General features: G+C 70.7%; 65 protein-coding genes and 1 pseudogene (1 of these 66 cut by a window edge). 14 read left to right on the top strand and 52 right to left on the bottom strand.

The genetic code is table 11. The features are described from left to right. The 35 genes from ADL08_RS08595 to ADL08_RS08425 all read right to left on the bottom strand — a co-directional run. Positions 1-227 carry the 5' portion of a hypothetical protein gene (locus tag ADL08_RS08595; protein WP_234352056.1) on the bottom strand. 676 nt of this gene lie to the left of the window's left edge, so the window shows 227 of its 903 coding nt (coding positions 1-227); it begins with the start codon at positions 225-227; the stop codon falls past the left edge of the window. Further along, a complete protein-coding gene (locus tag ADL08_RS38690) occupies positions 224-1,306 on the bottom strand; it encodes an N-6 DNA methylase (RefSeq protein WP_053641474.1) in 1,083 nt (360 codons plus the stop codon). The genes ADL08_RS08595 and ADL08_RS38690 overlap by 4 nt, the downstream gene beginning before the upstream one ends. Positions 1,307-1,380: 74 nt before the next feature. Further along, complete coding sequence (locus tag ADL08_RS37120; RefSeq protein ID WP_159043033.1) at positions 1,381-1,557, bottom strand: hypothetical protein; 177 nt, start codon at positions 1,555-1,557, stop codon at positions 1,381-1,383. Positions 1,558-1,619: 62 nt separating this feature from the next. Further along, positions 1,620-2,135, bottom strand: coding sequence for a hypothetical protein (locus ADL08_RS08585; protein ID WP_053641473.1), 516 nt, complete (start codon positions 2,133-2,135; stop codon positions 1,620-1,622). Positions 2,136-2,233: 98 nt separating this feature from the next. After that, positions 2,234-2,854 carry a hypothetical protein gene (locus ADL08_RS08580; RefSeq protein ID WP_234352055.1) on the bottom strand — a complete coding sequence of 207 codons (621 nt, stop codon included), beginning with the start codon at positions 2,852-2,854 and terminating at the stop codon, positions 2,234-2,236. 140 nt (positions 2,855-2,994) lie between these two features. Next, on the bottom strand, positions 2,995-3,420 hold the full coding sequence (locus ADL08_RS08575) for a hypothetical protein (protein ID WP_053641471.1): 426 nt from the start codon (positions 3,418-3,420) through the stop codon (positions 2,995-2,997). Between the two features lie 80 nt (positions 3,421-3,500). Continuing rightward, positions 3,501-3,959 (bottom strand): hypothetical protein, encoded by a 459-nt coding sequence (locus tag ADL08_RS08570; RefSeq protein ID WP_053641470.1) that lies wholly within the window; start codon positions 3,957-3,959, stop codon positions 3,501-3,503. A 120-nt stretch (positions 3,960-4,079) separates the two neighbouring features. Continuing rightward, positions 4,080-4,388, bottom strand: coding sequence for a hypothetical protein (locus ADL08_RS08565; RefSeq protein WP_159043032.1), 309 nt, complete (start codon positions 4,386-4,388; stop codon positions 4,080-4,082). Between the two features lie 11 nt (positions 4,389-4,399). Next, complete coding sequence (locus ADL08_RS08560; protein WP_053641468.1) at positions 4,400-4,894, bottom strand: hypothetical protein; 495 nt, start codon at positions 4,892-4,894, stop codon at positions 4,400-4,402. 59 nt (positions 4,895-4,953) lie between these two features. After that, positions 4,954-6,483: a DNA cytosine methyltransferase gene (locus ADL08_RS08555; protein ID WP_053641467.1), complete on the bottom strand. Its 1,530-nt coding sequence runs from the start codon at positions 6,481-6,483 to the stop codon at positions 4,954-4,956. Positions 6,484-6,535: 52 nt separating this feature from the next. Continuing rightward, complete coding sequence (locus ADL08_RS08550) at positions 6,536-7,288, bottom strand: hypothetical protein (protein ID WP_159043031.1); 753 nt, start codon at positions 7,286-7,288, stop codon at positions 6,536-6,538. A 179-nt stretch (positions 7,289-7,467) separates the two neighbouring features. Continuing rightward, a complete protein-coding gene (locus tag ADL08_RS08545) occupies positions 7,468-8,382 on the bottom strand; it encodes a hypothetical protein (RefSeq protein ID WP_053641465.1) in 915 nt (304 codons plus the stop codon). A 67-nt stretch (positions 8,383-8,449) separates the two neighbouring features. Beyond that, entirely contained in the window at positions 8,450-9,583 is a 1,134-nt protein-coding gene (locus tag ADL08_RS08540; RefSeq protein ID WP_053641464.1) for a hypothetical protein, read from the bottom strand. Positions 9,584-9,657: 74 nt separating this feature from the next. Then, on the bottom strand, positions 9,658-10,815 hold the full coding sequence (locus ADL08_RS08535; protein WP_053641463.1) for an AAA family ATPase: 1,158 nt from the start codon (positions 10,813-10,815) through the stop codon (positions 9,658-9,660). A gap of 25 nt (positions 10,816-10,840) precedes the next feature. Continuing rightward, positions 10,841-11,212 (bottom strand): hypothetical protein, encoded by a 372-nt coding sequence (locus ADL08_RS37115; protein WP_159043030.1) that lies wholly within the window; start codon positions 11,210-11,212, stop codon positions 10,841-10,843. Positions 11,213-11,398: 186 nt separating this feature from the next. Further along, on the bottom strand, positions 11,399-11,971 hold the full coding sequence (locus ADL08_RS08520) for a hypothetical protein (protein WP_053641460.1): 573 nt from the start codon (positions 11,969-11,971) through the stop codon (positions 11,399-11,401). Between the two features lie 144 nt (positions 11,972-12,115). Further along, a complete protein-coding gene (locus tag ADL08_RS08515; RefSeq protein ID WP_053641459.1) occupies positions 12,116-12,355 on the bottom strand; it encodes a hypothetical protein in 240 nt (79 codons plus the stop codon). Further along, complete coding sequence (locus ADL08_RS08510) at positions 12,355-12,585, bottom strand: DUF7681 family protein (protein ID WP_107091994.1); 231 nt, start codon at positions 12,583-12,585, stop codon at positions 12,355-12,357. The genes ADL08_RS08515 and ADL08_RS08510 overlap by 1 nt, the downstream gene beginning before the upstream one ends. A gap of 4 nt (positions 12,586-12,589) precedes the next feature. Then, positions 12,590-13,504 (bottom strand): N-acetylmuramoyl-L-alanine amidase, encoded by a 915-nt coding sequence (locus ADL08_RS08505; RefSeq protein WP_053641458.1) that lies wholly within the window; start codon positions 13,502-13,504, stop codon positions 12,590-12,592. Between the two features lie 51 nt (positions 13,505-13,555). Beyond that, the gene (locus tag ADL08_RS08500; RefSeq protein ID WP_053641457.1) at positions 13,556-13,876 is read right to left on the bottom strand and encodes a hypothetical protein; all 321 of its coding nucleotides are present in this window, start codon (positions 13,874-13,876) and stop codon (positions 13,556-13,558) included. A gap of 36 nt (positions 13,877-13,912) precedes the next feature. Beyond that, positions 13,913-14,290: a hypothetical protein gene (locus ADL08_RS08495; protein WP_053641456.1), complete on the bottom strand. Its 378-nt coding sequence runs from the start codon at positions 14,288-14,290 to the stop codon at positions 13,913-13,915. A gap of 17 nt (positions 14,291-14,307) precedes the next feature. Then, on the bottom strand, positions 14,308-16,581 hold the full coding sequence (locus ADL08_RS08490; RefSeq protein WP_053669168.1) for a hypothetical protein: 2,274 nt from the start codon (positions 16,579-16,581) through the stop codon (positions 14,308-14,310). Then, positions 16,578-17,678, bottom strand: a complete 1,101-nt coding sequence (locus tag ADL08_RS08485) for a hypothetical protein (RefSeq protein ID WP_053641454.1) — start codon at positions 17,676-17,678, stop codon at positions 16,578-16,580. The genes ADL08_RS08490 and ADL08_RS08485 overlap by 4 nt, the downstream gene beginning before the upstream one ends. Then, positions 17,678-18,610 (bottom strand): hypothetical protein, encoded by a 933-nt coding sequence (locus ADL08_RS08480; protein WP_053641453.1) that lies wholly within the window; start codon positions 18,608-18,610, stop codon positions 17,678-17,680. The genes ADL08_RS08485 and ADL08_RS08480 overlap by 1 nt, the downstream gene beginning before the upstream one ends. Positions 18,611-18,620: 10 nt before the next feature. Continuing rightward, entirely contained in the window at positions 18,621-19,520 is a 900-nt protein-coding gene (locus ADL08_RS37110; RefSeq protein WP_053641452.1) for a phage distal tail protein, read from the bottom strand. Beyond that, complete coding sequence (locus ADL08_RS08470; protein WP_053641451.1) at positions 19,520-24,322, bottom strand: phage tail tape measure protein; 4,803 nt, start codon at positions 24,320-24,322, stop codon at positions 19,520-19,522. Before ADL08_RS08470 ends, ADL08_RS37110 begins: the two co-directional genes overlap by 1 nt. A 1-nt stretch (position 24,323) precedes the next feature. Beyond that, positions 24,324-24,632, bottom strand: a complete 309-nt coding sequence (locus ADL08_RS08465; RefSeq protein ID WP_053641450.1) for a hypothetical protein — start codon at positions 24,630-24,632, stop codon at positions 24,324-24,326. A 26-nt stretch (positions 24,633-24,658) separates the two neighbouring features. After that, positions 24,659-25,261, bottom strand: coding sequence for a hypothetical protein (locus ADL08_RS08460; protein WP_053641449.1), 603 nt, complete (start codon positions 25,259-25,261; stop codon positions 24,659-24,661). Further along, positions 25,258-25,737 carry a hypothetical protein gene (locus tag ADL08_RS08455; RefSeq protein WP_159043029.1) on the bottom strand — a complete coding sequence of 160 codons (480 nt, stop codon included), beginning with the start codon at positions 25,735-25,737 and terminating at the stop codon, positions 25,258-25,260. The genes ADL08_RS08460 and ADL08_RS08455 overlap by 4 nt, the downstream gene beginning before the upstream one ends. Positions 25,738-25,895: 158 nt before the next feature. Beyond that, the gene (locus tag ADL08_RS08450) at positions 25,896-26,252 is read right to left on the bottom strand and encodes a hypothetical protein (protein WP_159043028.1); all 357 of its coding nucleotides are present in this window, start codon (positions 26,250-26,252) and stop codon (positions 25,896-25,898) included. Between the two features lie 80 nt (positions 26,253-26,332). Further along, positions 26,333-26,608 carry a hypothetical protein gene (locus tag ADL08_RS08445; RefSeq protein WP_053641446.1) on the bottom strand — a complete coding sequence of 92 codons (276 nt, stop codon included), beginning with the start codon at positions 26,606-26,608 and terminating at the stop codon, positions 26,333-26,335. Beyond that, entirely contained in the window at positions 26,605-27,048 is a 444-nt protein-coding gene (locus tag ADL08_RS08440) for an HK97 gp10 family phage protein (RefSeq protein ID WP_053641445.1), read from the bottom strand. Before ADL08_RS08440 ends, ADL08_RS08445 begins: the two co-directional genes overlap by 4 nt. 1 nt (position 27,049) lies before the next feature. After that, positions 27,050-27,442 (bottom strand): hypothetical protein, encoded by a 393-nt coding sequence (locus tag ADL08_RS08435; RefSeq protein WP_053641444.1) that lies wholly within the window; start codon positions 27,440-27,442, stop codon positions 27,050-27,052. Then, positions 27,439-27,840 (bottom strand): DUF6093 family protein, encoded by a 402-nt coding sequence (locus ADL08_RS08430; RefSeq protein WP_053641443.1) that lies wholly within the window; start codon positions 27,838-27,840, stop codon positions 27,439-27,441. The genes ADL08_RS08435 and ADL08_RS08430 overlap by 4 nt, the downstream gene beginning before the upstream one ends. Next, complete coding sequence (locus ADL08_RS08425) at positions 27,840-28,256, bottom strand: DUF6093 family protein (RefSeq protein WP_053641442.1); 417 nt, start codon at positions 28,254-28,256, stop codon at positions 27,840-27,842. Before ADL08_RS08425 ends, ADL08_RS08430 begins: the two co-directional genes overlap by 1 nt. A 377-nt stretch (positions 28,257-28,633) precedes the next feature. On the opposite strand from ADL08_RS08425, the gene ADL08_RS08420 reads away from it, so the two are divergent. Next, positions 28,634-29,266: a hypothetical protein gene (locus tag ADL08_RS08420; RefSeq protein WP_159043027.1), complete on the top strand. Its 633-nt coding sequence runs from the start codon at positions 28,634-28,636 to the stop codon at positions 29,264-29,266. A 97-nt stretch (positions 29,267-29,363) separates the two neighbouring features. Here ADL08_RS08420 and ADL08_RS39160 read toward each other — a convergent pair whose 3' ends face one another. Together ADL08_RS39160 and ADL08_RS08415 are read right to left on the bottom strand one after the other, a co-directional pair. Continuing rightward, positions 29,364-29,636, bottom strand: a complete 273-nt coding sequence (locus ADL08_RS39160; RefSeq protein ID WP_420709580.1) for a DUF397 domain-containing protein — start codon at positions 29,634-29,636, stop codon at positions 29,364-29,366. Beyond that, a complete protein-coding gene (locus tag ADL08_RS08415) occupies positions 29,557-30,435 on the bottom strand; it encodes a helix-turn-helix domain-containing protein (protein ID WP_053641440.1) in 879 nt (292 codons plus the stop codon). Before ADL08_RS08415 ends, ADL08_RS39160 begins: the two co-directional genes overlap by 80 nt. Before the next feature lie 378 nt (positions 30,436-30,813). Here ADL08_RS08415 and ADL08_RS08410 point away from each other — a divergent pair, with 378 nt between their 5' ends. The 12 genes from ADL08_RS08410 (at position 30,814) to ADL08_RS08355 (ending at position 40,902) form a co-directional block, all read left to right on the top strand. Further along, entirely contained in the window at positions 30,814-31,221 is a 408-nt protein-coding gene (locus ADL08_RS08410; RefSeq protein ID WP_159043026.1) for a hypothetical protein, read from the top strand. Positions 31,222-31,357: 136 nt separating this feature from the next. Further along, a complete protein-coding gene (locus ADL08_RS08405; RefSeq protein ID WP_053641438.1) occupies positions 31,358-31,552 on the top strand; it encodes a hypothetical protein in 195 nt (64 codons plus the stop codon). Beyond that, positions 31,549-32,145 carry a class I SAM-dependent methyltransferase gene (locus ADL08_RS08400; RefSeq protein WP_053641437.1) on the top strand — a complete coding sequence of 199 codons (597 nt, stop codon included), beginning with the start codon at positions 31,549-31,551 and terminating at the stop codon, positions 32,143-32,145. Before ADL08_RS08405 ends, ADL08_RS08400 begins: the two co-directional genes overlap by 4 nt. A 218-nt stretch (positions 32,146-32,363) precedes the next feature. Next, positions 32,364-32,879, top strand: coding sequence for a DUF6082 family protein (locus tag ADL08_RS08395; RefSeq protein WP_053641436.1), 516 nt, complete (start codon positions 32,364-32,366; stop codon positions 32,877-32,879). A gap of 213 nt (positions 32,880-33,092) precedes the next feature. Then, positions 33,093-33,947: an isocitrate lyase/phosphoenolpyruvate mutase family protein gene (locus ADL08_RS08390; RefSeq protein WP_053641435.1), complete on the top strand. Its 855-nt coding sequence runs from the start codon at positions 33,093-33,095 to the stop codon at positions 33,945-33,947. Between the two features lie 85 nt (positions 33,948-34,032). Further along, on the top strand, positions 34,033-34,995 hold the full coding sequence (locus ADL08_RS08385) for an NAD(P)-dependent oxidoreductase (RefSeq protein WP_234352053.1): 963 nt from the start codon (positions 34,033-34,035) through the stop codon (positions 34,993-34,995). 23 nt (positions 34,996-35,018) lie between these two features. After that, positions 35,019-36,122 (top strand): N-acetyl-gamma-glutamyl-phosphate reductase, encoded by a 1,104-nt coding sequence (gene argC / locus ADL08_RS08380; RefSeq protein WP_053641434.1) that lies wholly within the window; start codon positions 35,019-35,021, stop codon positions 36,120-36,122. Positions 36,123-36,135: 13 nt separating this feature from the next. Continuing rightward, complete coding sequence (pgk, locus tag ADL08_RS08375; RefSeq protein ID WP_053641433.1) at positions 36,136-37,317, top strand: phosphoglycerate kinase; 1,182 nt, start codon at positions 36,136-36,138, stop codon at positions 37,315-37,317. After that, positions 37,314-38,432, top strand: a complete 1,119-nt coding sequence (locus ADL08_RS08370) for an iron-containing alcohol dehydrogenase (RefSeq protein WP_053641432.1) — start codon at positions 37,314-37,316, stop codon at positions 38,430-38,432. Before pgk ends, ADL08_RS08370 begins: the two co-directional genes overlap by 4 nt. Before the next feature lie 47 nt (positions 38,433-38,479). After that, the gene (locus tag ADL08_RS08365; RefSeq protein WP_053641476.1) at positions 38,480-38,866 is read left to right on the top strand and encodes a signal peptidase I; all 387 of its coding nucleotides are present in this window, start codon (positions 38,480-38,482) and stop codon (positions 38,864-38,866) included. Continuing rightward, positions 38,863-39,723, top strand: coding sequence for a radical SAM protein (locus ADL08_RS08360; RefSeq protein ID WP_053641431.1), 861 nt, complete (start codon positions 38,863-38,865; stop codon positions 39,721-39,723). Before ADL08_RS08365 ends, ADL08_RS08360 begins: the two co-directional genes overlap by 4 nt. Positions 39,724-39,759: 36 nt before the next feature. Beyond that, positions 39,760-40,902, top strand: coding sequence for a hypothetical protein (locus ADL08_RS08355; RefSeq protein WP_053641430.1), 1,143 nt, complete (start codon positions 39,760-39,762; stop codon positions 40,900-40,902). 16 nt (positions 40,903-40,918) lie between these two features. On the opposite strand, the gene ADL08_RS08350 is transcribed toward ADL08_RS08355, so the two are convergent. The 15 genes from ADL08_RS08350 to ADL08_RS08285 all read right to left on the bottom strand — a co-directional run bounded on the left by ADL08_RS08350 (position 40,919) and on the right by ADL08_RS08285 (position 54,594). Beyond that, entirely contained in the window at positions 40,919-41,725 is an 807-nt protein-coding gene (locus ADL08_RS08350) for a phage minor capsid protein (RefSeq protein WP_053641429.1), read from the bottom strand. 9 nt (positions 41,726-41,734) lie between these two features. Then, positions 41,735-42,064, bottom strand: coding sequence for a hypothetical protein (locus ADL08_RS08345; protein WP_053641428.1), 330 nt, complete (start codon positions 42,062-42,064; stop codon positions 41,735-41,737). A 63-nt stretch (positions 42,065-42,127) separates the two neighbouring features. Then, positions 42,128-42,430, bottom strand: a complete 303-nt coding sequence (locus ADL08_RS37105) for a hypothetical protein (RefSeq protein WP_053641427.1) — start codon at positions 42,428-42,430, stop codon at positions 42,128-42,130. A gap of 1 nt (position 42,431) precedes the next feature. Further along, positions 42,432-43,481, bottom strand: coding sequence for a major capsid protein (locus ADL08_RS08335; RefSeq protein WP_053641426.1), 1,050 nt, complete (start codon positions 43,479-43,481; stop codon positions 42,432-42,434). A 12-nt stretch (positions 43,482-43,493) separates the two neighbouring features. Further along, the gene (locus tag ADL08_RS08330) at positions 43,494-43,916 is read right to left on the bottom strand and encodes a head decoration protein (RefSeq protein WP_053641425.1); all 423 of its coding nucleotides are present in this window, start codon (positions 43,914-43,916) and stop codon (positions 43,494-43,496) included. 119 nt (positions 43,917-44,035) lie between these two features. Further along, positions 44,036-44,722, bottom strand: coding sequence for a hypothetical protein (locus ADL08_RS08325; protein ID WP_053641424.1), 687 nt, complete (start codon positions 44,720-44,722; stop codon positions 44,036-44,038). Positions 44,723-44,804: 82 nt separating this feature from the next. Beyond that, on the bottom strand, positions 44,805-46,655 hold the full coding sequence (locus ADL08_RS08320; RefSeq protein WP_053641423.1) for a hypothetical protein: 1,851 nt from the start codon (positions 46,653-46,655) through the stop codon (positions 44,805-44,807). An 85-nt stretch (positions 46,656-46,740) separates the two neighbouring features. After that, entirely contained in the window at positions 46,741-47,415 is a 675-nt protein-coding gene (locus ADL08_RS37560) for an XF1762 family protein (protein WP_199836972.1), read from the bottom strand. Continuing rightward, positions 47,412-48,905 (bottom strand): terminase large subunit domain-containing protein, encoded by a 1,494-nt coding sequence (locus ADL08_RS35235; protein WP_053641422.1) that lies wholly within the window; start codon positions 48,903-48,905, stop codon positions 47,412-47,414. The genes ADL08_RS37560 and ADL08_RS35235 overlap by 4 nt, the downstream gene beginning before the upstream one ends. Continuing rightward, positions 48,902-49,444 carry a hypothetical protein gene (locus tag ADL08_RS37100; protein ID WP_053641421.1) on the bottom strand — a complete coding sequence of 181 codons (543 nt, stop codon included), beginning with the start codon at positions 49,442-49,444 and terminating at the stop codon, positions 48,902-48,904. Before ADL08_RS37100 ends, ADL08_RS35235 begins: the two co-directional genes overlap by 4 nt. 36 nt (positions 49,445-49,480) lie before the next feature. Then, positions 49,481-50,392 carry a ParB N-terminal domain-containing protein gene (locus ADL08_RS37095; RefSeq protein WP_053641420.1) on the bottom strand — a complete coding sequence of 304 codons (912 nt, stop codon included), beginning with the start codon at positions 50,390-50,392 and terminating at the stop codon, positions 49,481-49,483. Further along, a complete protein-coding gene (locus ADL08_RS37090) occupies positions 50,389-51,741 on the bottom strand; it encodes a hypothetical protein (RefSeq protein ID WP_063885260.1) in 1,353 nt (450 codons plus the stop codon). Before ADL08_RS37090 ends, ADL08_RS37095 begins: the two co-directional genes overlap by 4 nt. Before the next feature lie 149 nt (positions 51,742-51,890). Further along, complete coding sequence (locus ADL08_RS08295; protein ID WP_053641418.1) at positions 51,891-52,298, bottom strand: hypothetical protein; 408 nt, start codon at positions 52,296-52,298, stop codon at positions 51,891-51,893. 440 nt (positions 52,299-52,738) lie between these two features. Next, complete coding sequence (locus tag ADL08_RS08290; protein WP_053641417.1) at positions 52,739-52,993, bottom strand: hypothetical protein; 255 nt, start codon at positions 52,991-52,993, stop codon at positions 52,739-52,741. 410 nt (positions 52,994-53,403) lie between these two features. Then, positions 53,404-54,594, bottom strand: a complete 1,191-nt coding sequence (locus ADL08_RS08285) for a ParB/RepB/Spo0J family partition protein (protein ID WP_053641416.1) — start codon at positions 54,592-54,594, stop codon at positions 53,404-53,406. A gap of 335 nt (positions 54,595-54,929) precedes the next feature. Here ADL08_RS08285 and ADL08_RS37985 point away from each other — a divergent pair. Next, positions 54,930-55,153 (top strand): annotated as a pseudogene (locus ADL08_RS37985) (hypothetical protein); the annotation flags it as partial.

Below are 55,153 nucleotides of genomic sequence, written 5' to 3'. Positions count from 1 at the left end.
TTGCGGATGTGGCCGGCGGAGACGCGGTAGAGCGGGGTGCCGCTGGGCTTGAACACCTCGTTCTCAAGGCGGTCGAGGTGGGCGTACACCTCTTCTGTCTCCCAGCCGGTGTCGGCGAAGATCGCCGCGTCGAGGGGCGGCAGGACGTGGGCGGCGGCGAGGAGCGCGATCGTCGTGGACTGCACGCCGGCGCCGAGGGAGAGGATCCGGAGCGCGGGCCTGGTCACGCTGCCTCCCCGCTGACCCGGGCCATGAGGCGTTCGGCGCGGCCGACGGCGGCCATCATCCGGGCGGTGGCGACGACGTTGTCACGGTGCGCCCTGGCCCCGGCGGCGTGCTCCATGGCCTTGCGGGGCAGCTCGGGGTCGGCCAGGGAGTTGCCGCACGAGACGTAGGCGTTGGGGCCGAGGTCCCAGAGCAGGACGTTGACCGCGGCGCCGGCGGCGGCGAGCGGGTCGACATCGGTTAGATGCCACGTGAAGTCGTGCGGGTTGAAGCCGCCGTCACGCAGGTGGTTGACCAGGGAGCGGAACATGCCGCCGGTGCCGCCCGCCGGGTCGTAGAACGAATGGCCGGGCTCTACGTCCTGGAGGTCGTAGAGCATCCGGGCCATCACGTCGCACACATCGGGGGGCGTGTGGTACTCGCCGAGCCCGTCCCTGGCGCCCTCGGACCGCAGGTGGGTGATGACCCACGACATCAGGTCGATGTCGGTGCTCATGCCCGGGATTCCGCTGTGGGTGTATTCCAACATGCCGTTGGTCAGGACGGCCTTGGTGACGGCCCGGACGCCCCGAAGGATGTTGGTGTCGGGCTCCTCGTCCTGGAGCCAGGTCGCGAGGACGCTGGCCCGGTCGACGAGGTCGGGGCGGTCGATCCACCGGTGTGCCCAGGTCTCCTCGTAGAGCTTCCACAGCTCGGTGTCACTGAGGCCCATCAGCCAGTCGGCCATCCTCGGGACCTCCGGTCCCTCGAAGGGGAGGAGGGCGAGAGCGGCGACAACACCGACGGGGATCTCGATCCGGGAGCCGCCATGGGCGTTGTTCCAGGCGGCGCAGACGCGCTCACCGATGGTGATGCCGTCGCGGCGGGCGTACCGGCGGCGCTGTTTGGGCGTCGGCGGTGCCGGCGTGGGGGCGAAGTAGGGGCGCTCCCGGGAAACGGTTCGCTGGGTGCCCGGGAGGAGGGGAGCACCGTCCTCGTCCGGGCTCGGAGCCGGAGCCGGGGCGGGAGCGGGAGCGCGGCGGAAGGTGTCGGGGACGGCGGGCTTGTCGTCCCCGTCGCCGAGGAGGTCGAGCAGGCGCATCGTTTCTCCTTGCGGAAATGGGGCACCCCGGCCGCCAACGAGGGCGGCCGGGGCGCGGCGGGTGGAAGGCGGGACTACCGGTTGTCGGCGGCGGCGAACTCCGCTTCGGCGCAGTCGACGCAGAGGGGGTCGTCGCGGTGCCATCCGGAGTGGCACTCGTTGCAGGTCCCGCAGCCGGCGCAGAGTTCGACGTGGTCGACGGCGGGGCTGGAGTCGCAGTCGGGACAGGACCGGGCCGGTGGAGGGGGCATCTGGGACTCCCGTGAGAAGGGCTGGCCGCCCCGTACACGGACGGGGCGGCCGGTCCGGGGGGTCATGAGGGGAGTTCGCCGATGGCCCGGGAGAGGGGCGTCAGGGCCTGGTCGGGCCGACCGGTGAGGACCAGCCAGTGGTACTGGTACAAGCCGACCAGGGCCAGGGTGTCGAAGCTCTCCACGAGGGCAATGAGGGTCGACGTCCGGCGGTCGTACGGAAGGTGGCGGTAGGCGTGGACGGCGAAGTCGTAGACGGCCTCGAGGACGCGGTAGTGCACGTCGACGTCCGCGCAGAAGATCCGGGCGGCGGCCTGGGCGAACGGGAGGTGGGCCAGGAAGTGCTCCTGCGGGGCCGGGGTGTCGGCCGACTGCTGCCGCTGGGCGACGGCCTCCGCGCCGAGGGCGAGGGCTTCGATCGCGGTGATGCAGTGGACGGTGACGAACTCGAAGCACTCGTCGTACAGGCGGAGCATGAGGGCGGTGTGCTCGTCGGGGTCGGTGGGCGCGAGCACCGGGGTGTGGACGGTGTGGGGGGTGACGCTGTCGTTGTAGGGGACGTACCAGGTGGGTGCCATGCCTTCTCCAAGAGGTCGTGGCGGGAACAGAACTTCTACTTAGATTTTATAGGCAGAAACTTCGCGAGTACAGAGCGAGCCCGCGAGGTCTCCGCAGGTCAAGATGGGTTTGTTGTGGTCTGCACGCCCTGCGGCCACTGGACGTTGTCAAGGGCACGCCGGTGGGTGTCCGGCACGACCGCGAGCGGCCACCCGGCCCAGTGCAGGCCCATGGCGGCGAGCACGAAGGCGTCGCTCTTGTCGTACCGGCCCGGCCCGTCGCACTCGACGCCGTACCTGCTGGCCACCGCGTCGCGCACCATGCCCTTGGCGACCCGGGCCCGCTCCTTCGCCGGGTACTCCTTCGCCGGGTACGCCGCGCCCGTGGCGTAGATCGTGCGCGCGTGCGGCGTCACCACCGCGTACGGGACCTTCCTGTCCCACAGGTCCTGGGTGACGATCCACCACAGGCCGGCGAGCTCGTGGTGGCCGGCCTGCCTCCCCTGGCTGTACGCGGCGCCCTCCACCACCACCAGGGCCGCGTCGGCGGTCCGCTCGCCTATCTCCCGCCGGAGCCAGCGCAGCCGCTGGTGCCCGCGGCTCTTCGTCCTCAGCGCCTCCGTCCATCCTTCGCCGGCGACGCCGGTCGAGGTCAGCGACAGGTCGAGGCCGATCACGACGGGCGGTGCGGGCGCGGGGGCGGGCAGGCCGGGAAGGCTCATCTGGCCGGGGACGCTCAAGGTGGTGCTCCTTGCAGGGGTGGAGAGGCTGTCCGGCCGGAGGGCGCGAGGAGCCGCAGGCCGGAGGTGATGCCCCCGACCGGTCCGGGGGCGCTGGGGTGAACGCGTGGGGCGGCCCCGCGCGGGGCCGCCCCACGGCTTTACGCGGAGCGGTGCCGCTCGAACGCGCGGCGGTTCAGCGCGCCAACGTCGGAGAGCAGGCTCATGACGCCGGCGGTGAACTCCTTCGGCTCCGCGCTCACCAGACCGTCGAACAGCGCCTTGCACTGCTCGTCGTCGTTGTTGGCGCGCGCCGTGATGAGGCGCGCGGAGAACACGTGCGCCTGGTGGCACGGGCCGTGCGGCTGGGGTTCCTTCATCGCCCACACCTGGCCGGGGGTCAGGTCTCCGAGCAGGACGAGGTTCTGGCGGCCCATCTCGGCGAGCAGGAGGCACACGCTGTACATGCCGCTCGTGCTGTTGAACGCGATGACCTCCTCCATGATGCGTATGGCCCGCGCCGCCTGGTGGTTCATTGCGGCGCCGACGGCTTCGCCGACTCGGATGACGCGCTCGATGTTGTCCACGGGGACGGTTCCTTTCAGAGTTCCGGGGCCCCGCCGCGGGAGCGGCGGGGCGGCTGGCGCCCGGGGTGGTCGGGCTGTGGTCAGCCGAGGTCCAGGACTGCGGCCCTGGTGAGGTCGAAGTGGTAGAACCGACCGCCGCGGCGGGGGCCGTCGGGCAGTTCGGTGACGAAGGGACTCCAGGTGTCGTGGTTGGAGTCGTCCAGGTAGGGCACCCACTCGTTCATGCCGTAGGTGGCCATGTCCGGGTCCTCGACGCCTTCGGTGGTGGCGAAGGTGCGGTCCTCGCCGCTCTTCGTCCAGTACCGGCCGGTGGCCCACAGGGAGCCGTCTCGTGCCTCTCGCAGTTCGAGGTAGACGGCGTCGAACGGGGCCTCGGGGTGGTTGTTCGTCAGGATGTCCCGTACGGCCGCCGCGATGACGACGATGACGCCGCGCGCCAGGCGCTGGCTCGCCTTATGCGCGTTGTGGATGGCGTCGTGGAGGGCGGCGCGCTCTACGGCGCCGTCGGGGATCGAGTAGGAGGGGGTGAGGCTGGTCATGTGTCCTCGTGTTCTCTGTAGGCGGGACGCGTGCAGCCGAGGGCGGTGAACCGTTCCTCGGGGGCGTGCGGGGAGGCCGCCGCCCCGCAAGGAGGGCGGGGCGGCCGGCGGGCGGCGAGGTCAGGTGGCGGCGCGGCTGATGCCGGCGAGGACGTCGGGCTCCTCGGGCCGCCCGCTGTCCGTCGGGTTCCGCACCTCCGCGAACAGGGACTTGACGACCGCGCCCCCGCACCAGATCCGGCCGCCGCACACGCCGTCGAACCGGGCGTAGCGGGGCTGCACCAGGGCGACGCACTCCTTGGTGAACGGGCACCACCGGCATACCTCCAGGGCGCCGCTGCACAGGTCCACCAGGTCGTGCTGGTTCTTCCAGGCGCTGTCGCGCGGGGAGAACAGCGCGCTGTCCCCTCGGCACGGGGCCTGGGACACCCACTCGCGCGTCACTGCTTCGCCTCCGGCGTCTCGCCGGTGGGGCAGGAGCAGTGCTCGGGCCGCCAGGAGCAGCGGGCGCACAGCCCGGTCACGAGGCCGGTGCTCGCGGCGTACTGCCGGCCGCCGGTGGCCCACGCGAAGGCGTACGTCGCGAGGGCGCTGTTGCGGTCGTCCAGGGAGCCGAGGTGGTAGAGGTCCAGGGCGTGGTAGCCGGTGAGGACGCACGCGAGCTTGAGGATCGTCCACTGGGAGTGGCTCGCTTCCAGGGGGCGTGGGGCGTTGACGCCGGGGAGGGTGCCGGAGCCGTTGCAGTGGTCGGCGGCGCCCTGCCAGCTGATGAAGCTGACGCCGCTCGGCAGGGTGGTGATGATCTCGGCGCGCAGCAGCTTGGGGAGCCAGTAGCCGTGGTGAACGAGGAGCCAGGTGGCGGCCCTGGGGCCCTTCGCTGCGCCAGCGGAATCGGCAAGCTGCCGTACGAGCGTGCCGTGGTCGATCGGGTTCATCGCATCTCTCCAAGAGGTGTGTGGTGGGCCCGCCCCGGCCGGGGCGGGCCCGGGGGGGGTTACAGGTCTTCGCCGCTGATGGCTTCGACCAGGGCGGACATCAGCACCTCGGCCGCCGGAGGCGTCACCGCGTTGCCGTACTGGCGGACGCGCTCGCGCCGGTTGCCGAGGAGCCGGTAGGTGGGGTGGAAGGCCATCGCGTTGCCGATCTCGGACGGCTGCAACATCCGCAGCAGGCAGTCCTCGACCGCCACGCCGTGGATCAGGCCGTCGTCGGCGGTGACCAGCCCGTGGCGGTCGACGGTCGTGATGGTCCTCATCGGTTCGCCGGTGGGGGCGGCCGTGCCCCGGCCGTAGTACGGCACGAGCAGGGCGTCCGTCTCCCGGGTGGTGCGGGTCCGCATCGGCTCGGTGACCGGCGCGGCCTCGTCGTTCCAGGTGCCGCCGACGGGGACGAGGAGCGAGTCGGACTCGCGGGGGCCGGTCACGAGACCGTGGTGGTTCCCGGACGCGCACACGGTCGCCAGCGGCTCGTCCACCCCGCGGGCCTTCTTCTGGGAGCCGCCGCCCCTCATCTCGGCGATGAACGGCAGGAACTGGCCCGGCAGGTAGGCGACTCCGGTCTCGTTGCGGGTCGTCATGGTTCGCATGGGCTCGGCGTCGAGCGGGAACGGCTTCTTGCCCTCGCGTCCTTCCATCGGGACGGCGACGGGGCGGGCGTAGCGGTCGAGGCCCGCCCGTATGCGGGCGATGGTCTTCTCGGCCAGCGGCTTGCTGCGGTCCCCGATGCGGACGCCCGGGACGGTCCAGTCGATCGCGGCGGCGGCAGGGAGCACGTGGGGCTCCACCACGCGGGCGCAGCCGGGGCGCGGGCACAGGTAGACGTACTGGAAGCGGTAACTCCCGGTCGTGCGGCCGTTCTTGAACGACTGGCGCGCCTGGACGCGGCCGTGGTCGGGGCACGTTGCGGTCGGCGACGTCCACTTCTCCACGTCGGGTCGGCGGCCGAGCTTCTTGAGGGTGAGCAGGTCGTACTTCCGGTTGCGCGACTGCGGGGCGCGCGGGGACCCGAAGCGCGGTTCGGCGTGCATCGAGTTGAGGTAGACGCTGGTGATGTCGTAGCCGAGGCTGTCGGCGGCCTGCCGCCAGGAGGGATAGAGGATCCACTTGTCCAGGTCGGGGACGTTCTCAACGATGGCGCCGAGCACGGGACGGCCGCGCAGGTGCATCGCCTCCAGGTAGCGCAGGACGTCCCACATGGTGGCGCGCGACCGTACGGCGGCCTCGGTGGGCAGGATCTCGCCGAACAGGTCCGGCTGCCGGTCGGAGTCGGCGCGCACGCCGCGCGCGATGGTGTGGTTGGTGCACTCGGGCGAGCCCCACACGATGTCGGTGCGCGGGTAGCGGGCGAAGTTGATCTGGCTGATGTCGGCGCAGTCGTGGTCGACCTTGGGGAAGTTCAGCGCGTGGGAGTCGATGGCGAGGGACCAGTGGTTCGCGGCGATCTTCAATTCCACGCCGGGGACGAGGTGCATCCCCTGCCCGCTTCCGCCGGCGCCGCAGAAGAAGTCGGTGACGGTGTAGGTCATCGGTGAGCCTTTCGGGCGGGCCCGCCCCGGGGCCGGGGCGGGCCGGGGCGGGTCAGCGGCGAGAGGCGTTGGAGAGCGCCGAGGCGAGGTGGGAGCGGACGGTGTCGAACAGGCAGGGCTCCCCGTCGACCGGGACGACGTTCTGCATGTGGCCGGGCTGGTGGTGGTGCTGGCGGGTGACCTCCCAGGCCGTCGGGACGCCGTCCGCGTCGATGTCGAGGGGGTAGCAGAGCAGGTACGTGTCGTCGGGCAGGTCGAAGGCGATCCGGTAGGTGCCGGTGTCGACTCCGGCCTCGGCCTCGATGCCGTGCTCGGTGAGCAGGGCCATGACGTTGGCGGGCAGCTCGGGGCCGTCGGCCTTCTCCGGGGCCTCGGTCTTCGCGCGGTCGAGGCCGGCGGCAAGGTGCTGGTGGGCGGCGTCCTGCTCGGCCTTGGCGTGGGGGAGGACGACGGCCATCAGCGCCAGGACGTCGGTGCCGTTCGCCGCCTGGTCACCCCGGGCCGAGTCGTAGACGAGGTGGCGGTCAGCGCCCTTGGAGCACAGGTGCATGACGTGCCAGGCGCCGAGTTCGGCGCGGTCGAGCGGCAGGGCCTCCACGCCGTTCTCGTCGGAAGCCTGGATCGCGAGTTCGCAGCCGTTGGGCAGTTCGGCGGTGATGCTGAACTCGCCGCCGCACATCTCCACGTCGGTGGGGATGCCGTCGGAGCGCAGCATGGTGATCACGTCGCTGTAGGTGACCCACAGGCGCTGCCACAAGGGGTCGTTGACTCGGTGGTGGTTGGGGAAGGGCAGGGGCTTGAACACGTACATCACTCTCCAAGAGGTGTAGGTAAACCGATCGAGTGTTGCGGACTATCTGAACTCCGGCGCGCACACCGAAGGAGGTCCAGAAGGGGGGGTGTTAGTTAGATTTTATATGCAGTCAGGTTCAGAAGCCAGAGGAGCCGATCATGGTTTCGGTTTCCCGAGCCCTCTCTCGCGCGTCAGATTCCGACCCTTCCGGGCCTCCTCGCGCGCCTGCCTCCGTGCTGCCGCCAGCCGGTCGGGCCGCTCTCGCACGATCCGCAGGTTCTCCTCTTTCTCCGCCTGCAGAGCCTCGAACTTCGCGCGTTCGGTCTGCCGGTCCGTCTCGACCTTGGCCCGCTCCTCGGCCGCGCGCACTGCTCTCGGGCTCGTGCCACAGGCGCGGCAGTTGCCCGCCAGTACCCGGTGGCGGGCGCAGCCCTTCGCCGAGGAGTCCGGAGCTTCCGGTACGGCATCGTCCGTAGGGGGAGGGGGGTACTGCAGGAGAGAGGAAGGAGAAAGGAAGGAAGGGGTTCCACCGGTGGAACCCTGCCCTCGCCGCCAGGAGGGTTCCACGCGTGCAACCCTTCCCCGTCGGCACCTTTCGGCGGCTGATCCTCCTGCCCGTGCTCCTCGGTCTCCTGCGGTCGTTCCTCCTCACCCCGCTCACTCTGCTCGGGCGCCGCGCGAGACTCCTTCCGCACCTCGACGTCGCGGTAGGTCATCGCCGGCTTCGACGGCCGCGCACGCTGCAGCCCTCTCCGCGCCTTGTTCTCGTTCTTCGGTGCCTTGTCCGCCTCGTGGTGCCGGGCGTCCAGCTCCTCGTTGCTGGGGATCGAAGGCACCCCCATCGGGAACACCCGGTACACAGCGGCCCGGCCGATCCGTCCGACGGTGACGCGCTCGACCAAGCCCATGGCGACGAGTTCGGTCACGATCGTCGTGCACCGGGACTTGGACACACCGACCCACGCCCGCAGACGGCGCATCCCCGGCCGGGCAAGGCGCGTCTCGTCGTCGGCCGAGTCGCAGATCTTCATCAGCGCCAGCTTCTGGCCCTGGTTGACCACGTCGGGCGGCAGGTACGCCGCCACGATCATGAGGTGGATGGACAAAGAGGACTCCCCCTCCAGATGCGGGCGCCGCCCGCCCGGCGCGCGGGCGGGCGGCGCAGGCGGACGATCAGCTCCGGACGGGCTTCACGTTGATGCTCACGGCCGTGGTCCGGCCGGTCTTGCGCTCGGGAATCGGGAGGCCGGCGTCCTTGAGCACGGAGACCATCCGCTTCTCGTCGGGCACCATCGGCACCTCCAGCCCCTCCGTCTCGTAGAGGTCGACCATCGCCTCGACGTCGGGCTCGGTGGTCGGGTTGCCGCCGGACCACAGCAGCTCGTTGCTGCCGTAGATCCCCTCCGGGGCGCCGTCGAGCTTGGCGCGGGCGAACTTCTTCGCCTTCTTCCCCGCCGACTCCAGCTCGTGGCCCTTCACGTATTCCGCCAGGGCCTGCTCCCGGTCGGCGTCCGTGCGGACGAGGGCGGACTGCGCCGTCCGGCCGGGAGCCGGGACGCCCCAGCACGCGGTCATGAACGCGCAGTTGTCGCAGATCGCGTCCAGGCCGGGCCCGTCGAAGTCGCGGCGCGCCTGCTCCGGGCTGGGCAGGTCGCGGACGTTCTCCACCCACCAGCGGGCGAACGTCGCGCTCACCGGGTCGAAGGCGATCTCGTGTATGTGCTCGTCGCCGTTGTCCCGGTTGATGAAGCGGAAGCGGATGGCGACGACGTTCAGCGGGCCGAGGCGGGCCAGGTACCGCTGTCCGGGGACATCCTCGAACCCGACGCTGGCGAGCACGCCGGCGTACAGGTACGCCTGACGCAGCTCGGCCTCCGTCGGGCCGTACCGCAGGACCTTGTCCCAGAGGTACGTGGACTTCGTCTTGACGTCCTCCACGATCACCCCCTCGCCGGGCGCCGGGACCTTGGGGCGCATCCGGCGGGGCAGGCGCGCGGCCGTGGCCTCATCGAGCTGGACGGCGTCGACGTGACCGAGGATCGTCGCGTCGCGGACGCTGCGCTCGACCAGCCAGCCGTACTCGGTGCGGGCGGACTCCAGCAGTCCTTCGTGGAGGTAGATGCCGAGCAGGGCGGCACGCTTCTCGTGGTGGTCGGTGGGCTCGGCGCCGGCGAGGATGTACGCCGCGCGCCGCTGGCACACAGTGTCGGACGCGCCGAGTTCTCTCTGCTGCGACCGGTCGCTTCGGTCACTGACCTCGTGGGCGGCCGTCCAGATCGACGGCGGTTCGAGGGGAAGAGCGGACATGGTTCAGGTCTCCAAGAGGTGGGGAGGCCGCGGGGCGGGGCCTCGCGTGGGTCATCCCGCCCCGCGGCCGGTCATCAGCGGCGTGTCGCCGTGGTCGTACGGCTGGCGCGGGAACGCCGACGCGGAGTGGCGGCCGGCTCCGGCTCCTGCGACTCGGGCCGGCCCGGGGCGTCGCCGGTCTCGGCCTCGCGGGCGGCGGCCTCGCGCAGCTTGTCGCCGTCGGTGGCCGTGCGGGGCTCTCCCATCTCCGTGGGCGGGTTCTTGAGCCGCTCGACCTTCGCCTCGATCTCCGCGCGGATCGACAGGACCTCCCGGCGCTCCAACCCCTCCTCGGGGGCGGCGGCCTTCCGCCACAGGGCGCCCAGCTCGGCGATGTCCTCGGGGTCCTCGAAGTCCTCGAAGTCGTGGTCGTCCAGCCAGGCACTCACCCGGTCGCCAGCCAGGGCGGGCATCTGCCGGGGCTGGGAGCTGACCGAGCAGCCCATGAGGTTGAAGACGAGGTGCTCGATGGTGAAGTCCGACAGTCGCATCGGGCGGCGCTTCTCGACGCGCAGCCGCAGCGAGCGGGCCTTGATGACCTGCGGGTCCTGGTCGCGCTTGAGGCGGACCCATACCGAGGAGTCGAACGGCAGGTCCTTGTGACCCTGGACCTTCCACTCCTTGAGGTTGCCGACCGGGTTGCCGTTGTCATCGACGACGGAGACCTGCTTGCCGCGCGCGAGGCACACGACGATCCCGGAGAACGTCTGCAGCAGGTGGATGACGCGCTGCCAGCGGTCGACGGCGTCGTTCCAGAGGTTCATCGTGATGTCGACTGCGGCGTCCGGGTCCTGTTCGAGGACGGCCCGGTTCTTCTTCGTGCGGCGGGCGCGCTCCTGGGTCCAGTTCGTCAGCATCCGCCACAGGGCGGAGGCGGAGTCGATGACCAGAACGACGGGCGGCTCTTCGGCGAGGGCCGCGCGGCGGGCCTCGGCGTGAACGGCTTCGATCTGCTCCAGGATGTCGCGGAACGTGCCGTCGTGGTCGATGATCTCGTACCGGGCCCCGCCGATCGCGGCGTACTCGTCGGCGGACCCTTCGGCGAGGTCGACCCAGTAGGTCTGGCCGATGAGGGTGGAGGCGGAGAACTCGGCGGCGCTGTAGGACTTGCCGCTCCCCTCCTCTCCCTCGATGAGGATGAGCGGCCAGGGCACGATCCCGGTCGGCTTCCTCGTCTTGAGCTTCGGTGGCATGACTGCGTGTGCTCCCAAGGTCGGTTCAGTCCGTGCGCAGAGCGCGGGTGCTGAACAGGCGAGTCCACTCGGGATGTCGCTCCAGGAGGAGGCGGACGTATCGCGAGCGGAAGTTGTTGTTCAGGCGGAACTCGTCGCCTCGGGTGGCTTCGCCGTAGCGCCAGCGCAGGAGCTCGAAGAGCATCGCGATGCCGACGCGGGGCCAGTGCTGGCCCACGCAGCGAGCGGTCATGGCTTCCAACTCGTCCAGAACCCAGGGGTTCAGCTCATGGAATGCCTCGAATCGCTCCTGGATCGTGGCGCCAGCCAGCGGCTCCGGCAGGCGGATCTCCTTGATCTCCAGCCCAGGAAGTTCCTGTTGATGAGCCCGCACGGCGCCCCCGTCAAGTAGTGCCACATTGGAGTGTTGCGGCCTATCTTTACGGATGCTAGCGGGTTGATCAACGCCCTTCTTCCCTGAGAATGCCGACCGCCCCGCAGCTCAAGGGCTACGGGGCGATCCCGAGACTCCCTCGCGCGCCCGATATCCGGGAGGACGAGATAATTAGATTTTATATGCAATTAGCCGGATTGGGAAGGGGCTTCACCCCGCCCGCCCCTTCGTCGCGGCCGGGCCACGCTTCTTGATCACCGCCCCCGGGCCGTCGTACGACCCGTCCCTCAACGCCGCCTCGACGCTCGGGTCCACCTCCCACGCGAGCGTCCGCGCCTGCGCCTGCAGCGCGGGCGCCGCCCGCAGCAGCGTGTCCAGGAGCCACAGCGGCGACCCCGACAGCATCCAGTCCGGCTCGGCCGGCTTGCCCGGCCGAGCCTGCTGCGTCAGGACCTCCGCGTGGGCCAGGCCGAACAGCATCGCGCCCTCCTGCTGACCCACGAGCGGCGGGAACTGGGCCACGTCCTCCACCCACCGGGCCGGCATCTGCTCCGCCACCAGGCGCTCCAGCACCTCTTCGCTCACCTCCCGCCGGCGAGGCGTCGACTCCCCGAAGCTCCGCGCGAACGCGAGCGGCCAGTACGGCGACCCCGACACGATCCGGGCCTGCTCGTAGGTGAGCGTCCCGCGCCCGATCCACTGGGACACCTGCGGCCCCCGCACCCCGTACAGGGCCGCGAACTCCTGCGACCCCACCAACAGCGGCTTCTCCACCGTCACCACGCCCCGCTCTCCACCGGCACACCCTATGCCTATAGATACTAACCAGGCGTGGGGTGATCCTCTACGCCGTACCGGTGCTACTCTGGCGGCCTCCAAGAGGTCGAGGCCCCCACCGCAAGGTGGGGGCCTCTTCCCTCTCCGGGGCTACGCCGCCGGGTACTCCGGCGGGCGCGCCCAGCCCAGCAGCCAGCCGAAGCGCCGCGACAGCCTCAGCTCCGCGAACCGGAACAGCGCGTAGTAGCCGACGACGAACCCGGCGGTCACCAGCGTCTCGATCGCGTCCGACTCGATCTCGACGCCCAGGCGCAGAGCCTGGGTGATCAGCCACCCGGCGACGAGCGGCGCGACCGTCCGCGCCACGGACAGCAGGTAGGCGTACAGCATCAGCTCTTCTCCCTGGACTCGCGGGCGACAGCGGCGTTCGCCCAGAACATGGCCTGCTCGCACAGCGTCAGCGCGAGCGCCTTCTCCCGGCCCTTAGGCAGCCGTCCGTCGAAGAGGAGGGCGAGGTCGCGGCACGCCGCCCTCACCTCTTCGTGCGCGGCGACCCGCTCCGGGGTGTCGGCCGGGTGGTACCCGAACCGCCTCTCGATCTCCTCCGGTGTCAGCGCCACCGGATCACCTCTTCCCGTACGCGAGGGTGAACAGGTACGCCCACCCCTTCGGGCCGATCGCCGGGTCCCTGGTCACGCCCTCGGCCTTGAACTGGCGGTGCGCGTCGTGGAACTTCGCGACACCGGCCTGAGTGCGCGGCCCGTACGCGTCCGCGAGCTCCCCGTCCGTGATGGTGAGGAAGCCGGCCGCCCGCAGCGCCTTCTGCAGCGGCTTCGCCGAGGGCCGGTCCTTGCCCGGCGCCAGGCCGGCGGGGAACGGCGGCGGCGCGTACGGGGTCGGCTTCGGGCCGGGCGCGGGATGGGAAGGGGCGGGCCCGTCGTGCTCGTCCTTGAGGATGCGGGCGACCCGGGCCCGGAAGCTGTCCATCGAGAACCCTCTCGGGTCCGGCTTCCCCGGCTGCCATTCGAGGTGGCCGATCACCGACCTCTCGCTCCACCCGTGCGCGGCGCACAGGGCCGCCGCCCACCGCGCGGCGGCGTCGATCTGCTCCTCGGGCCACGGGTCGCGGCCGTCACCGCGGTTGATCAGCTCAGCGCCGTAGAAGTGGGTGTTGCCGTCGGCGTCGGCCTCGTCGTCCGTCGGCAGCGCCTTCTCGCCGATCACGGCCTGGAGCACGTCCCGGTCGCCGCGCCCGGCATGGTTCGTACGGCCCCAGCCGACAAGGTGGACGGTACCCGCCTTGTCGATCACCGAGTGGCACAGCGGGCCCGGCAGGGTGGAGTGCCCGGCGTAGCACAGGCTGACCATCCCCGCCTCGGTGCTGTACTCGCCGGTGTGGTGGATGACCACCCCGTGCACCGGCCCCCACGGGCCGATGTGGTTGCGGTTGTGGGTCCGCCAACTGCGGACCTCCTTGATCGCCAGTCCGGCGGCCCTGACGGTGGCCAGCGCACGGTCGGCGTTGAGCGGTACTGCCATGAGCGCGTCCTGCTTCTCCCCCGCGCCTGGCTCTGGGTGGTGCGTGTACGGCTATCCCACGAACTTCGCGAGCAGCCAGGAGGTGACGAGTCCGACGATGATCGGCGCGACGATCGCGGAGATCGCCAGTCGGCGGTTGGTGCGGGCCTCGGTCGCCTCCCGCTCCTGGGCCCGCTTCACCTCGGCCAGGTCGTCCTCGATCGCCTGGAGTCGCACGTTGGCCGTCCGCTGATCGGCGGCGTACTCGTTCTGCGTGACCATCTCGGCCAGCCGGGCGGCGAACGACGCGAAATCGGCGCGCAGGTCGTCACGCATCTGCTGCATGGCACGCAGCAGCTCCCACGGGGTGGGGTCCTGATTGGGCGCGGTCAACTCCCGCTCCTCTTCCAGCCGGCCCCACGCCGGTGCTCAGTCTACGGTCACCGCGCCTTCCCGCCACTCCACAACGCCCGCGATGAGGTTCCACGCGCGGCGGACAGCGTCGAGGAGCTGTCCGTCGGTGACCGCGGCCTGGGCGCTGCCGGGCTGGCCCTCGACGTGGCCGGCGGCCGCGGCAGCGGAGATGGCCGGGTCGGTGGCGATGAGCGGGGCATAGCCGGGCCCGAGGAGGTCCGACGGGGTGAGGGCGCCGCGAGCGAGAGCCGAGCGCAGGGGGTAGCCGTCGGTGTCGGGGCGTTCGGCCAGCACCTCGCGGGCGATCCGCACGAAGGCGGCCCGGACGCGGGCGCAGAAGTCGGCGTTGCACATGAGCCGCGTGTGCTCGTCGAGCAGAGACGAGATGAGCATGTTCGTTTCCCTTCGGGCTACTTGACGTAGGTCACCTTGAGCTGAGGGGCGTACGCCTCGCCGACGCCTCGGGCCCTCCCGTAGAAGGCGGACGAGGAGTTGTTCGGGTCGAGCGCGATCCCGCGCCAGAGGGTCGAGTCGAAAATTGCAGTGATATCAACCCACTTGCCTTGATTCCGAGACCAGGAGACCGACATCGCTTCGGAGTCGCAGGAGAACGACGCCGGACGCGACGCGTGCTTGTGCGCTTTGAGGACCGCCGTCCCGCCGGTGTTCGAGTACCAGTGCTCGTAGTACAAGAAGAGCTCCGCCCGCTGAATGGAGGCGCCGGACAGGTCGGTGGCCAGGCTCGCGGGGAAGCCGATCAAGGCGGATTGCATCCCGTTCGTGGAGCTGTAATACCCCTGCAAACACTGGTTGTTGTAGTACGCGTTGTACTGCGAACGGTTGGCGTACGAGCCGGACCAGGACGCGTTGTAGATCTTCGTGTAGCTCTTCTTCGCCGGCGTGACAGTGCCGCCACCCGTGTTGTAGACGCCGGTCTCCGGAACGTACGGGCCGATGTCCTCGACGGCGAAGATCCCGAGATACGGGGCGGCGCCGAGGAGCCGGACGGTCTGCCCGGCCGGGCCGCCTTGCGCCCAGAAGCTCACGAGAAGGCGACGGACGCCGCCGCCGAGCGCACCTCCGGACTTGATGGTCTCCAGGTGGACCCGGGTCCACCCGGCGCCAGGCAGGGGCTGGGTGATGGACTGGATCTGCGGGGAACTGATCGTCGGGGTGGCGGCGCCGCCGTCGCGCAGGACGACCGCGATCTCACCGCCGGCCACATTGGGGTCCGCGTAGGCGTCGAAGGTGATCTTGTACATCCTGCTCGTGTCCGCCTCGAAGGCGAGCTCGATGTAGCCGTACTCGCTCGACCCGGCGGTCACGGCGGTGGCCATGTAGTCGACGGCGACCAGGCCCCGGGGAAGGCGCGCGAGGATTCTCTCCAGGGGGTCGCCGCCGACGGACAGCTCGCCGGCGACGGAGAGGTCGGAGAACGCCCCGTTGCCCTGCTGGTCGATCGTGGCCACCGGCCGCCCGTCCGTGGAGAGCGTCAAGTAGTTGGGACGGCCGGTCACCAGCGAGACGGACTCCTCGCCCTGGGCGTCGTACAGGCGTAGCCCGTCGGGGGCGATCTCCGCGCGCGTGCCTCCGGTGGCCGACGACATCACGGGGCGCAGCTCGACGTTGTCGAAGTAGACCGTTCCGGAGCCGGTGGGGCTCTGCAGGCCGGGGACGCAGTAGGCGGCGCCCGCGGGCGCGGCGTGGATGAACGTCCCCCGGCGCCAGACGCCGTCCGCCGGGGGGCCCGCGTTCGAGATGACGCTGTAGCTGAGGTGGGCGCCGTTGGTGTCGAGCCACTGCAGGGACATGAGCAGACCGTTCCTGCCGACGAAGTCAGTGCCGCCCTTGAAGTCGAACGCGGCCCAGTAGCGTTCGCCAGCGGTGACCGGGAAGCGGCTGTAGAGCAGGGTGCGCGGGGCGGAGGAGATGAGGGTGAACCTCAGCGCCTTGCCCGAGGAGTTGCCGCCCGTGACGACCGCGACGCCGGGCAAGCCGACGATCCTGCTGGCGATGTACCCGGTCTCGAAGGAGGGATCGGGGATCAGGTTGCCGGTAACGCCGACGGCAAGGTGGTCAACGGTAACGGCCCCGAGTTTGATGTGGGTGGCGTTGACGGCGCGCTCAGCAATCTTGGGCTCCGTGATGCTGCCGTCGAGCACATCTTCGGCCACCACCGGCTCTGGGCCGACCGGCCCTGTGGACGCGGACGGCTCCGATGCGGCCCCCGAGGTGTTGCGGGCCACGAGGCGAACGTGGACCGGCTGCTCCGTCGGTACGGTGACGAGACCGCCCTGCGGGGACTCCAGCGTGGCGGCGAGGGTGTGCGGTCCGGGCGTGAACTCGGGCGCGGTGCCGGTGTGGACCTCGACGCGCGCGAAGTCCAGGGGGGTGACGGCCCCTTCGGCGAAGGTGCCGTCCCAGACCGCCGCGATGCCGCCGAGCACCGACGTCACGGCGGGTGCGGCGGGCTCGGGCGGCGGCGGGCCGTTGACCACGTTGATGCCCGCGGTGCCGTCCGGCTGCGTGCCGACGACCGCGCGCAGCGAGCCGTCCTCGTCGTACACCTCCACCGCGCCGTTCTCGATCGAGGAGTACGCCAAGGAGGACGTGCGGGTGCTGCGGCTCAACCGCCTCTCCAGGTCGGCGACCCGCGCGACCAGCCGGGTTATGTCGCTGCTCACGAGCTGCCTCCCATGTAGGTGAAGCGGTCGGCGCGCTGGAGCTGCAGGACGGCCTGCTCCGGCTCTTCGCCGGCGCCGGGCCGAAGCTGCCAGCCGACGATCCGGCACCAGGCGTCGAAGGTGGTCCACTCGTCGTAGACCCGTACGGGCACGTCGTCGCCGATCTGCCAGGACCCGATCGGCGCCGCCGGGTGGTCGCGGACGACGACCTCGGTGACCTCGCCGGTGATCTGCCGGGAGACCCGCTCGGTGCGGGCCCGGGCCGCGAGCCGGTCGTTCCCCTGCTCGTTCGGCACCTCCAGCAGGTGCTCCAGGCGGAGCCGGTTGTCGCGCGCGGCGTCGGTGGCGCGGCGTCGGCTGCGCCCCTCGCCCGCGCCGAGGGCGACGACGACCTGCGCGGCCTGGTCGGCGTCGTACTCGACCGGCACGGCGCGGACGATGTTCACGCCCGTCGTGAAGGAGATGTCCGTACGCCTCCGGCCCAGGCGGGGCCACCCCAGGCGCATGCGCAGGGCGGGCTTGCCGTCGCCGGTCCAGGAGACGTCCTCAGTCCATTCGGGTCCGCCCTCGACGGCGGTCATGTCCTCGATGACGCCGCCAAGGGTGGGGGCGTCCCACCAGTCGACGTGGTACGGCTCGGCGGGGGTGCCCACCGTCACCTTCGACGTGGTGGCGTCGACGGCCACGCGCAGGTTGCCGTCCGGCTGCCCCTGGCAGTAGGCCCACACGTCTCGGATGACCTTGCAGGGGTCGGCGTAGACGTAGGGCCCGCGCCCCCCGAGGTTGCCGTGGAGGTCGTGGCGCCGATGCGGGTAGGAGCCGACACCGGCCGCCTCGATGCGCATCTGCTGGCCCTCGGGGATGCTTCTCCACACGATCCCGCCCCACAGGAGCCGGCCGTCGCGCTCGGCGTAGATGAGGGAAGCGCCGGGGTCGAACTGCGACCGGTCGAGGTGGGCGAGACGGGGCTCGACCACGGCGGTCAGGGCCCCGGTCCCGGACAGGGCAGGCCCGAACTCGACCTGGCTCAAGGGCAGGTCAGTGGCGAGGAACGCGCCTGTCAGGGCGTTCTGCGTGAGGTATCGGTACGACGGCATCAGACGACGCCCTCGCTGAAATCGACGTCGCAGATCGCCGTCGTGACGACATCGGCCTGCAGGACGCCGGCTTGATCCGAGTCGAGAGCGATCATCGCGTTGAGCGGCTGGACGGTGCCCCGCATGGCGGCGGGGATGCTCCGCGTGTCGGCGGAGATGAGGTGGATGCGCTCGGAGCCGTCGGTCGTGCCGGTCTCGGCGGTGACGGACTGGCCCTGGACCACGCCGAGCCTCCAGGCGGAGTGCGCCCAGATCCCGCCCTTGAGTACCTGGACGCCGGCAATGTTCAGCACGATGCGTACCGTCGTTGCCCACGGCGGAACGGTGATGTTCCACCTCGCTGCGGGCGGCCACGCCACGAAGGTCCCGATGGGGTTACCGGCCCAGTTCTGGTCCCCCGACGGGGAGGCCGTGTAGAGGCTGCGCTCCTTCCGGGGGTTCGCGATGCTCCGCAGGTCCTTGATCATCGCGCTGGTGATGGTGGCCGTGTTCGAGGGGACGTCGATGCGGGCCAGGGGGATGGCCGTCATCCCGGCGGGTGGAGCGGTCGTGCTTGCGGACACGCCGCTCACGACGTGGAAGTAGCCGATGTCCTGGGTCAGCGGGTCCCGGGTGCCCTCGTACTCGGGGTCCTCGACCCGGAGCGTCACGAGGTCAGAACGCGCCGAGGCGCCCGTCGGGGCGATGGGGACGACCGCGTCGCCGACGTTGTACTGGGTGTAGCTGCCCTGGGCCCAGCTCGCTCCTCGTACGACGGCCGAGCCGTCGCCGACCCGGACGCCGGCGCCGGGCGTGGTCAGCGGGCTGACGCGCAGGTCGTTGCCTTCGGTCACTCCGGAGCTTCCGCGAGCGAGGTCGCGGATCATCATGCGCATGGCCCGAGCGGGGTGGACTCCGCCGTGGACCATCATCGGGGGCTGGATCAGTGCCATCGGGGATTCCTCACAGGGCGGTGTACGCGTCGCGCCACGTGATGGCGAGACGGGTCGTGTTGGTGTAGTCGGTCGCCGTCCAGCGCAGTTCGGACCGCCCGGGTGGGATCTGGAACTGGTCGAGACGGCTGGACGTGCTGAGGGCGGTCTGCGCGCTGCCGAACCCGTTCTTGACGACCCACCGCGCTCCGAGGCGGGTGTCGATCTCGACGTACTCGCCGGGGCCGAGCGTCAGCGCGAGCTGGAGCGCCTTTCCCGTCTCGGCGATCCACACCCTGGGGTTCGCGACGGGGCCGCTGATCCGCAACTTCGGGAACGCCGGCAGGTCCCCGCGGTTGGTCATCCAGCCGGGCCTGGTGGCGGGGTTGGACACGCCGGTGGTGATCGGCGCGATGACGGGGGCCTTGAAGCCGAAGGCGTCCTGGGAGATGTCGAGCGGCAGGACGAGCGACTGCTCCACGTCGTCGTGGACGGTCGAGTCCAGGGCGTCGAAACCCAGGTCGAGGGGCACCCACCCGTGGATGAGCTGCGCCGTCGTGATCGCCTCGGCCCGCCGGACACGCCCGTAGAACCGGCGGGCCGGACGGCCAGGCCACTTCACCCTCAGGGAGGTGAGCGCGCCCGCCTTCTTCCGGACGGCCGCCGTGGCCGCCATCCGGTGGAGAGCGGCGAGGGCGTCGGCCGCCGCCGCCGGGTCGCCCGGCGTACGGATCGCGGCCTCGATGCGGACCGCCCTCATGCCGTAGTAGTCGACGCCGGGGAAGACGCCGTCCCCCGCGGGGCTGTCGACGTCCTGGCTTCGCAGGTCGGGCGTGCCGAAGCCGGGCACGTCGGCGATCACGTACGGGGTGCCCGGTCCCATGAGGAGGCCCCCGACTTCGATCTGGAAGTCCTTGTTGAGCTCAGCCACTAGATCCGGCCTCCTCGCTGTGCGTTGCGCAGCCGGCGCATGATCTCCGAGCCGACCTCCGCCGCCACGTTCGTGTCGGGGCGGCCGGACACAGTCACCGGCATGGATCCGATCAGCGCCGCCGGCTGCTCGCGCACGACGACGACCTTCACCTGTCCCTCGGGATGGGCGGCGACGAGCCGGGGAGGCTCGGCGGTGGCGGAGGTGAGCCGGTAGCCGAACCGCTGCGCCACGTCGTGGAGGACGGCCGTCGCCGAGCTGCGCTGGCCGGTGCCCAAGGGGATGAACGCCTCGCCCTCCGTCTGGGGCTCCGCGAACCGCACGATCCCGTTGCTGGTGGCGTAGAGGCCGGGGGTGAGGATGCCGCCCTGGAGGTAGGACAGGCCCTTGTTCGCGCGGGACAGGTCGGAGAAGAACTTCGCGCCCTTGGACCCGAGGGCCGTCTTGATCCGGTCGTAGGCCAGGTTCGCCAGCTCGATGATGACGTCCTCGTCCAGGCCGGTGGTCGCCGCGACCTCGTGCAGGCCGACCTTCGAGGACTTCACCGCGGCGATGATCGCCACGAGGTCCGTCAGGTCCTCGTCGCGGACCAGGCCGCCGGCGGACTTCGCCGCGTCGTTCGCGGCCTTCGCCTTCTTCTTGTCCTTCACCGCCTGCCCGGCCAGGAGTTCGGCGTCGGCGTCGCCCTGCTCGGCGAGGAGCTTCGCCAGGTCGCCGTACCCGCTGGCGGCCAACGTCGCGAGGTTCTTCTCGAACGTCTTCTGGTCGGCGACCGCGGCCTTCAACTGCCCGGTGAAGTCGCCCAAGGTGGCCTTGGACGCGTCCGCCAGTGCCCGCAGGTCCGCGGCCATGTCGTTGAGGTACTTCGAGCTGCCGGTGGCCATCTTGCGGGTCAGCTCGATGCCGTCCTCGCCCATCGCTTCGAGGGCGTCGGCGACGTCCTGGCCGGCGCGACGGGCCACCGTCTGGAGGTCGGTGCGCCAGCGGCGGGCGACCGACACGGCGCGGTCGAGGTTCTTCGCGAAGAGCTTGAGGTCGAACTTGCCCTTCTTGGTCTTCGAGTCCCCGGCGATCCCGGACAGGTCGAAGAGCTGGGGGGACTGGGTGACCTCGTAGTCGAAGCCGCTCAGACCGCCGTTGGCGAACCACTCGATGCTGGAGGGGTCGCCGCCGAGGCGCCGTACGGTCTCCTCCACGATCACTCGGGACCTCGGCCGCTTGGAGCGGTGGAGGGGCACGTAAGCCTCGCCCCCCGTGGAGTCCTCCGCCCATACCCGCCACGCGCCCGCGGGCGCGATCTGCGCGACGTGCTGTTCGCGGACGCCGCCCTGGGCGTAGAAGTCCAGGACGCTGCCCCGGGCCTGGGGTGCCTGGATCTTGTCGGGCACCCCGTTCGCGTCCTGGTCCCACGGCGACGACTGCCGCTGGAGGATGATCGGCACGACGATCGGCGGTGGTTTCTGCGCGTTGACGCTGACCGTGACGGACTTGCTGCCGGGGATGTTCTGCACGGACACGCCGATCGCGTCGAGCTGCGCCTTGACCGCCGCCATGTCCCCGGACAACAGCGCGGACGTGAGCGCGGCGGCGGCCTCCGAGCCCTTCTGGTGGGACACCTGGGCGATCAGGGCGAGGGCGCCAGACCACTCCTCGCGGGCAGCGGTGCCCGCACCGGCGAACGCGGCCACGATCTGCGCGAGCTCGGCCTCGGGCACCGGGAGGTCCGCTCCCCACACCTGCTGCAGGCTGGTCATCGCCCGTTCGACGTCTCCGGACAGCAGCGCGTCCTCGAACGCGCCGGCCGCGTCGGTGCCCTTCTCCCTCGCGATGGAGGCGAGGATCCCGAGGCCCTTCCGGAACTTGTCGCCGGCCCCCTTGACCGTCTTGTCGACGGCCTTGTCGAGGTCCATCAGCGCCATGTCGCCGAGGACCTTCTTGAAGGCCACCGGATCGTTGCGCTCAGCCGCCGTCGCCCACGCGCGGGCGATCTTCTGCCCGTACTCCTCCGCGATGCGGGCGGTGTTCTCCAGACCGATGCGGTATCCCTCGTTGGACCGCTCCATGTCCTCCAGGACGATGTCGCGCAGCTCGTCGGCGACCTTCCTGTTGCCCTTCTTCAACTGCTCCGCGAGCTCGTCCAGCATCGGAGCGGCGTCGATGCCGAGTCCGGCGAAGTGGTCCGCGAGGTCGGCGTAGCCCTGGACCGCCAACTCGCTCAAATTTCCCTGGAAGTCGCGCTGCGCGACCAGCTGCCCGCGCAGCTCGTTCATGTAGTCCTGGAGCTTGACCTTGGCGGTGTCGGCCTCCTTCCCCGCCTTCCTCAGCGCCTCCGCGACCTTCTGCTGCGCCGAGCGGAACGCCTCGGCCGGATCGACCGCCGACCCGACGACCTGGGCGAGCGCCCGCATCTCGTCGGTGATCTGCGCGGCGCCGGTCTTGTCGACGTTCGCCAGCGACATCAGGTCGAAGATGCCGCCGGTGCTCGCGGCCTGCTGCTTGATGCGGGAAGCGACGATCGCCTGCTGGTTGGCGAGGTCCGCTTCCTTCTTGACCGCGTCGGTCCACACCTGGTGCCGCTCGTCGAGGAGCTTCTTGGCCTCGGACCACTGCAGCAGGTCGTTGACGTTGCCGGACTTCTCCCGTCGCTGGACCGCCTGGGTGTAGGTCAGGGCGTCCTGGTCGAGGCGGGACTTGAGCGCGGCGAGCTTCCCGCCGCCGGCGGTGATCGCGTCGATCGCCTCGGTCGCGCCGATCCCGACCTTCTTCAGGTCCTCCAGCGCCCCGTCCGCGGTGAGCTGGTCGACCAGCTCGCGGAGGCCGAGTCCGGAGCCGCCCTGCTCGCGCTCGGCCTGCAGTGCCCTGATCAGTTCCTCGGTGGCGTCCTTCGCCTTCTGCTTCGACGCCGTGTAGGCCGCGTATCCGGCGATGCCGAGGGTGAGCACCGCGAACAGCCCCGACACGGCGAGGCTCGTGCCGGCGAGGAGGGTCGGCATCCCCGTGCCGGAGGTCGCCGCTGCCGCCTGCGCGATACGGAAGGCGGCGATCTGGGCGGTGACCTTCTGGTAGGCGGCGCGCAGCAGCAGCACGCCGACCGCCGTGGCGGCGATCACCGCGAGGGTGGACTTCATCGGGCCGGGCATGTCCTGGACGGCGCCGACCACCGTGTGGATGACCGTCCCGACCGCTTTCAGCGCCGGGAGCAGGGCCCGCCCCAGGTCGATTCCGAGCGCCCGCGCCTGGTTGGCGGCCAGCTGCCACTGGCCGGCCACCGTGTCCGTCTGGATCGCGTACGCGCGCTGGGTGGCGCCCGCCCTCGCCACCTCGACCGCGATGCCGGCGTAGGTGTCGCGGTAGTTCTGTCCGTCGGCCGCAGCGAGTGCAAGGGCCGCGCGGGTGGCACGGATGTCCTTCCACATGTGCTGCAGGCTCTCGGCGGTGCCGCCAGCCGCCGTGTTCAGCTTGTTGACCACTACGTACAGGCCGTCCTGCCGCAGGGCTGCCGACGCCGACTCGTAGCCGAGGTCGCGGATGACGTTCCGCAGGTCGGAGGTCGGCGCCATCATGCGGGTGAGCAGCATGTTCAGCGCGGTCGCGGTCTCGGCCGCGGGTATACCGGTCAGCGTGACCGCCGCGAACGCGGCCGACAGGTCATCGAACTCGACGCCGGCCGCCGCCGCCATCGGCACCACGTCGCCGAGCTGCTGCGCGAGCTCCTCGAAGGAGACGACGCCGAGGTTGACCGTCTGGAACATGGTGTCCATGACGTCCGTCGCCTGGCTGGCGGGCATCCCGTACGCCTTGAGGACGCCGAGGAGCGCGCGGGCGGCCGTCTCCGACGTGGTCAGGCCGGCGGCGGCTCCCGTGGCGGCGACCTCCAGGATCTCCAGCGCCTCTTGGCCGTCGAAGCCCGTACTGACGACCTGGTACAGGCCCTCCGCGAGCTGCTGCGCGGTCTGTGGCAGCTTCGTGGACAGCTCCACGATCTGGTCGGTGAACTGCCCGATCGTGTCGCCGTTGATCTGCTGGCTGATCGTCATGACATTGGCCATCTCCCTTTCCAGGGCGATCGCTTGTGCCACGCCGACGCCGAGCGCGGCGCCGAGGACGAGAGCGTTCTGCGCCGACCGGGCCGCCGCGTGCTCGCGGGCCTGCGCCAGGGCGGCTTCGGCCTGCATGGTGCGGGCTGCGGCGGCCTGCCGGGCGCGGGCGGTCTGCGCCGCCGCTTCGTCCTGCTGCCGCGCCGCCTGCCGGGCACGCTCCGAGGACTGCGCGGACAAGCCGGCCGCCCGCGCCGCGAGGGACTGAGTCGTCTGCACCCGCTGCACCGCCTGCGCGTGCACCTCTGCGGCCCGGGCCGCGGACTGCTGTGCCGTTGCCGCGGTCCGGGCCGCACGCTCCGCGTCCCGCCCGCTGGCCGTCGCCGCCCGGCCAGCCATCGTCTGTGCGACGGCCTGCGCCCGCGCAGCCCGCTCACCGGCCTGCACCGCCGCGGCCCGCGCCGTCTCCGCTCGCGCGGCCGTCTGCGCGGCGACGGTCTGGGCCCGCCCCGCGCGCTGCTGGAGCTGGGCGGCGCGCTGGGCCGCCGCACTGGCCCGGCCCTGCGCCGTCACCATCTGCGCCGACGCCTCCGCCTGCGCGCGGGCGAGCGCCTGCGAAGCGGCCCTCACCTGGTTCAGGCGGCCGGCCGTCGCGCCGAGCTGCCCGTCGAAGGCCCTTAGCTGTCCCGCCCCCTGCCGCAGGCCGGAGGCGAGGCCCCCGGTGGACGCGAGCAGGTTGACGTACAGGTTGTAGCCGGAGGCCACGTCAGGCTCCCTCTCTGGGCCTCAGCCCGATCTTCACCCCGCGGCCCTCGGCCCCCGAGGGGACCTGCTCCCGTTCCATCTCGATCAGCTCGCACCCCACGCAGCGCACCGGCTCGGGCACGTACGCGAAGCGGTCACCGCCGAGTTCGGGGTCCCACTCCGCCATGCGGGTTCCGCAGCCGTCGCACGTCGCCCGCTGGTACGCCTGCCAGGCCAGGGCCTTGGCCCGGTCCAGAGCGGTCCACCGGCCGCCGGTGTCCGCGCCGAGGTACTGGCTGTGCGGGATGCCGTACGAGGCGCACACCTGCATCTCGGCGCGGAACTGGGCGTCCTCGATCAGCCTTTTCCCAGGTCAGCCCGGGGAGTCTGGTTGACGAGGAGGGCCGCCGTGAACAGCGCCTTGGCGTCGGGGTCCGACCACGCGTCGAGGAGTTCCTGCGCCTCCTCCGCGGTCATGCCATCCGTCGAGGACGCAGAGATCAGCGCGGCCGGGAAGGTGTCCACGTTGTACTCGTGGCCCCGGTCGGCGCCCTGTTCCGTCGGCGGGTGCTCCTGCAGAAGGTCCTCCCACACCGGCCGGGGAAGGGCGCGGAAGGTCAGCGTGATCGTGGCGTCCTCCAGCACCGCGTTCGCCTCGGCGAGCTTCGAGTCGGCAGCCAGGACGTTCGGCTGGCCACTGATCCAGGCCTCGCGCTGCTCGGCCGGGATCTCCTCGGCGTCCGCCCTCCGGTCCGCCTCCGAGCGGGCCTTCGCCAGCGCGAGCGCCGCGTCCGCGACCGCCTTCTTCGCCGCCGGGTCGTCGGCGAACGTCGCGGTTCGCTCAAGGAGCTTCCGCCGCCGCAGGCGCTCCATCTTCGCCGCCCAGTGCGCGTCACGGGCCACCGCGTGCGCCGGCGGTTCGACGGCCACGACGGTCCCCTCCGGCTGCTTGCCGCTCACGCGCCACCACCCGGAGCAGCGAGGGCCGGGATGGCGCTGTCGAGCGCCGGCTTGGAGGTGATGTTGAAGGAGACCCGGAACTTCGCGGGTTCGGCCGCCGTCGTGTAGCTGGCGGACCGGGCGCCGACACGGACGGGGAAGGTGTCCATGGACGGCGACGCAGGGATGTCGCCCTTCCTGAGGATCACCACGTACCCCTCGACGCCCTTGCTGAGGAGGGTCTCGACGCTGGAATCCTCCCTGTCCTCGTAGAAGGTCAGCGCGCTGTTCTCGGCCTTGTCCTCGCCGGGGATGGAACTGGTGTAGTCGGTGCCCATGTCCGGGGTGTCGATCGGGGTGTTCTCCAGCGCCCACCCTTCGACGTCGCTGATGCGGTCGGACAGCTCGGTGCCGGCGGCGATCTCCGCACGGCTCGGGCCGTTCTTCGGGTTGGCGATGGTGGTGAGGAAGAAGAACTTGCTCACGCCACGGCGCATGAACCGCTTCTGAGTGGTCAGCTCGGGCATCTGGGTGACTCGCTCTCCGGGGACTGGCCCAGAGCACGCAGGGGCCGTCCCCATCAGGGGATTCGGCCCGTCACGTCGTGCGAGCGTCCGCGTATACCTCCGCGGTGAGGAGCATCAGGTCGGCGTGGTCACCCAGTGGTGGTGACGTGCACGGCGAACCGCTGGACATAAGAGTACGTGGATCCGGCCACGGTCATACCGTCCTCGCGGTCGAGGTCCCGGCCCATCACCGTGTACCCGGTCGGCAAGGTGATCGGGTACTGCCAGCCGGCACCCTTCGCCGTGCGGCCGAGGAATGCCGCACGCACCCGGTCCGCCCCGGACGACGCCGCCTCGGGGCTGCTGCCGACGGTGGTCACCTGGAAGAGGAGCCGGGCGTCGGCCGCCTGGTCACCGAACGGGGGCCCGCTCACGGACTGCCCCAGCTCGTACAGCACGTGATAGGGGAGCTGGGCACCGGTCGGCAGGGACTGGGACGTCGGCACCGTGCTGTACCCGCAGGACCGACCTGACGCGGCCACGATCGTCTGGATGACCGCTTGGGCCACCTGCCTGCCGGGGACGCTCACTCGTCCTCCTCGTTCCGGAGGCGGGCGGCGACGGCGTGGCCGACCGAGTTCGCTTCGAGTTCCGTCAGCGCGTACCGCAGTAGTCCGATCCGGTCCCAGACCGGCATGTTGGCCGGTGCCGCCACCGTAAACAGGCCCAGGTCACCGTCGCGGTCGATCACTTCGATGCTCAGCGTCATCCGCGACAGGATGCCGAGGCCGAGCGTGGCCAGGACCTCGCCGACGGCGCCTTCGAGGGCTTCGGCGAGCTGGTCTTCCGACACCCCGCTCACGTCTGCCCGCCTCCCTCCGCGACCTGCCGCATCCCCTCCAGGAACAGCGGTCGGATCGCCTCGACGGCCGGGCCGACGTGGGGGTACGGCCGCTGGGCGTACGTGCGGCCCAGCGCGTCGGTGCCGACGAAGCCGTACTCCAAGCGGCGGCCCTGGGGCTTGTTCGTGCCCACCGTGCCGATCACGTCCGTACCCGACGCGTACACGGCGTGCGACCACGACCTCCGGTAGTCGCCCGTCGGGGCGTTCGGCCCCGGTCGCCCTGAGGCATTGGCCTTGACCCGGGTCTCCAGCAGCATCGCGAAGTGCCGCACCAGGGCGACGGAGTGCGGAAGGACCAGGGCAGCGCGCCGGTCCAGCGCCGCCGCGATCTGCGCGCCGTTGGTGTAGAGCCCGGCGTCCGGGTGGGCGTTCGTGTGCGGGTTCAGGATCCCGGCCATCTCAGCTCGGCTCCCATCCGGCCCACTGCCCGCGGGCCCACTCCCCCAGCAGTTGCAGCATCGCCCGTGTCAGCTCGTTCGGCCTGCCGTCCTGCAGGTCGTGCCGGGCGAGCGCCGTCTGTTCGAGCTGGGCGGCGTCGATCGCCTGGAGGAATTCCGCCGCCGCCGGCCCCGGGTCCGGCGGGACGCCGACGACGACCCGGGCCAGGCCCTCCAGGGCCGTGGTGCGGTGGGCGGCCAGCTCCAGCACGACGGTCGGCTCCCGCCCGGCTTCCTGCTGCACGTGGTAGGAGTGCAGCAGGCGGGACACGTCCTGGCCGTCGATCTCCACGGTCGGCCGCGCCGCGTCCGCGACGATCCGCACGTGGTGCAGCCCTTCGTTCTGCTCGCTCACACGCCCACCGCCAGTGCGCCGGTCTGCTCGTCCAGGCGCGTCACCCGCACGACTTCCACCGTGGACGCCTGGGTGCGGGCCTCCACGAACCAGGTCCGCCCGGCGAACCCCTCGTCTCCTCCGACCACTTCGACCTGGTCCCCCGGGTCGGCGACCGGCGCGGAGAGCGGCGTCATCAGCTGATACCAGGCGGACGCCTCCCCCAGCCAGTCCGCTCCCAGAAGCTGCCGCACCGCGATCTGGCCGTGCGTCGACAGCAGCGCGCCCGCGCCCTCGTAGATCGTCGCCCAGACCGGCGCCCCGTCCTCGGGGGCGGTCTCGCCGGTCGGCCGGCGCACCCGCACCGTGTCCGTCATCAGGTTCTCCAGGTCCGTCCGGACCTGCTCCAGGTCGACCATCAACTCCCGCCGTTCGCAGTCGTGTCGTACGTCAGCCAGGTCAGGCGGAGCACCGGGGCACTGGACCGCTCGACCGACTCGACCTTCCACTTGCGGCCCGTCGCGTCCGGGTCCGCCGACGCCGTCAGCGTCACGGTGTGCTCCGGCGTCGCCACCGGCGCCGAGAGCGGGGTGAACATGCGGTACCGGCCCGCCTTGGAGACGGGAGTTCCCTGTCCGTCCTGCACGGTCACCGTCACGTCCGCCGCGCGGTCCGGGAGGACCGCCCCCGCCCCTTCCCACAGCACTACGTCCGGGGTCGACTCCCACGTGTCGGGGTTGAAGACGCCCGGGATGTAGATCCGTACCGTGTCGGTGCAGACGCGCTTCTCGGCTACCGCGCGAGCACGCGCGAGGGGATCGGCCGGCGTCGTCATGGCCTCAGTATGCGCAGGTCAGACGGCCTTCCGCACCGGTCAGATCATGGCTCTGCGCAACGGGAATCCTGGCCTTTCCCGGCCATGATCGATACTTCCTCAGCCTTCCCTGAACGGCATGGAAAAACTTCACGGTCGCACTCGGTGCGCGAGCGAAGCCGCGCCGCCGCGCACTCCTGCGGCCGGGGTTACCGTGCTCCTACCAAGCTGGGCCCCACCCTCGGGGCCCTGAACAGTCTGGGGGGACCTTGAAGAGATGGACTGTCGCCGCGGCGGCAGTGGCCGCGCTGGCGCTGACCGCGTGCTCGAACGCGTCACCGGAGGGGAAGTCCGGGCCCGCCGTGACTCCGCCGGCGATCACGTCGACCCCGCCGCCGGTGATCACGTCGGCTCCGGAAGTCGAGTACACGCCCGTCCCCATCACGGCGTCGATTCAGTGCACCGGCGTCGACACCGAGTTCAGCACCCCCGGCGAGGCGTGGTCCGGCTCGTACTCCCTCTGCGAGGGCACCGTTTCCGGAGACAAGCTCAGCCCGACGGAGCAGAAGGCGCTCACGACCGCGTACGGCAAGAGCGACGACGGCGACACCAGCCCGCTCGGCACCCTGTACGGGATGTGCGCGCAGAACGCGACCGACAGCTTCGGCTACCTCGAGGACGCGGGCTCGCCCGAGCAGATCAGCGAAGTCCGCGGCGCGCTCCTCCTGTGCCCCGACCACCCACAGAAGAGCCGCGTCACCAAGCTGCTGGCCGGTGCCGAGAAGGACAACCGGCTCTCGGAGGAGGGCAGGATCTTCGGGTCCGGTGTCCTCACCGTCGGCGAGGACGTGCAGCCCGGCACCTACGTCACCACCGATGTGACGAACTGCTACTGGGAACGGACAGACCGGAACGGCAACCCGATCGACAACTACTTCTCGACCGGCGCCGCCCGCGTCCAGGTGACGATCCACGCGAGCGACTATTCCTTCAACAGCGAAGGCTGCGGGGAGTGGAGGCCCGCCAAGTGACCGCACTCCTCTGTTGACCGGCCTATCTACACTTGATGATGAACGACGCTGGCCCCCCTCAACGCACCTGAGGGGGGCCAGCGGTTCAATCTGGCTCTTACTCTACGAAAGCGACGAAAGTCGCCCATGCGGAAGCAGGCACAAGGAAGGCCGGTCCGTCATCGAGCTTGGAGTCGGTCACACCGACCTTCTCTCCGAGGTCGGCCACCTCGACGCACGCACCACCGTTGCTGTCGCTGTACGAGGACTTGGTCCAGGCGGTCTTGGGGGCCAGTTGGGAGGCCCGCGGGTTAGTAGCGATGGCTCTTCCATCCTTGCGTGAGTTGGTACAGGAAATCGGCCGTCTTGGCCGGCGCCAATGCGCTCTCACGCATGGCGTCGAACCCGCGAGCTGCCTTGGCAACCGCCCGGCGGGCATCCGTGACGGAGATGGTGTCCGGCAGGTCCGTCTGAACCACAGGGTCCACGTCGTCAGGGAAATCGAGAAGGATGAAATTGGACCTCGCCCGGTACGTGACCACCTCGTGAGGGAGGATCTGAACGGTCACGTTCTCCAGCTCACTGAGTGCGATGATCTCGTCGTACTGGGCCCGCATTATGTCGGGTCCGCCGATCATCCGCGCAACTGCCGCCTCGTCCATGATGACCCGGAGTTCCAGCGGACTGTCCTCGCGCGTGATCAGTTCCTTGCGTTCGAGCCGCATCTTGGTGTTCGTCTCGATGAACTCGCTGGTCGTCTCATCGACGGGCTTGGCGAGCTGGAACAGCGCCCGGGTGTACTCCTGGGTCTGAAGCATCCCGAAGACGACGTCCGGCTGGAAGGCGCGCATGACGTGCGCAGCCTCCTCCAGCCCACGGTACGTGGGCATCTTGGAAGGCATGAACGCCTTGTACGGCGTCCAGGGATCCTTGCTCAGGGACTCGCGGTGCAGTTGGAGCAGCGTCGCACGGTCACCTTTGTCGATCACGTCGTAGAGCGTCATCAGGTCTTCAAGGTCCGACGTCCGGGGCAGGTCGATATCACCCGTCTCCACTCGGACCAGCTTGGTGTGGGAGAACCCGAGCCGGTGCCCCACTTCCTCCTGAGTCAGCCCCTTCGCTTCTCGTAGTCGACGGAGCTCCCTCCCGAGTTCGCGTCGCCGGAATGTCGCTCCTCGTCGCGCTGCCACCCTGTGCCGTCCTCTCCTGCTACGTGTTGGTGCTCATCGAGACCTCTGCTCACCGCCGACGTGCCCTCTGTCCCCGAGTGTCCCACCCCCTGTCCCCCCGTGAACACGCCCCTGTTGGTGCTCTGGCACATGCCATTTTTCATTAACTCTCACATGCGCTTGCACATTAACTCTCACATGCAGGACGGTTGTTGAGCCAGAGGATACGCGGGTCAGGCCGAGCGAACCGGCCTCTCAGAGAGCGATATCCGCAGCTTCAGTACGCCCTCACGGCCCATGGAGATGCTCACCATGCAGTCCATCAAAGGCTCCTCTTCTGTGGCACGAACGAGCGACCCCACCGCCTCGGAACGAGCTGGCCGGAGGTGGCCGTTCACGATGGGGTTGGAGCCCCCCAGCCCTACTCAGCGACGCCTTGAGCGGTTACGCGACTCGCTGAACAGCCACGTCACCGGCGGGGGCTCCGGGACCCGGGTGATCCTGTACGTGAAGACCCTGCCGGGCGAAGACCCGGAGCCGCACTTCAAGCGGCTGCGCGACAAGGCAGCCGGCCGGGAGTGGGTCGTGCGGCGCACGATCCACGACGACTCCGGAGAGGTCGTTCCCACCAAGAGCGCAGCGTGGAACCAGCTGATGAAGGACCTGGCTGGTGGCTTCGCCCGAGGCGTACTGGTTCCGACGTACCGGCACATCAGCGTGGACGAGGCGTACTACGAGGACGCTCTCCACCGCATCCACGAGCACCGCTGCATGACCTCGCTCCTCGTCCCGGAACCGGCGACTTGAAGGAGTCCCGCCCGCTGGCTCGCCGATCGCGGCGTGGGATGGCGGCAGATCGCCGGCCAGATCCTCTTCGTCGCCCTCGTCGGCTGGTCCGTGGTCACGCTCGCCCTGTACGGAACCACCCCCTGAGGAGCCCCAGATGAGCGCCCTGACCATGCGCACCCCCGGCCAAGCCTTGGCCGCGATCATCCCCGAGCCTGCCGAGCCCTTGCCCGTGGACCTGTTCAGCACCGCGCTCGGGAACACCTTCGAGCGCCGTTTCGAACCGGCCCGGCTGCACCGCGTCAACATCGCCCCCACCGGCGGCGCTTACGAGCAGAGGAACCGGTCATGATCTTTGCCCCCGCCCCTGTCCAGGCCCTGCCGGACTGGGACCTCCTCTACCGGCAGGGCGCGCTTTCCCAGCCGATCAGCGACGGCGAGCTGTTTCGCTTCCGCGACCGTACCGACGCCGCTCCCGGTCAGACCGTGGTCGATGTCGGCACGGGGCTGGGGACGCTCGCCTGCCGGACGGCTCAGCTCGGGCTGCGCGTCACCGGCTACGACTCCTCCCCGGCCGCGATCGAGCGCGCCCACCAGCACCACGCCGAGCACTCCACCGCGAGGTTCGAGCTCCACGACTTCGACGCCGATGCGATCCCGCCGCGTCTCATACCGGGCAGTGTCGACATCGTGACCTGCCGCCACGTGCTCCAGTTCCTGGACGCGCCCAGGTTCCTCACCGACGTCCGCCGGTGGCTGAGGAGGAACGGGGTGCTGCACGTGACGACGGCCGTCGCCGAGAAGCTGCCCGCCGGCTCGAAGGCCCACGCCCTGCCCGAGGCCGCGGTGCAGGGGCTGGCCCAAGGCTGGGCCTCGTACGACCGCTACGACCTCGACCCCGGCGGCATGGTCACGGCCGTGACTCTGCGCGGACCGTACGGCTGATCCGAACTCGCTCCCGGCCTTGTGCCGGGTCCGATGCCCATGACGGGGCTACGGGCCGGGAGCGGCACCACCTCCCGGCACGGACTGTTCGCCAGCCGTTTTCTTCCTCGGGCGGCGTACGGCGGAGTGCCGAGGTCCGTGCCGGGAGCCCCTACCCGGCGCTACCTCTCATTGCAGGAGCTTCCGGGGACTGGTTCCACCTCCACGAAGGGCAATCCATGAAGACCTCCAAGGCCATCCTCATCGCCACCGCCACGGTCGCCGTCGGCATCCTGAACGCGGGGCGCCTGCAGCGGGGAAGGACCGAGCTCGCCGAGAAGCACCACCAGGAGACGATCGAGCTCTCCAGGGAGCAGCACCAGCAGCGGCTCCGGCTCGACACGGCCGCTCTCCACCAGCGGCTGCTCGCGGCCATCGCGACCGATCCCGAGCACTGCGAGATCTGGAACAAGGGAGACATCACCCCGGAAGAACTCGCCAACATGGTGCGGGTCAACCGCCAGATCAGCCTCAACCACCTCACCTTCGAGCTGGGGCTGACCAGTCCGGAGAAGCTGCTCGTACAGGCCCGCAGCCTCATGGAGCGGCCGATCGTCCGGGACTTCTGGGGCAAGACCCGAGACTTCCGGTCCCAGGAGTCCGACGGTGAGGCCACCCAGACGTTCATCGAGATCCTCGACCGCGAGTACGCCGCGGCCGCCACCGAGAAGCCCGTCGTGAACACCGTCGCGTAGCTTCACCCCACAGCTCCGGTGGCCACACGGTCGATCCGCCTCACCCGATCCCGTGTGGTCACCGGTCACCAGCTCCCGCCCGGCGCTTCGCCCTGGCGGGATCCGCCTCCAGCTGAGCATCCCTGGACAGGTCGAGCAGCCGGAGGCGTCCCTTCATCGGTCCGGCACATCCCGCGCCTGACCCGACGCCACCCTACGCAGAGGAGTCCCACCATGCGTAAGCCCGTGCCCTCCTTCCGATCCCTCGTGCAGGCCGACGGCCTGGTCCGAGTCGTCGGTGCCCACACCGCGCTCGGTGCCACGATCGCCGAGGAGGCCGGCTTCGACGCCGTCTGGTCGTCGAGCCTGGAGGTGTCGGCGTCCCGCGCCCTGCCCGACTCCAGCCTCCTCACGATGACCGAGTACCTGGAGGCCGCCGCGAACATGCAGAAGGCGATCGGCGTACCGGTCGTCGCGGACTGCGACAGCGGCTACGGCAACAACGCCAACGCGCGCCACATGGTCCACGAGTACGAGGCGGCCGGCATCACCGCCATCAGCGTCGAGGACAAGAAGTTCCCCAAGATGAACAGCTTCGCCGACCGCGGCGACAGCCTCGTCACCACGGACGACTTCTGCCGCAAGCTCACCACCGCGAAGAACGCCCAAACCAACAGCGACTTCTTCGTCATCGCGCGCACCGAGGCCCTGATCAACGGCCGGCCCGTGAGGGAGGCGCTGGACCGGGCCCGCGCCTACGCGGACTCCGGCGCGGACGCCATCCTCATCCACTCCAAGGAGAAGACCAACGAGGAGATCCTCGCCTTCCTGGAGGGGTGGGAGGCGAAGCTGCCCGTCGTGGTCGTCCCGACGACCTACCCGGACTGGTCGGCCCGTGACATGGCCGCCGCCGGCGTGTCCGTGGTCATCTACGCCAACCAGGGCCTGCGCTCCACCATCAGCGCCCTGCGGGGCACGTACGCGTCGATCCTCGACAACGGCGACACCGTGAAGCTGGAGTACGACCTCGCCCCCGTCAGCGACATCTTCGCCTACCAGGAGCTCGCGTCCTGGCAGGCCCTCGACTGACGGCCGCCTGCGGGTGCGGGGTCCCGGGACCCCGCACCCGCCGTTCCTCCTCCCCCTTCTCTCCTCCGCCGAACTGGAGTGCCCTGTGTCCCTGCCTGATCCCGGCCCCGCCAGGGTCCTGGTTGTCGACCCCATAGCCCCGTCCGCTCTCAACGAGTTACGCGCCCGCTACGACGTCACCGTGCAGCTCCGGCCGGAGCCCACCGAACTAGCGGACCTTCTGCGCGGCCAGGACGCCATCGTGCTCCGCAGCGGCATCACGCTGCCCGGCCCCACCATCACCGCGGCGTCCCGGCTGCGCGTCATCGCGCGGGCCGGTAACGGCGTCGACAACATCGACCTGACCGCCGCGCAGCAGGCCGGGATCCAGGTGTTCAACGTCCCCGCCGTGTCGTCCCGGGCCGTCGCTGAGCTCGCGCTCGCGCTCCTCTTCGCCGTGGCACGCCACGTGCCGCTCGCCGATCGGCAGGTGCGCGCCGGAGCCTGGCGCAAGGCGACCCTGACGGGCTCCGAGCTGACCGGGAAGACCGTGGGGGTCGTCGGCGTCGGCGACATCGGCGGACACGTCGCTTCCATGGCCGTCGGCCTCGGCATGAACGTGCTCGGCTCGGTCGGCACCCCGACCCTCGAACGGACCAGGGAGTGGGCGGCCCGGGGCGTCGGGCTGACCACCACTGACGAACTGCTGACCGCTGCGGACGTGGTCATCGTGGCGTGCCCCCTCACCGACCGCACCCGCGGCCTCATCGACTTCCGGGCCCTGGCCGCGATGCAGCCGCACGCCTACCTCGTCAACGTCGCCCGCGCCGGAGTCGTGGACGAGCCCGCGCTGTACGCCGCGCTCAAGGAGCGGCGCCTCGGCGGCGCGGCCTTGGACGTCCACGCCACCGAGAGCGGCACGCCGGCGCTGGCCGAACTCGACAACGTCGTGCTGACCCCGCACATCGGAGCGATGACCCGGGACGCGCAGGACCGCATCGGCCGGACCCTCCTCGACGGCCTGGAACTCGCCCTCGCCGGGCACGACGCGCCCACCCGCATCTGCTGAACCCCACCCCCCGGGAGACCTTGATGAACACGGACCTGACCGTCGGCGTCGTCGGCGCCACCGGATACGCCGGAGGCGAGCTGTGCCGCCTCCTCCTCAACCACCCGCGCGTCCACCGGATCATGCCGACCGCCCGGCACGGCGAGATCTTCGAGCACGTACACCCCAACCTGCTGGGCAGCGGGCTGGCGTTCAACAGCTTCGAGGACCTGCGCGACCAGGCGGCCGACGTCGACGTCGTCTTCTTCTGCACCCCGTCCGGGACCGCCATGAAGCACGCCCGCCACTTCCTGGACCGGGACTGCCGCGTCATCGACGTGAGCGCGGACTTCCGCTTCCCCGACCCGGACACCTACAAGCGCGTCTACGGCGCCGAGCACACCGCCCCCGACCTCCTGGACGAGGCCGTGTACGGCGTCACCGAGCTCCACCGCGACCGCATCGTCCGCGCCCGGCTCGTCGCCAACCCCGGTTGCTACGTCATCACCGCGATTCTCGCCCTGACACCCGTCCTGCGTGCCGGCTGGGCGGACCTCGACCGGCCCGTCCACATCTCCGCGGTCAACGGGACCACGGGCGCCGGCCGCACGCCCGTGCGGGCCGTCATGCACGCCGAGGCGCTGAACTCCATGCTCCCCTACAGCCTGGACGGGCACCGGCACGCGCCCGAGCTGGAGACCCACCTCGCCACCGAAGCCGGTCGCGCCCTGACCGTCGACCTGTCCACCGCGCACGGCAACTTCGCGCGAGGGATCCACGCGCAGGTCAGCCTTCAGGTCCACCCCGAGCACCGGGACGGCATGTCGCGCGACCGTCTCGTCACCCTCCTCACCCGCTTCTACCAGGGCCAGCAGGACGGCCCCGCCGAACCGTTCGTCCGGATCGTCACCACGTCCAGGACCGGCGGCCTGAACTCCAAGGACTACGGGCTTTACCCGCGGCTCACCGCTGTGACCGGTTCGAACTTCTGCCACATCGGCGCGGACTGGGACGGTGAACGCGGCACCCTCAAGCTGGTCGCCGTAACCGACAACCTGATCAAGGGCGCCGCCGGCTCCGCGATCCAGAACATGAACGTCATGCTCGGCCTCGACGAGACGTACGCGCTGACCGCGTACGGCCTGTAGGGAGGTTGCCGGGATGAACGCCTTACCGCTCCTGTCTGATCGGCCCGTCACCGTTGGCGAGCGGTGGATCTTCTCCGCCGGATTCAATGTCGCCGACACCCGGGGCGACACTTCCCGTATCGACAGCGACCTCTCCGACATCGCCTACCTCGCGGAACAGGGCGCCCGCGTCGCGGTCCTGTCCCACCAGGGCCGCCACCATGACGGCACCGCCCGCCACCTCGGCGACATCGCCCGGTACATGGCGGACCGGCTGGACCGCCCCGTCTACTACTACCCGGACAACGCCGACGCCGGAGCTGCTGCCCGGTCCCAGATCCTCGCCCCGGGCGAGGTGTGCGTCTTCGGAAACACCCGGCACCACGCGGGCGAGGAAGCGGGCGACCCCCAGCTCGCGGCCCGGTTCGCCGCCCTCGGCAACTACGTGGCCGTCGGAGGCTTCTCCAAGGCGCACCGTTTGCACGCCTCCAACGTCGGCATCCTCGCGCATCGGCCCGGGTGGGCGGCCGGGAGCCTCCTCGATGAGACCAGCCTCCTCGCACCCTGGGCCGGCCGCCTCCCCGACATGCCCTCGGTCGCCTTTCTCGGCGGGGTCAAGCCGGAGAAGACCCTGATAGGACTGGTCGGCTTCTCCCGCACCTACGACCTGGTCGTCCCTGGTGGCGCGGTGCTTCACCACCTTCTGCGCGCCCAGGGCCACAACGTCGGCGCGTCCGAACTCGGCGGCAACGCCGACGCGTGCACCGCCGCCGCAGCACAGGCCGCTCACTCCGCGACGGCCCGCATCCATCTGCCCAACCGCGTCATCATCGCCCACCGCTACGGTGACAACTACACCGGCAAGCAGGTGATCAACATCAACGACGGCGTTCCGGACGGCCACGCCATTGTCGACTTCCTGCCCGAGCCGTGGCTCAAGGACCACCTCCGCCAGCTCCGGACCGGCACCCGCGTCGTCGTCGCCGGGACCCCGAGCCTGCACACCGCCGGATACTCCGTCGCCTCCCACCTCGCCGTCGCCGTCGCCGGCGCCCCGTCCCTCAGCGGCATCCTCCTCGGCGGCGACACCGTCAACGAACTCCCCTTCCGAGGACTGACCTCCACCGGTGGAGGATCCGCCCTCCACTACCTCCACCACGCCGACCTTCCCGTCCTGCAAGCCCTCCGCGAGCGCACCATCTGGAGAGCCGCGTGACCGAGTACGACTTCCCTCCGACCCTCACACGCATCCGGTTCGGCCGCGGTCTCCTGGACAAGCTGGGCGAGTACACCCGGCCCTGTGGAGGCACCGCTCTCCTCGTGTGCGGGCACACCTCCGCCCGCGGCAACGGCGCTCTGGGGCAGGCCCTGGCGAGCTTGGAGGCCGCCGGCGTACGCGCGTACGTCATCGACGGCATCACGCCGCAGTCCACCGCCGTCGACGCCGCCGCCGCTCAGGCCCGTGCCACCAGAGCAGACGTCATCGTCGGCATCGGCGGCGGCAGCGTCCTCGACGCGGCGAAGGCCACGGCCGTCGCCGTCGCTCACGGTCCGTCGGGCCCCCTCGTCGGCACCATCCTGACCCCGCACGCCGACTGCCTGCCGGTCGTCGCCGTTCCCACCACGGCCGGCAGCGGAGCCGAGGTCACCAAGGGCGCGATCATCACCGATACCGCCCGCGGCCTCAAGTCGGGCATCCGCGGCTTCGACGTCTTCCCGAAGATCGCCCTCGTCGACCCCGCGCTGACCGACACCCAGCCTCGTGGCGTCGCCATGACCTCGGGGTTCGACGCGGTCACCCACGCCATCGAAGCACTCGCCGCGCGCAGTTCCAGGCCGCACACCGACACAATCGCGCGCCAGGCCCTGGACCTCTTGCCGGACGCCCTCCGGCGGATCGCGGCCGGCCACTGCAGCTCCGAAACGCGCGACAGGATGGCCTTCGGAGCCGTCCTGGGCGGAATCCTCGTCGCGAGCGCCAGCACCTGCCTGCCCCACCGTATGCAGCAGGCCATGGGAACCCCGGACCGCCCCGGCCCCACCCATGGCCAGGGGCTCGCCCTCCTCTACCCTGCCTGGCTCGAAAGCCTCCAACAGGCCGCGCCCGAGGCCGCCGCCCGCGTCGCCGACGCGCTGCGCACCGACAGCACGCGCGAGGCGGTCGCCCAGCTCCTGACCCTGACCGACCTGCGCCGGTCTCTCCGCTCTGTTGGCTACGGCCCCGAGGACATCCCCGGGTTCGTCGCCCGCATCACCGGCAACATCGACAACGACCCCCACCCCGACCCGGACACCACCCTCATCACCTCGATCTACGAACGGGCGCTGTAAACCCGATGTACCCCGAGCACCACCACCGCTCTGCTAGCTTCCAGACCGTGAACGACCGTGTGTACAAGGGCAATGCGGGCAAGGACGCACTCGATGACCAGGGCTGGCTTCTCGGCTGGTTCAAGCCCTCTGACGATGTCCGGCACAGTACGGATGTCGAGGTCAAGTGGGGTGTCCACCCACGCGGTGACCAGCGCAGCATCTGGGTCACCGGCGAGGAACGCGAATGCCTCCTGGTCCTCGTCAGCGGGAAGTTCCGAGTCCAGTTCCACGAGGAAGACGGCGGCGACACCCTGCTCGAAGAACCGGGCGACTACGTCGTCTGGGGGCGCGGTGTCGACCATTCGTGGACGGCAGAGGAAGAGTCGGTCGTCATGACCGTGCGGTGGCCCTCCATCCCCGGCTACAAGGCCCCAGACAGGAGCACCCCATGACCGTGCTGGACACCCGCCCCACCACCCCGCTCGGCTTCGTCTCGTTGGAGATCACCTCCAGCTGCCAGCTCACCTGCCCCGGGCAGTGCTACGCCGACGCCGGCCCGACCGGCGGCCACGGCTCGATGACCACCGCTGACTGGTACCGGGTCATCGACGGTCTCCCCGCCCTCGGGACGAAGACCGTGCAGATCATCGGCGGGGAACCGACCCTCCACCTCGACTTCGCCGACATCGTCGGCTACGCGCTGCGGGCCGGCCTGGCGGTGCGGGTCTACTCCAACCTGTACCGCGTCCGCGCCAAGCACTGGTCCCTCTTCGAGGACCCGCGGGTCAGCGTCGCGACCTCGTACTACAGCGACGACGCCGATCAGCACGACGCGATCACCGGCCGGCCCGGGTCCCATGCGAAGACGCGCGCCTCCATCGTCAAGGCCGTCCGCCGAGGTGTGGACGTGAAGGTCGCCATCATCGACCACGGGAACGGTCAGCGGGCGGAGGAGGCCCGTATCGAGATGGAGGCGCTCGGAGTCACCGTCTCCGTCGACAAGGTCCGTGCGGTCGGACGCGCCGCCGGCGGCCTCCTGCCGTCCCCGTCGTCGCTGTGCGGACGGTGTGGCGACGGCAAGGCCGCCATCCTGCCGGACGGGCGGGTGTCCGTCTGCGAGATCGGCCGTTTCCTGGCCGTGGGCAACGTCCGGGAGACGCCGCTCGCGTCGGTCCTGTCCAGCTCCGAGTGGGCGCAGGCGCGCGCGAGCGTCCCGGCCCGGACGTCGGCGGATCCGTGCGGGCCGGACTGCGGGCCCTCGGACGACAGCTCGTCCGGCGGCGGTACCTGCGGACCGATGGACAACTGATCGAGCAGGGCACGGGAAGAGAGGAAGAGGGCAGGCATGGACTGGCGGGAGCGTGCGAGACAACTGGCCGACGAGGTTACCCGGCCGGGGTCCCGCTGGGGGGCCGCCGTCGCCGCCACTCCCCGGCACGTGTTCGTGCCCCGGTGGTACGAGCGAGACCAGGCGGCCGGCGGCCGGGTGGTTCGCGACGGCGCGGCCGACCCCGAGGCGTGGCTCGCCGCCGCGTACCGCGACACCACGCTGGTGACGCGGGTCGGGGCTCTGCACGCCGACGACGCCGAACCCGGCACCGTCGTCACGTCCGGGATGTCGACGTCGTCCTCGACGGAGCCGGGGCTGGTCGTCGGGATGTACCGGCACGCGGAGCTCACCGACAGATGCCGCACGCTGGTGACGACCGGGACCGGCTACGGCACCGCCCTGGCCTGCTGGCGCCTCGGCCCGGACTGGGTGACGAGCGTCGACGTCGACCCCTACCTCGTCGCCGCCGCCACCGATCGACTCGCCTCCATCGGGCTCCACCCGCAGACCGCGGTCTGCGACCTCACCCAGGGGCCGCTGCCCGGCAAGTACGACCGGATCGTGTCCACCGTGTCCGTCCCGACCATCCCGGCCGCCTGGCTCAAGGCGCTGCGCCCCGGCGGCCGGCTGGTCACCACGATCACCGGCACCGGCCTGATCCTCTACGCCGACAAGACCCCCGACGGCGGCGCCCGGGGCCGGACCTCCTACGAGCCGGCCTCCTTCATGGCGCCCCGCCAGGGCGACGACTACGAGGAGACCGTCCCGGCCTCCGTCTGGGACGAGGCGGAGAACGGCGACGGCAAGGTGACCACCAGCCGCCACTTCCTCGTGTTCGTACCGGAAACGTGGAACATCCGCTCCATGCTCCAGCTCCACACCCCTGGCATCGAGCACCGCCACCGGTGGCACCCGGACCGGAGCCACACCGTCTGGATGACCCACCCCGACGGGTCGTGGGCTCGCGCCCATGCCACCGCTCCCCGGGAGGTCCCCACCGTGCATCAGGGCGGCCCCCGCCGCCTGTGGGACCCCCTGGAGGACATCCTCGACCGCCTCGCCTGGATGGGCGAGCTGCCCGTATACGGCGCCCGGGTCACCATCACCCCGGACGGCGAGACCACCCTTACTCGCGGCCCGTGGAAGGCCGTTTTGTAACCACTTGCTCATATTTCTAGGCCACATCGGGGCGGGGCCCGAACCCACGACGACACCTCGGGTGGGAGATCGGCCACTGCGCGGCCTCCTCCACGGTCCTCACCGAACCGGCCGCCAAATCCGGGTCGTTGTGCCGCGTCCACCCGCACCCGACGCTGTCGAAAACCTCGACGTGGCTCACGCCGGCCTCGCGCGCCCGGTTCAACGTGCCCGCGTTGTACGCCACCGCTGACTTCGCCAGCGTCGCCGCCTCCGCCCACGCCCGCACCGGCACCCGCGCTCCGTTGCGGTAGACGACGTGGTCCAGCCCCTGGCCCTCCAGCCGCTTCGCGAGCTCCCGCGCGCTCTGCACCGCGGTACGGTTCCCGGCCGCCAGCAGGGGAACCTCGCGCCGGGCCACGGCGCGCGCCGTCCGGTACCACTGGCTGGCCATCCGCTCCGCCTCCTGGGAGCGGCGCAGGAAGTCGCCGTAGCTGTCGGCGGCGAGCGACTGCAGCGCCTCGGTGTGCATCGCCGTCCACCCGAACGGCCGGCCCAAGTCCACGGCGGCGGCCCGCGCGCCCTGCTCGTACAGGTGCGGGAGCTGCCGCTGCACGAACGCGCGCGCCTCCTCCTCCACCCGGGCCGCGAAGTCGGCGATCGACTCCTTGAACTCCTCCAGGGTCTCCAGGACGTACGGCAGCCGCCAGCGGGCCGTGATCGAGAGCAGCACCTTCTCCTGTGCGTCGGCGAGCCGCTGCCAGGCGTCCTGCAGAACGGCGGCGACGCGGCGGGCCACCTCGTCCGGGTCGCCCGGGGTCAGCGGCGGCCACTCGTAGGTCATCGCGCTCCCCTACCAGCGGCGCCGGGCCGGGCGCAGCGCCGCGACGACCACGACCGGCAGCCCCTCGTCGCCGGTCGTGGTCTCGTCCGGCGCCACGGCACCGCTCACCGCGGTGATCTGCCGCTCAAGCCCCGTGAGGTTGCCGGAGTTGTCGACCGTCATCACGCCGTCGACGGTGAGGCGCAGCGGCTCGGCGAGCAGTCCGGCTCGCCGCTCCGCCAGCACCTCCAGGGCCACGGCGCGCGCCGTCCTGAGACGGGTGTAGCGGACCTCCAGGTCTGCCGCGTCCGTCCCGGGCCCGAGCTGCGCGAGCAGCCACGTTCGTACCGCCTCGTCCACCGGTCTCCTCCCTGCATGGTGAAGGGCGCGGCGCCTCCCCTCGTGGGCGCCGCGCCCTGCTCGTTACGCCTGGGCCTTGCGGCCGGTCCGGCGCGGGGCCGGCGGCTTCTCCGCCGCCACAGGCTCCGGCTCGGCCTCGGCCTCCGGCTCCGGCCCGTCCGCCGGCTCCGGCTCGGTCTCGGCCTCCGGGTCCGGCTCGGACCCCGGCTCGTCGTCCGGGATCTCCGGGAGCACCCCGTCCTCCCACGCCGCCGGCGCCGTGATCAGCCGCGCCACCGCCGGACTCGGCTCGTCACCCGGTAGGAGGATCACCCGCTCCCGCCGCTCCGGGTCGTACACGTGCACCGTGCTCGCCAGTCGCCCCATGTCAGATCACGCTCGCAACGAGGTGGCCGTCGGGGGTGTGCATGACGGGCATCGCGGCGGCGGCGACCTTCGTCCAGATCTGGCCCGGGTCGGTCTGGACGCCCCTGGTGACGATCAGGCCGGGGGCGTCCTCGCGCAAGATCGCGGGGTTGGTGCCCCTCGTGAGGTTCAGCGAGTCCCAGGTCCGGCCCCACTGGATCTGCGCCCACCGCTCCCGCTGCGGTGGCACGTAGATCCACGCGCTCTCCGGGAGCACCTTCCGCGCCACTCCGTCGACGCGGACCTGCGCCTTGTAGAACCTGACCGGCGGCAGGCCGTACGTCGCGCGCACCGACTGCACCTGCGCCGGGTTCAGGGTCGCCGTCGGCGTGGTCGACGGCGACACCGACTGGTAGAACGCCGCGCGGTACGCCTGGTTGTTCGCCAGCGGCGCGTACGCCTTCTTCGACGTCAGGACGAACTCGGGCTCGGGCACGCCGAGGTCGTCCAGGTACTGCAGCCAGCCCAGCTCGTCCGCGATCGGGTCCGAGTTCTGGGAGTCCGTCCACGGCACGGCCGCCGTGACCCGGTTCCCCGCCGGCATCCCGTAGTCGGCCTCGGTGATCAGCCGGTTCTCATCGATGGACAGCTTGCCGTCTAGCAGGACATCGCCGGCGGCGAGCTCCAGCCGGGAGTACACGGACTCGACGTGCCGCTCGACGTCGTCGTACAGCAGCTCGATCAGCCGGTCCTGGTCGGCGCCGCGCTCAGCGTCGAGGAGAAGCTGCTCCTGCTCGCCGACGACGAGCTTCTGGCCCATCTCGATGAGCGCGCCTTCGCGGACGTTCGACCACGCCTCACGGGACGCGATCGGCACGCTGGTGTCGTACGCCCGGTACTTCGCCGTATTCACGTACCGGCCGTTGTCCCGGATGCGCCACTTCACCTCGTTGACCGTGAGCGAGGGGAACACGACCCGCTGGAGCAGGAAGTCCTCGGGGGTCGGGATCGCTCGCGCGAAGGTGGTCAGGTCCTTGACCGACACGTCCTTCAGGAGGTCCTGGATCGTCATGGGGGTGCCTCCTTACACGAAGCGGATCTGGGCGGAGGTGGGCGAGAGCGTCACGTCGGCCGGGTTGAGCGGGCCGCCGGGGACCTTCGCCGCGTGGACGACGCCGTGCCACAGCAGGGCGGCCGGTACCCGGGTCTGGCCGGGCGCGAAGTACGCCTCGGCGAACACGACGCCGGCGAAGAGCTGCGTGCCGTCGGTGTTCGCCTTGTTCCACAGCCCGTACAGGCCGGTCGCGGTGATCCGGCCCACGGGGACGCCGGACAGGAACCGGCTGTAGGGCTGCACGGGGTCGGTGGACGCCGCGTAGTGGGTGCCCGCGGTGAACTTGGACAGGTCGAGCGTGATCGTCTCGGTCTGGTCGGTGCCGTGCAGCGACGCGAGCCAGTCACGGTTCGCGGTGTACGTACTCGACCGGGAGATCGGCTGGATGGACATCCTGCTCCTGGTGAACGTGGGTGGGGCACACGCTCACCAGGCGGCGACGTCGTCCACGAAGGGGAAGGGCGTGGTCCCTGGTCCGGCCTTGTCCCGCCGGTGGGAGGTCTCGCGGACGGCTACTCGGCGGCCTTGATGTGGCCGCGCCTGCGCGCCATCTCCAGCCCGCCGGAGCCGCCCTTGGGCTGGCCGTTGCCGCGCGGCGGCGGCCCACCGGCGGGGGAACCTCCGGGCGCCGGCGGCGGCTTGATCTGCCCCGGCTGCCCGAACAGCTCCGGGCGGCGCTGCGCCAGTGCCGCCGCCGCGTCCGCCACGGTCTGCTCGTCGGCGTCGTCCGTGACGGTCAGCAGCAGCTCGGCGTCAGCGAGGTTGTCGCCGCTCGCGCCGAGGGCGACCAGCGCGCCCCTGCGGACGGCCGCCCGCTCCCGGGCGGCGGCGGCGCGCTCGCGGGCCTCGGCCGCCTTCGTGGCGTCGGCGGCGGCCTGCTCGCGGCGTTCGACCTCGGTCAGCTGTGCCTGCTGGGCTTCGCGCTGCGCCGTCACGAACGTGGTCAGCTCGTCGGGCTTCTCGAAGCCGAGTTCTCCGAGGAGCTTCTTCACGGCCGTCCGGCCGCCCTGGTCCTTCTCCCGGGCCAGCAGCCGCGCAAGGGTGTCCTGGTCGACCACCACACCGGTACCGGCCGGTGCCGGTTCGCCGCCGGGCTGCGCGGACGGGTCGTCCGGCGAGGCGCCGAGGATCGGAAGGATCGGGCGTCCGTCGCGCCGGTGGCCGAGGGGCGTCTTCGGGGCAGGCAGCGGGCGGGCCATGGCGGTCGTCCTCCAACAGCAGCGCCCCCGCGCCGACGATCAGTGTAGACCCAGGTCCCGTCCGCTTCGCGATCTTGACGGCCTACTCGCCGTCGTCGTCCCTGCCGCCGGTGCCCGGGACGGGCGGCGACCCGGCGGGAGGCAGCGGCGCCGGCGGGACGCCGGGGTCCGCCTTCGGCAGTCCCAGGTACTCCCGCACGACCGCGTTGTCACCGGTGGCGTCCGCGAGGCGCGCGGCCTGCTCGAAGGCCCGTTTCTGGATCCGCTCGATCTCTTCGGCCGCGTCCTCGATCGGGTAGCCCGCGTCTTGCAGCATCCGTACGCCGGTTTCCAGGCTGATCACGCCCTTGGTCACGCCGGTGACCACGTCGGTGAGAACCGCGGTCCGGTCGGTCGGGGTGGGCGGGCCCCACGACAGCTCCGCAGGCAAGGACTCCCCTTCGGGCCAGACGCGTCCGGCCTGGTGGAGCCGCTGCACCATGCGCAGCAGGATCTCGTACTTGTCGGCGCGCGCGAGCCGCATCGCGCCGACGAGGGAGTCCAGCGGGCTCAGCGCGAGCTGGAGCGCGTACCCGGACGGCACTTCGGTGGGGTCGAGCAGGCCGAGCCCGGCAGCGGTGAGCCGACTGTTCGCCGCGATCCGGTCCTGGAGGTGGTCGATGCGGGAGCGCAGCTCCGCCAGCTGAGGTGAGGTGTCGAGCGTGTCCATCCGGCCGGACTCGTTCAGCTCCCACACCGAGCCCGCCTTCACCTTCACCGGCAGCGGCTGGCCGGTGGTCCGGTCGATGGGCAGTCGGGCGCCGGCGAGCGCGATGACCGGGCTGCCGGTGGTGGCCGACGCCGACGCCGAGTCGGTGTCCGTCGCGGCCAGTTCGTCCAGGGCCTGCAGGACCAGTGCCAGTGTGCTCTTGCCCCAGTGCTCTCCCACGTCCGGGATGCTGTTCGGGATGTGGACCACGGGCAGGAAGTCGACCTGGAGGTCCAGGCGGTCGAGGACCTGGCCGTCGGACCTTGTCCGGTACCGGGCCTTGCTCTCGGGCAGGGTGAAGACGTCCCGGCCGCCCTTGAGGTCATCGAGCACCCACTCGGCGTCCGTCAGGTAGCACGTGAACGGCGACGGCGCGGAGGCCCACGGGTAGACGCGGGTGATCTGCCCGGTCTCGGCGTCGAGGGTGTCGCCCGCCGTCAGCACCGGTGTGCCGTCCTCCGCGAGGACCGTCTCCCGGACGGGCGCCCCGCCGAGGTCGGCGCCGGAACGGGTGGCCGGCCGGATCGACCCCAGCTCGTACGTGATCCGTCGCACCCGCTCTTTCAGGCCCTTGGCCGGGTCGGCGGGGAGGCCCCACGCGAAGTGCACTCGCGTCGGGTACTCGGCGATGTCCTGCTCGCCCTCGTCCCACTCCGGGAAGTACCAGCCCGGGTCGTACGTACGCAGCAGGACCCGGTTCTTCGCGGGCGCCCAGGACAGCGCGTACACGGCGTCGCCGCAGCGGACCGCGCACCGCTCCGCCTGCTGGACGCGCAGCAGGAGCTGTTCCTTCTTCGCCCACGCCCGAAGCCGCTCCTGCAGCTCGGCCGCCGCCTGCGCGCCTTCGGCCGGGTCCTCGTCCTCGGCGTGCTCGGCGCCCGGGACCACGATCTTCTGCTCCGAGCCGAGGAGGTAGCCCACCGCCGCGTCGATGAGCCGCGCCGGGTCGCCGAGTTCTCGGCGGTCGAGACCGTCTTCGTCGCCGTACGCGGCGGCGAGCTGTCCGGCCTGGTTCTGGTCGTAGGCAACGAGCATCTTGTACGCGGTCAGCCGGCGCAGGTCGTCGTCCGGGATCCACTGCCTCGCCAGCTCGGGGAACACGCGCCGCCCGTGGTCCGGGGCGGACATCGTCTCCTTGTAGTTGAGCCAGCTCCACGCGTCGATGAACAGCTCGCGCAGGCCCACAGCGCCTCCAGGCGTCCGAGCCCCGCGCCCGCACCGAGCAGCCTACGCACTCAGAGACGGGAAACGCCGAGGGAGTCCGCGCAGTTCATGCGCTCGCCTTTGCAGCACGGTAAGCACGCGATCGGCAGGCGGGCGAGCAGTAGCGAGGAGGACGCCTTCGGCCACCGCCGACCTTGATAGGACGTCCACAATCAGGCGCCTCGCAGAGAACTTCGCTACGGATGGCAGCCCGCAGTTCTTCGATCGACGGCAAGCCCGGCGCGTCCTTGGAGCACTGCTGCCAGAGAATCCGAGCAACACCATCTGTGCCTCGATCCTCACGTCGACGCGCCGGCGTGTCCCATCCCGTCCGTGGACGCAGAACAGCGATCGGCGTCCATCCGACTGCGCGCAGGCTCGCACCCGACTCAGCGCCCTGCGTGTATGTGATCACCCGGCGGAAACCCATCGCCGACCCTGCCCGCCATGCCGCCCCGTACAGGGCGGAGCACGCGTTGGGTGTGCCGTCGGTGGCGACGCGAGTGACCTCGATCGTGAAGCGCGGGTCAAAAGCACGAGCCACCGGGCGACCAACGATAGCCACGCCACAAAGCACGCCCGGACGAACCACGCCGATGCTGAACCGATGCCCCTGAGGACGCCTGTGGTGGCGGTGGATCCGGTCGACGGCTTCGCACGCTTCGGCAAACATGAGCGGGACGATCGTCAGCCGCGACTGTTTGTCGGCCACGGTCGGCGGCCCGATGGGCATGGTGCTCATCGGCGCCCGTCCAGGCGCTGGTCGTTACTCGGACCGACGCGGCCAGGCAGGTCGAGGAACAGGTCCCACAGCGCCCACACGGCGGAGTCGAGGAGGTCGGGCGAGTCCTCCGTCTCGCCGAGGCCGACGAACGTCAGCATCTGCTCCTCCAGCTCCGCGAAGGTGCGCGGCGGCCCGACGTGGTGGATGCGGACCTGCTCGTAGAGCTGGGCCACCGGCGCGGCCCTGGCCCGCTTGCCCCGGGTGGCGTGGACGATCCGCCACGGCACCCGGGGGTCGACCTGCTCCAGCAGGGCGGGCAGGTACTCGCCGCCGTTGTTCGCCTCGATGACCACGCAGTCCGCCTTGTGCTCGTGGTAGAGCGCGGCGGCCCGGCGCATCGCGGCCGTCGGGGTGAGGCGCTTCTCCTCGGCGTGCAGGACGTACCCGCGGGGCCTGTTGTCGCCGTACGCCGACACGTACGGGGTGCCGCGCCCGGCGACAGTGAAGCCGGTGAGGTCCGCGTTCTCGTGGCTCTTGGTCGCCGGGTCCACGCCGATGACGATGCGGTCAAGGTGCGGAACGTGCTCGCGGGGGAGGCGGAACCCCTCGACTTCGAGCATCCAGCCCGCCCACAGGGCGCCCTCCACGTCCTCCAGCAGCTCGCCAGACAGCTCTTGGCGGCCGAGGCGGGTGCCGGCGTACTCCTCCTCCAGCTCCTCGCGGGCGGCCATCGACAGGTTCGCGTCGTTGTCGGACATGTGCCCGCGGGTCAGAAGCACGCGCGGCGGCGGACCGCCTTCGCGGTGACGTTTCTGCTGGACCTTGCCGCGCTCCACGAGCTTCTTCACGTGCGGGAGCGGCTTCGGGGTGGTCGACAGGATGACCTGCGGGTTGTCGGCCTCGCGCAGGCAGAACCACAGCATGTCGTAGACCTCCTGCGCCGTGTGCCGCGACCAGGCCGCGTACTCGTCGCACCAGCCCTTGTCGAAGGCCCAGCCGCGCAGGTTGTCCGGGGTCTCGGCGCCGAACCCTCGGATCATCGTGCCGTTCTTGAGCCACAACGTGGTGTCGCCGAGGGAGCTGTTGAAGCGGCGGATGTCCTCGGGCGGGATCACGCTCAGCAGCCCAGACTTCGGCGACAGGAAGCAGATGTCGCGCACGAGCGTCGCGTTCTTCGCGATCACCGCGATCTGCTGGTTCGGCACCTGCGCCCACTCGCGCACCGACTCCGCCGCCGTGCGGGTCTTGCCCCAGCCTCGGCCGGTGAGCAGCAGCCACGCCGTCCACAGCCCGAGCGGGGTCCGCTGGGCGGCACGGGCGTGGTTGTGGAACCAGCCGGCGTGCGGCAGACCGTCGCAGTTCGGCCGGTCGCACGCCCAGCGGCGGCGGGAGACCTCGTCGGCCCGGACCAGGGCGGCGACTTCCTGCTGGAGCTGCCGTTCGCTCATGGCCCGCGGGTCGGGCAGGGCCTCGATGCCGCGTCGGCGCGCCCATCCTCTGCGCGTCACGCCTCCTCCTCCGGCGTCTCGCCGATGCGGCGCTCCAGCTCGCGGCGCAACTGCTCCATGCGGGCGCGGCGCTCCTCGTCGCTCATCTCGCCGGCCTGGAGAGCGTTGTCGTCGTCGGCGTCGGGGAGCACCGTGCTGTCGGGGGCGAGGACCTTCCGTTCGATGTCGGCGGCGACCTGGAAGTACCGCAGGAGCTGGTCGGGGGACAGCTCGCGGGCGTCGAGGCTCTGCAGGCGGGCGACGGCCTTCCCGAGGAAGGCTTGGGCGATCTTCACGTGGCGGCGGGCGGCCTCGCGGCGGGCGACGGTCTGCTCGGCGAGGAACACGCGGTCCTGCTCGCGGTCCCACGCTTGGGCGCGCAGGACCCAGGCGTGGGCGGAGGACCAGCGGGCGATCAGGGCACGGGACTTGTTCAACTCCCGTGCCACTCGCGTGATACTCCGGGCGGGGCCCATGTCGCGGTACGCCGCGAACCCCGCGAACGCCACCGTCGACTCGTCGGCCTGGCGGTCCCACGGGTCGTTGTCGCTTCCTGCCACCGTCCGGCTCCTTGCCCTGCGCTCCTCCCTGTCGGGTTACTCCTCGCCGTCTCCGCCTGCCGTGCCGGTCCACACGTCCAGGGCCCGCCATGGCTCGTCCTCGGGGACGTCGCCGGCACGGATCAGGTCGGCGATCGCCGTACGGACGGCGGCCGCGGTGGTGGTCGGGATCTCGCGGAGGCCGAACACGGTCTCGATCGGGGCCGTGCCGTCCCGGGACGCGGTGCGGGCCTGGGGGTCGTACCAGCCTTCGGAGAGGTCCGTCAGGTGCCGCTCGAAGGTGTCGAGGATGACGCCGAACGCCGTGGCCGCGTTGCCGATCTTGTAGGCGGCGCGGGTGGTCTCCAGCGCGTCCAGGACGCCGTCGTACTGGGTGAGCGCCAGGCCCCAGCGGGCGTCGGCGGTGCCGGTCTTCTTCGCCTCGTCCAGGGCGGCTTCGGCGCGCTCCAGCTCGTCGGGCAGGAAGACGATCGTGATGGTGGTGAAGTCGAGGTTCGCCTCACCGAGGCCGCCGACGTCGACCTTCTCCAGCAGCTCCAGGGCCTTGTCGTCCAGGCCCGTGTACTGCCGCCACTCGACGGATTCCAGCTCCTCGTACAGCTCCTTGAGGATCGCCGGGTCGTCCTGGCCCGCGATGGCGTTGTGGGAGAGCTGGAGCGCGATCTGCCGCTGTCGGGGCAGCGGGTCGGTTATCTCCAGCCAGCCGATGCGGGTCAGGCCGGCCTCGATCGCCGCCATCGTGCGGTGGTTGCCGGACAGCACGATGCGGCGGCCGGAGTCGGCGTCGTTCCAGACCAGCGGTGTGGAGGTGAGGCACCCGTCCTGCCGGATGTTCTCCACGAGCTGCTTGAACTGCTCGTGCGGCAGGAACCGGGCGTTGAGGTCGAGGAGGGTGAGGTCGCGGGGGTCGCCCTCCACGTAGGCGGGCGGGGTCAGCTGCTCGGTCACTTCGTCGTCTCCTTCGCGGTGGCCGGGGTGGTCTTCGGGGCGCCCCACTTCTTGGACCAGGTGGCGAAGGCGTCGGCGAGGGTGTGCCCGCCCATCGGCCCCTGGTACTGGAGCTGGTAGGCGTAGCCGGACTCGTTGGAGGGGCCGCGCTTGGTGAGCTTGAGCAGCCCGCGGTACTTCATCGATACGGGCTTCTGGGTGAACGCGGTCGTGGCCACGGCCCGGATCCGCTTGGAGAAGGCGCGCTGGCACAGCAGTTGGGCCTCGGTGCTCGTTGCCGCGAGGACGATCAGCTTCGACAGCCGGGGGTAGTCCGTCGGGGCCACCGCGAAGTCGGACAGCAGATACGCCTCGTCGGGGGTGTACGAGGACGGCGACATAGCGAAGACGCCGACGATCCGGCCACCGGCACGGACCGCGACGGACAGGTGCGCCGAGCCGGGGGCGATCTTCGGGTTCAGGTAGCGGGAGCGCAGCGCGTTGAACTGGGCGGCCGTCAGGGGGGAGAGGGTGAGCGGGCCGGTGATCTCCTCCCCCTGGCGCAGGCGAGGGGCGGCGACCGGCTGGATCGGCTGGCGGGGCGCGACGATCCGCGTGCGCGCCTTCGAGGCGTAGACGTAGAACGGCGCGGCCCGGGGCGTCGCCTTGATCACGCCGCGCAGGTGGGACTCCAGCTCGGGGACGTGATGGTTGGACGCGGTGAGCCAGTACGGGCGCTCGGTGATCGCACCGAGGACGCTCACCACGTCGGCGTCCGTCAGGGGGGAGTAGGTCGGCGCATCCCAGGCGAAGTGGGCGTCTAGGGGGGCGTACAGCTTCTCGTAGCCGCCTCCGTAGAAGGGAGGGAAGGAGCACACGGGAGCGGTCTCAGGCACCCGCGTGAGCCACGAGCGGACGTCCTCGGCGTCGTACGAGGCGAGCTGGAGGTCGGTGGCCGACAGCTTCTCGACCGTCTCGGCGTGCATCCGCTCCCACTGGGCGCGGTACGAGGAGACGACCCGCTGGTGGTACAGGGTCTCGCGGCCCAGGGCGGGCAAGAACCGGGTGCCCAGCATCATGGTCGCGACCGTCCCGGCGGCATCGTCCAGGGAGTGGGCGAGCCAGCCGAGTTCGTCTTCGGACTCGGGACGGAGCCGGATCCCGACGGGTTGCCGGGTCAGCCACCGGCCGATCGCGCTGGTGTAGATCGACACGTCGGAGGAGTGGAGCTCGAAGCCGTGCGCCGAGATCGACCGCTCGATGGTGAAGTTGCCGCAGCACGGGATGTAGACCGCGGCGCCGGCGGGCCACTCGCGGGCGGTCTCGTGGACGATGGCGCGCATGGGCTGAGGGATCGTGCCCTGGAACATGGTTCCCCTCAAGGCGTTCCCCGCGCCACGTGGAGGCTATCAGCGCAGGCCCTGGACACGGCTGTGCGGCGGGCGCCCTCGGAAGGGTGCCCGCCGCACAGGTATCGAGGCGACGGCCCGGCCGGTACGTCGGCCGGGCCGCCAGGGGGTCACATCAGCGGGATCTGCTCGTGGGTCGGTCGCGGTCCGAGTTCGCGGACGACGTCGCCGGTGCGCTCCTGCCACCAGTCGGCGAACACCCTTCGGTGACACCAGAGTCCGGGCTTCGACAGGTCCTCGAAGCACAGCAGGACCAGGCGGTGGTCACCGGCGGCCGTGGCGACGGCGTTCAGGAGTTCGGCGATCCGGGGAGCGCCGAGCTTGTCGAGGTCGGCGCGGTAGGCCGCGGTGAAGACCGGCTCGGGCTCGGTGAAGTAGGCGGCGGCCGGGGCGAGCACCGGCACCTGGTGCTGCAGAAGGTAGGAGAGCTTGTAGCGCGGGTGGCCACGGGTGATGCGGACCGGCACCCCCTGGGCTGTCTGGAAGTCCGGGAACCGGTTCGTGAACAGGGTCAGCACGTGCTGCTGTCCTCTCTGGTGTAGGAGCGATCCTCTATGGAATTGGCAAGAAGCCTGCCCCGATAGGGACGCTTTTCAATTCCCTTTAATCCTATGCTTTATCACCCGACGAATCAATGTTTAACCTTTCGCATTCCGCATTAATTCCGGCTCCAATTAGCTTGAATTCCACGCCCTGGCGGCCGGGAGGGAGATAGCGCGGTCGGTGACAGGCGGGCGCCGGCGGGGGCGTACGCACCCGGGGAGCCGAGAACGGGGTGGAGGGAGGGGCGGGAGCGGAAAGCGCCGTACGCGCCGACCTGCGTGCGCGGCCGGTGCCCGGCGCCCGTGGCCGACCAGGGAGCCGGCGGGCGGCGGTACGCGAAAGGCGCGCCACCCGAAGGGGACGCGCCTTGGACTGGCGAGCGGGCCCGGCCTCCTTCCGGGCCCGCCTGGGAGCGTTAGCAGCGACGGTAGGACACGACCGCTTCGGTGATGGGCAGAGTCTGGGACCACGTGGCGTCGGGGCCGCCAATTTCGACGCCGCCCCAGCCGGACCGCCCAAGGATGTACGCCTGCTGACCGCAGGGAGCAACTACCGTCCAGGTCCAGCCGGCGCAGTTGACGTGGGTGGTGGCTCCGAGATTCGTGAATCGCCAATACGTCTGGGAGGCGGCCAGCGTGAACACCGTCTCGTGCGTCTCCTGCTCGGTCATTCTCGATCCCCTTACGAGCTTCAATTGATCTTGACGATTTGAAACTATTTGACCGCTTCGTCTAGAGCAATAGGAATTCTTCCGTAATATTCCGCAATTCCTCTCCCGCTCCGTCATGCAGTTCGGCGCGGCCCGGAAGGGCTGGGGTGGTGAGGGGGAGGCGTACGCGGTCCGAAGCGGAGACCTAGGGGGGCGCACGCACCCGAGGGACCCATCCCGGGGGGAATGGATCCGCCGCCCAAGATCGCCCGTATACGCCCGCCTACGGGGCCCGGGGGCACCAGGGGCCAGGAAGAGCTGTCCGTATCGCCCCACAACGGAGCGAGCGCACCGCCCGGGTGGGCGATGCGCTCGCTGTAGATTGGCCGCCGGGCGGGTCCGGCCTCCTTCCGGACCCGCCCGGCCTCACGTCAGGCGTCCTGCTTCGCCTCGGCCGGAGCCGCCTTCTTCGCCGCGGCCCGGGTCCGGGGCGCGGCCGGCTTGCGGGGAGCCGCCGGCTTGCGGGCGGCCGTCTTCTTGGCCGGGGCCTTCTCCTCCGGGGTCGCCTTGGGCTCGGCCTCCGGCGCCTCCAAGTTGTCGACCTTGATCGGCTCCTCGGCCTTCGCCGACTCCTCGGCCTTGACCGGCTCCTCGACCTTCGCCGGCGCCTGGGTGGCCTTGACCGCCTCCGCCCAGGCGACTTCCTTGGCCTGGGCGATGCCGTTCGCCTGGCGGAGCATCCGGCGAGCCAGCGTTACCTGGCTGTGGAGCCGGTCCATGACACGGACGTACCGGCCGAGCTCCGCACCGAGGATGTCGGCCAGCTCCTCCGGCTTGGCAACCTTGGTCAGCTCGTCCAGAAGCGGCAGCAGCCCTTCCTCGATCTTGCCGAGCCGGTCAGTGGCCTGCTTCTTCGCCGCCTCCCGCTTCTCCTTCTCCTCGACGGTGGGCTCCTCGTCGGTGATCATCGAGATCTGCTGCTCCGCCATCCGCAGGCCCTGGGCGAAGTTGGCGGCGTCCGCCTCGCTGTCGAAGTCGCCCTTGAGGTAGCGCATGGCCGCGACCATCTGGTTGGCCGGGGAGAGCTGGGCGATGTGCCAGGCGAGGTTGGGCTTGATCTTGCCCTCCGTGACCCAGGCCGCGACCTCGTCGCGCAGGGTGAGGAGCCCGATCCGCCACTTGATGTGGGTCTCGGTCTTGCCCCACTGGGCCGCGATCTTCTTGGGGTCCCAGCCGAGGGCCATCATGTCGGCGTAGGCACCGGCCTCTTCCATGATCGTCATGTCCTCGCGGTTCACGTTCTCCGCGACGGAGAGGATGAACGCCTCCACCTCGTTCAGGTTCTCCAGGACCCGGACGTCGACCGTGGCGATGCCGGCCATCTGGCAGGCCCTCCAGCGCCGCTCACCGGCGATGATCATGTAGTGGGCCTCGGTCTCGCCCTCGAAGTCGTAGGGGCGGACGACGATCGGCTGGAGCAGTCCGTTCGCCAGGATGGAGGTGGCCAGTTCCTGCAGCGCCTCCTCGTCGAAGAACCGGCGGGGCTGCTTCGGGTTGGGGGCGATCTCCTCGATGCGGACGTTGGGGAAGAAGGCCGGGGTCTGGGTCTCGATCTCGGTCATTTCTTTTTCCTTTCGCTTTGTTCGCCGTTCCGGTAGGTCCGGGTTGGTGCGGTCGAACTACTTAGAATCTATAGGCAGTCAACTTCGGAAGCAATAGGGAATCCGGAAAAGAATTCAAGAATTACCGCGACGGAATACGGAAAGGAATTCAATGCCTTTTCGATCCCCTCCCCATAAAGGAAGGGCGCCCGCCGAATCGGCGAGCGCCCTTCCCCTGAGAGTGCGCTGATCAGGAGTCGGCGGGCGCCATCACCTTCCGGGAAGCCCTCGCCGCACGCAGGAGATCCCGCGCCCGGGTCTCCCCGAGGGCGATGTCCGCCGCCCACGCCGGCGCCTTGAGGTCCGGTCGAGTCGTCAGCGCCAGGCGGGTCAGCTCGATGCGCGCCTCCTCCGAGCTGCACGCCCGATACCGCTCCGCCCAGGACGGGTTCGGCGGCTCCGGGCGCCGAAGGCTGTCTGACTCCTCGGCGCTGCTGGCGGGAGGCTCCACGACCGGCGGCTCCTCGGCGCTGCTGGCGGGAGGCTCCACGACCGGCGGCTCCTCGGCGCTGCTGGCGGG

The sequence above is a fragment of the Streptomyces sp. NRRL F-6492 genome, from assembly GCF_001280125.1.
Taxonomy (GTDB): Bacteria; Actinomycetota; Actinomycetes; order Streptomycetales; family Streptomycetaceae; genus Streptomyces.
This window is presented reverse-complemented; position numbering and strand designations above follow the sequence as displayed.

Excerpts from the sequence above, each read along its gene's own strand:
- ADL08_RS38690 (WP_053641474.1), bottom strand. The coding sequence starts at position 1,306 with ATGCGCCTGCTCGACCTCCTCGGCGACGGGGACGACAAGCCCGCCGTC.
- ADL08_RS37120 (WP_159043033.1), bottom strand. The coding sequence starts at position 1,557 with ATGCCCCCTCCACCGGCCCGGTCCTGTCCCGACTGCGACTCCAGCCCC.
- ADL08_RS08585 (WP_053641473.1), bottom strand. The coding sequence starts at position 2,135 with ATGGCACCCACCTGGTACGTCCCCTACAACGACAGCGTCACCCCCCAC.
- ADL08_RS08570 (WP_053641470.1), bottom strand. The coding sequence starts at position 3,959 with ATGACCAGCCTCACCCCCTCCTACTCGATCCCCGACGGCGCCGTAGAG.
- ADL08_RS08560 (WP_053641468.1), bottom strand. The coding sequence starts at position 4,894 with ATGAACCCGATCGACCACGGCACGCTCGTACGGCAGCTTGCCGATTCC.
- ADL08_RS08555 (WP_053641467.1), bottom strand. The coding sequence starts at position 6,483 with ATGACCTACACCGTCACCGACTTCTTCTGCGGCGCCGGCGGAAGCGGG.
- ADL08_RS08540 (WP_053641464.1), bottom strand. The coding sequence starts at position 9,583 with ATGTCCGCTCTTCCCCTCGAACCGCCGTCGATCTGGACGGCCGCCCAC.
- ADL08_RS08535 (WP_053641463.1), bottom strand. The coding sequence starts at position 10,815 with ATGCCACCGAAGCTCAAGACGAGGAAGCCGACCGGGATCGTGCCCTGG.
- ADL08_RS08515 (WP_053641459.1), bottom strand. The coding sequence starts at position 12,355 with ATGCTGTACGCCTACCTGCTGTCCGTGGCGCGGACGGTCGCGCCGCTC.
- ADL08_RS08505 (WP_053641458.1), bottom strand. The coding sequence starts at position 13,504 with ATGGCAGTACCGCTCAACGCCGACCGTGCGCTGGCCACCGTCAGGGCC.
- ADL08_RS08495 (WP_053641456.1), bottom strand. The coding sequence starts at position 14,290 with ATGCTCATCTCGTCTCTGCTCGACGAGCACACGCGGCTCATGTGCAAC.
- ADL08_RS08485 (WP_053641454.1), bottom strand. The coding sequence starts at position 17,678 with ATGCCGTCGTACCGATACCTCACGCAGAACGCCCTGACAGGCGCGTTC.
- ADL08_RS08480 (WP_053641453.1), bottom strand. The coding sequence starts at position 18,610 with ATGGCACTGATCCAGCCCCCGATGATGGTCCACGGCGGAGTCCACCCC.
- ADL08_RS08465 (WP_053641450.1), bottom strand. The coding sequence starts at position 24,632 with ATGCAGGTGTGCGCCTCGTACGGCATCCCGCACAGCCAGTACCTCGGC.
- ADL08_RS08455 (WP_159043029.1), bottom strand. The coding sequence starts at position 25,737 with ATGCGCCGTGGCGTGAGCAAGTTCTTCTTCCTCACCACCATCGCCAAC.
- ADL08_RS08440 (WP_053641445.1), bottom strand. The coding sequence starts at position 27,048 with ATGGCCGGGATCCTGAACCCGCACACGAACGCCCACCCGGACGCCGGG.
- ADL08_RS08430 (WP_053641443.1), bottom strand. The coding sequence starts at position 27,840 with ATGGTCGACCTGGAGCAGGTCCGGACGGACCTGGAGAACCTGATGACG.
- ADL08_RS08425 (WP_053641442.1), bottom strand. The coding sequence starts at position 28,256 with ATGACGACGCCGGCCGATCCCCTCGCGCGTGCTCGCGCGGTAGCCGAG.
- ADL08_RS08410 (WP_159043026.1), top strand. The coding sequence starts at position 30,814 with ATGGGGTTGGAGCCCCCCAGCCCTACTCAGCGACGCCTTGAGCGGTTA.
- ADL08_RS08405 (WP_053641438.1), top strand. The coding sequence starts at position 31,358 with ATGAGCGCCCTGACCATGCGCACCCCCGGCCAAGCCTTGGCCGCGATC.
- ADL08_RS08400 (WP_053641437.1), top strand. The coding sequence starts at position 31,549 with ATGATCTTTGCCCCCGCCCCTGTCCAGGCCCTGCCGGACTGGGACCTC.
- ADL08_RS08395 (WP_053641436.1), top strand. The coding sequence starts at position 32,364 with ATGAAGACCTCCAAGGCCATCCTCATCGCCACCGCCACGGTCGCCGTC.
- ADL08_RS08390 (WP_053641435.1), top strand. The coding sequence starts at position 33,093 with ATGCGTAAGCCCGTGCCCTCCTTCCGATCCCTCGTGCAGGCCGACGGC.
- argC (WP_053641434.1), top strand. The coding sequence starts at position 35,019 with ATGAACACGGACCTGACCGTCGGCGTCGTCGGCGCCACCGGATACGCC.
- pgk (WP_053641433.1), top strand. The coding sequence starts at position 36,136 with ATGAACGCCTTACCGCTCCTGTCTGATCGGCCCGTCACCGTTGGCGAG.
- ADL08_RS08360 (WP_053641431.1), top strand. The coding sequence starts at position 38,863 with ATGACCGTGCTGGACACCCGCCCCACCACCCCGCTCGGCTTCGTCTCG.
- ADL08_RS08355 (WP_053641430.1), top strand. The coding sequence starts at position 39,760 with ATGGACTGGCGGGAGCGTGCGAGACAACTGGCCGACGAGGTTACCCGG.
- ADL08_RS08350 (WP_053641429.1), bottom strand. The coding sequence starts at position 41,725 with ATGACCTACGAGTGGCCGCCGCTGACCCCGGGCGACCCGGACGAGGTG.
- ADL08_RS37105 (WP_053641427.1), bottom strand. The coding sequence starts at position 42,430 with ATGGGGCGACTGGCGAGCACGGTGCACGTGTACGACCCGGAGCGGCGG.
- ADL08_RS08335 (WP_053641426.1), bottom strand. The coding sequence starts at position 43,481 with ATGACGATCCAGGACCTCCTGAAGGACGTGTCGGTCAAGGACCTGACC.
- ADL08_RS08330 (WP_053641425.1), bottom strand. The coding sequence starts at position 43,916 with ATGTCCATCCAGCCGATCTCCCGGTCGAGTACGTACACCGCGAACCGT.
- ADL08_RS08325 (WP_053641424.1), bottom strand. The coding sequence starts at position 44,722 with ATGGCCCGCCCGCTGCCTGCCCCGAAGACGCCCCTCGGCCACCGGCGC.
- ADL08_RS37560 (WP_199836972.1), bottom strand. The coding sequence starts at position 47,415 with ATGAGCACCATGCCCATCGGGCCGCCGACCGTGGCCGACAAACAGTCG.
- ADL08_RS37090 (WP_063885260.1), bottom strand. The coding sequence starts at position 51,741 with ATGTTCCAGGGCACGATCCCTCAGCCCATGCGCGCCATCGTCCACGAG.
- ADL08_RS08290 (WP_053641417.1), bottom strand. The coding sequence starts at position 52,993 with ATGACCGAGCAGGAGACGCACGAGACGGTGTTCACGCTGGCCGCCTCC.
- ADL08_RS08285 (WP_053641416.1), bottom strand. The coding sequence starts at position 54,594 with ATGACCGAGATCGAGACCCAGACCCCGGCCTTCTTCCCCAACGTCCGC.